Origin of the sequence: Methylobacterium brachiatum, assembly GCF_020523825.1 — a bacterium.
Taxonomy (GTDB): domain Bacteria; phylum Pseudomonadota; class Alphaproteobacteria; order Rhizobiales; family Beijerinckiaceae; genus Methylobacterium; species Methylobacterium brachiatum.
The window spans coordinates 556,983-613,574 of sequence record NZ_JAJALK010000003.1 but is presented as its reverse complement, the minus strand read 5'-3'; the positions used below and the strand labels follow the sequence as shown (position 1 = coordinate 613,574).

52 protein-coding genes and 4 pseudogenes (1 of these 56 cut by a window edge) are annotated in these 56,592 nt (G+C 65.4%); 40 read left to right on the top strand and 16 right to left on the bottom strand.

The window, feature by feature from the left end; translation table 11 throughout:
- Positions 1–26: 26 nt before the first annotated feature.
- Positions 27–1,440 (bottom strand): annotated as a pseudogene (locus LGR69_RS10000) (TAXI family TRAP transporter solute-binding subunit).
- 318 nt (positions 1,441–1,758) lie between these two features.
- The gene (locus LGR69_RS09995) at positions 1,759–1,959 is read right to left on the bottom strand and encodes a hypothetical protein (RefSeq protein WP_059410323.1); all 201 of its coding nucleotides are present in this window, start codon (positions 1,957–1,959) and stop codon (positions 1,759–1,761) included.
- Positions 1,960–2,115: 156 nt separating this feature from the next.
- On the opposite strand from LGR69_RS09995, the pseudogene LGR69_RS09990 reads away from it, so the two are divergent.
- From LGR69_RS09990 to LGR69_RS32175, 12 genes and pseudogenes are all read left to right on the top strand, one after another.
- A pseudogene (locus LGR69_RS09990) lies at positions 2,116–3,158 on the top strand (IS3 family transposase); the annotation flags it as partial.
- A 78-nt stretch (positions 3,159–3,236) separates the two neighbouring features.
- Positions 3,237–4,336 (top strand): IS3-like element ISMex11 family transposase gene (locus LGR69_RS09985; RefSeq protein ID WP_089231740.1). Its coding sequence is split into 2 segments (ribosomal slippage): positions 3,237–3,489 and positions 3,489–4,336, totalling 1,101 coding nucleotides; the frame shifts between segments, so codons are not numbered across the junction.
- 236 nt (positions 4,337–4,572) lie between these two features.
- On the top strand, positions 4,573–5,043 hold the full coding sequence (locus tag LGR69_RS09980; protein WP_139239579.1) for a hypothetical protein: 471 nt from the start codon (positions 4,573–4,575) through the stop codon (positions 5,041–5,043).
- Positions 5,044–6,905: 1,862 nt separating this feature from the next.
- Positions 6,906–7,484 carry an ABC transporter C-terminal domain-containing protein gene (locus LGR69_RS09975; protein WP_139239580.1) on the top strand — a complete coding sequence of 193 codons (579 nt, stop codon included), beginning with the start codon at positions 6,906–6,908 and terminating at the stop codon, positions 7,482–7,484.
- Between the two features lie 700 nt (positions 7,485–8,184).
- A complete protein-coding gene (locus LGR69_RS09970) occupies positions 8,185–9,000 on the top strand; it encodes a hypothetical protein (protein WP_139239581.1) in 816 nt (271 codons plus the stop codon).
- Positions 8,997–11,231, top strand: coding sequence for a DDE-type integrase/transposase/recombinase (locus tag LGR69_RS09965; protein ID WP_081948797.1), 2,235 nt, complete (start codon positions 8,997–8,999; stop codon positions 11,229–11,231). Before LGR69_RS09970 ends, LGR69_RS09965 begins: the two co-directional genes overlap by 4 nt.
- A gap of 1 nt (position 11,232) precedes the next feature.
- Positions 11,233–12,285, top strand: coding sequence for an AAA family ATPase (locus LGR69_RS09960; protein WP_179696867.1), 1,053 nt, complete (start codon positions 11,233–11,235; stop codon positions 12,283–12,285).
- On the top strand, positions 12,278–13,369 hold the full coding sequence (locus LGR69_RS09955) for a hypothetical protein (protein WP_139239620.1): 1,092 nt from the start codon (positions 12,278–12,280) through the stop codon (positions 13,367–13,369). Before LGR69_RS09960 ends, LGR69_RS09955 begins: the two co-directional genes overlap by 8 nt.
- Positions 13,370–14,439: 1,070 nt before the next feature.
- Positions 14,440–14,808, top strand: a complete 369-nt coding sequence (locus tag LGR69_RS09950) for a cupin domain-containing protein (RefSeq protein WP_059408428.1) — start codon at positions 14,440–14,442, stop codon at positions 14,806–14,808.
- Between the two features lie 54 nt (positions 14,809–14,862).
- Entirely contained in the window at positions 14,863–15,399 is a 537-nt protein-coding gene (locus tag LGR69_RS32180; protein ID WP_353806844.1) for a cyclase family protein, read from the top strand.
- Positions 15,336–15,656 (top strand): hypothetical protein, encoded by a 321-nt coding sequence (locus tag LGR69_RS09945; protein WP_059408427.1) that lies wholly within the window; start codon positions 15,336–15,338, stop codon positions 15,654–15,656. Before LGR69_RS32180 ends, LGR69_RS09945 begins: the two co-directional genes overlap by 64 nt.
- Before the next feature lie 28 nt (positions 15,657–15,684).
- Positions 15,685–16,116, top strand: a complete 432-nt coding sequence (locus tag LGR69_RS32175) for a LysR family transcriptional regulator (protein ID WP_179239981.1) — start codon at positions 15,685–15,687, stop codon at positions 16,114–16,116.
- Here the strand turns inward: LGR69_RS32175 and LGR69_RS09940 are convergent.
- Positions 16,107–16,622: a MarR family winged helix-turn-helix transcriptional regulator gene (locus tag LGR69_RS09940; protein WP_081948528.1), complete on the bottom strand. Its 516-nt coding sequence runs from the start codon at positions 16,620–16,622 to the stop codon at positions 16,107–16,109. The two genes, LGR69_RS32175 and LGR69_RS09940, sit on opposite strands and share 10 nt — an antisense overlap.
- A 168-nt stretch (positions 16,623–16,790) precedes the next feature.
- Here LGR69_RS09940 and LGR69_RS09935 point away from each other — a divergent pair, with 168 nt between their 5' ends.
- The 5 genes from LGR69_RS09935 (at position 16,791) to LGR69_RS32025 (ending at position 19,695) form a co-directional block, all read left to right on the top strand.
- Complete coding sequence (locus LGR69_RS09935; protein WP_043378310.1) at positions 16,791–17,099, top strand: hypothetical protein; 309 nt, start codon at positions 16,791–16,793, stop codon at positions 17,097–17,099.
- Positions 17,100–17,178: 79 nt separating this feature from the next.
- The gene (locus LGR69_RS09930; protein WP_043378313.1) at positions 17,179–17,706 is read left to right on the top strand and encodes a YkgB family protein; all 528 of its coding nucleotides are present in this window, start codon (positions 17,179–17,181) and stop codon (positions 17,704–17,706) included.
- Positions 17,707–17,751: 45 nt separating this feature from the next.
- On the top strand, positions 17,752–18,303 hold the full coding sequence (locus LGR69_RS09925; protein ID WP_043378316.1) for a carboxymuconolactone decarboxylase family protein: 552 nt from the start codon (positions 17,752–17,754) through the stop codon (positions 18,301–18,303).
- Positions 18,304–18,646: 343 nt separating this feature from the next.
- Complete coding sequence (locus tag LGR69_RS09920; RefSeq protein WP_158713259.1) at positions 18,647–18,787, top strand: hypothetical protein; 141 nt, start codon at positions 18,647–18,649, stop codon at positions 18,785–18,787.
- On the top strand, positions 18,784–19,695 hold the full coding sequence (locus LGR69_RS32025; protein WP_139239449.1) for a helix-turn-helix domain-containing protein: 912 nt from the start codon (positions 18,784–18,786) through the stop codon (positions 19,693–19,695). Before LGR69_RS09920 ends, LGR69_RS32025 begins: the two co-directional genes overlap by 4 nt.
- Positions 19,696–20,168: 473 nt before the next feature.
- Here LGR69_RS32025 and LGR69_RS09910 read toward each other — a convergent pair whose 3' ends face one another.
- Both LGR69_RS09910 and LGR69_RS09905 read right to left on the bottom strand, forming a co-directional pair.
- The gene (locus LGR69_RS09910) at positions 20,169–20,693 is read right to left on the bottom strand and encodes a cytochrome P460 family protein (protein WP_230365911.1); all 525 of its coding nucleotides are present in this window, start codon (positions 20,691–20,693) and stop codon (positions 20,169–20,171) included.
- Between the two features lie 108 nt (positions 20,694–20,801).
- Entirely contained in the window at positions 20,802–21,677 is an 876-nt protein-coding gene (locus LGR69_RS09905; protein WP_051975888.1) for a cytochrome P460 family protein, read from the bottom strand.
- A gap of 226 nt (positions 21,678–21,903) precedes the next feature.
- Between LGR69_RS09905 and LGR69_RS09900 the strand changes: the two genes are divergently transcribed.
- Complete coding sequence (locus LGR69_RS09900) at positions 21,904–22,236, top strand: hypothetical protein (RefSeq protein WP_043378319.1); 333 nt, start codon at positions 21,904–21,906, stop codon at positions 22,234–22,236.
- A gap of 66 nt (positions 22,237–22,302) precedes the next feature.
- On the opposite strand, the gene LGR69_RS09895 is transcribed toward LGR69_RS09900, so the two are convergent.
- Together LGR69_RS09895 and LGR69_RS09890 are read right to left on the bottom strand one after the other, a co-directional pair.
- Complete coding sequence (locus LGR69_RS09895) at positions 22,303–25,314, bottom strand: sensor domain-containing protein (protein WP_143739264.1); 3,012 nt, start codon at positions 25,312–25,314, stop codon at positions 22,303–22,305.
- A gap of 362 nt (positions 25,315–25,676) precedes the next feature.
- On the bottom strand, positions 25,677–26,810 hold the full coding sequence (locus tag LGR69_RS09890; RefSeq protein ID WP_230365910.1) for an RNA-guided endonuclease InsQ/TnpB family protein: 1,134 nt from the start codon (positions 26,808–26,810) through the stop codon (positions 25,677–25,679).
- On the opposite strand from LGR69_RS09890, the gene tnpA reads away from it, so the two are divergent.
- Complete coding sequence (gene tnpA / locus LGR69_RS09885; protein WP_043378321.1) at positions 26,787–27,194, top strand: IS200/IS605 family transposase; 408 nt, start codon at positions 26,787–26,789, stop codon at positions 27,192–27,194. The genes LGR69_RS09890 and tnpA overlap by 24 nt on opposite strands.
- Positions 27,195–27,282: 88 nt before the next feature.
- On the opposite strand, the gene LGR69_RS09880 is transcribed toward tnpA, so the two are convergent.
- Both LGR69_RS09880 and LGR69_RS09875 read right to left on the bottom strand, forming a co-directional pair.
- Positions 27,283–28,554: a glycosyltransferase gene (locus LGR69_RS09880; RefSeq protein WP_043378323.1), complete on the bottom strand. Its 1,272-nt coding sequence runs from the start codon at positions 28,552–28,554 to the stop codon at positions 27,283–27,285.
- A gap of 485 nt (positions 28,555–29,039) precedes the next feature.
- The gene (locus tag LGR69_RS09875; protein ID WP_043378325.1) at positions 29,040–30,026 is read right to left on the bottom strand and encodes an AraC family transcriptional regulator; all 987 of its coding nucleotides are present in this window, start codon (positions 30,024–30,026) and stop codon (positions 29,040–29,042) included.
- A gap of 162 nt (positions 30,027–30,188) precedes the next feature.
- Between LGR69_RS09875 and LGR69_RS09870 the strand changes: the two genes are divergently transcribed.
- The 12 genes from LGR69_RS09870 (at position 30,189) to LGR69_RS09815 (ending at position 42,011) form a co-directional block, all read left to right on the top strand.
- Complete coding sequence (locus LGR69_RS09870; RefSeq protein ID WP_051975891.1) at positions 30,189–30,878, top strand: cytochrome b/b6 domain-containing protein; 690 nt, start codon at positions 30,189–30,191, stop codon at positions 30,876–30,878.
- Entirely contained in the window at positions 30,875–31,648 is a 774-nt protein-coding gene (locus tag LGR69_RS09865) for a molybdopterin-dependent oxidoreductase (protein ID WP_043378328.1), read from the top strand. The genes LGR69_RS09870 and LGR69_RS09865 overlap by 4 nt, the downstream gene beginning before the upstream one ends.
- Positions 31,645–32,175 (top strand): hypothetical protein, encoded by a 531-nt coding sequence (locus LGR69_RS09860; RefSeq protein ID WP_043378331.1) that lies wholly within the window; start codon positions 31,645–31,647, stop codon positions 32,173–32,175. The genes LGR69_RS09865 and LGR69_RS09860 overlap by 4 nt, the downstream gene beginning before the upstream one ends.
- Positions 32,176–32,194: 19 nt before the next feature.
- Positions 32,195–32,938, top strand: a complete 744-nt coding sequence (locus LGR69_RS09855) for a TIGR04282 family arsenosugar biosynthesis glycosyltransferase (protein ID WP_043378332.1) — start codon at positions 32,195–32,197, stop codon at positions 32,936–32,938.
- Positions 32,935–34,293, top strand: coding sequence for a glycosyltransferase 87 family protein (locus LGR69_RS09850; protein ID WP_230365907.1), 1,359 nt, complete (start codon positions 32,935–32,937; stop codon positions 34,291–34,293). Before LGR69_RS09855 ends, LGR69_RS09850 begins: the two co-directional genes overlap by 4 nt.
- The gene (locus LGR69_RS09845; protein ID WP_043378338.1) at positions 34,290–35,342 is read left to right on the top strand and encodes a radical SAM protein; all 1,053 of its coding nucleotides are present in this window, start codon (positions 34,290–34,292) and stop codon (positions 35,340–35,342) included. The genes LGR69_RS09850 and LGR69_RS09845 overlap by 4 nt, the downstream gene beginning before the upstream one ends.
- 3 nt (positions 35,343–35,345) lie before the next feature.
- Positions 35,346–36,044, top strand: a complete 699-nt coding sequence (locus LGR69_RS09840; protein ID WP_043378343.1) for a glycosyltransferase family 2 protein — start codon at positions 35,346–35,348, stop codon at positions 36,042–36,044.
- The gene (locus LGR69_RS09835; protein WP_230365906.1) at positions 36,041–37,273 is read left to right on the top strand and encodes a pyridoxal phosphate-dependent aminotransferase; all 1,233 of its coding nucleotides are present in this window, start codon (positions 36,041–36,043) and stop codon (positions 37,271–37,273) included. The genes LGR69_RS09840 and LGR69_RS09835 overlap by 4 nt, the downstream gene beginning before the upstream one ends.
- Positions 37,274–37,512: 239 nt before the next feature.
- The gene (locus tag LGR69_RS09830) at positions 37,513–39,168 is read left to right on the top strand and encodes a patatin-like phospholipase family protein (RefSeq protein ID WP_210274612.1); all 1,656 of its coding nucleotides are present in this window, start codon (positions 37,513–37,515) and stop codon (positions 39,166–39,168) included.
- Positions 39,169–39,239: 71 nt separating this feature from the next.
- Positions 39,240–39,455: a ferredoxin gene (locus tag LGR69_RS09825; RefSeq protein ID WP_043378346.1), complete on the top strand. Its 216-nt coding sequence runs from the start codon at positions 39,240–39,242 to the stop codon at positions 39,453–39,455.
- On the top strand, positions 39,452–40,777 hold the full coding sequence (locus tag LGR69_RS09820) for an NAD(P)/FAD-dependent oxidoreductase (RefSeq protein ID WP_043378349.1): 1,326 nt from the start codon (positions 39,452–39,454) through the stop codon (positions 40,775–40,777). Before LGR69_RS09825 ends, LGR69_RS09820 begins: the two co-directional genes overlap by 4 nt.
- Positions 40,770–42,011, top strand: coding sequence for a cytochrome P450 (locus LGR69_RS09815; RefSeq protein ID WP_043378352.1), 1,242 nt, complete (start codon positions 40,770–40,772; stop codon positions 42,009–42,011). The genes LGR69_RS09820 and LGR69_RS09815 overlap by 8 nt, the downstream gene beginning before the upstream one ends.
- A gap of 238 nt (positions 42,012–42,249) precedes the next feature.
- On the opposite strand, the gene LGR69_RS09810 is transcribed toward LGR69_RS09815, so the two are convergent.
- Both LGR69_RS09810 and LGR69_RS09805 read right to left on the bottom strand, forming a co-directional pair.
- Complete coding sequence (locus LGR69_RS09810; RefSeq protein WP_043378355.1) at positions 42,250–44,961, bottom strand: MGH1-like glycoside hydrolase domain-containing protein; 2,712 nt, start codon at positions 44,959–44,961, stop codon at positions 42,250–42,252.
- 11 nt (positions 44,962–44,972) lie between these two features.
- Positions 44,973–46,910 (bottom strand): amylo-alpha-1,6-glucosidase, encoded by a 1,938-nt coding sequence (locus LGR69_RS09805; RefSeq protein WP_051975920.1) that lies wholly within the window; start codon positions 46,908–46,910, stop codon positions 44,973–44,975.
- A gap of 4 nt (positions 46,911–46,914) precedes the next feature.
- On the opposite strand from LGR69_RS09805, the gene LGR69_RS09800 reads away from it, so the two are divergent.
- Positions 46,915–47,106 carry a hypothetical protein gene (locus LGR69_RS09800; protein WP_179696869.1) on the top strand — a complete coding sequence of 64 codons (192 nt, stop codon included), beginning with the start codon at positions 46,915–46,917 and terminating at the stop codon, positions 47,104–47,106.
- 36 nt (positions 47,107–47,142) lie between these two features.
- Positions 47,143–47,406 (top strand): hypothetical protein, encoded by a 264-nt coding sequence (locus LGR69_RS09795; RefSeq protein WP_043378358.1) that lies wholly within the window; start codon positions 47,143–47,145, stop codon positions 47,404–47,406.
- A gap of 7 nt (positions 47,407–47,413) precedes the next feature.
- Here LGR69_RS09795 and LGR69_RS09790 read toward each other — a convergent pair whose 3' ends face one another.
- The 4 genes from LGR69_RS09790 to LGR69_RS09775 form a co-directional block, all read right to left on the bottom strand.
- A complete protein-coding gene (locus tag LGR69_RS09790; RefSeq protein WP_043378361.1) occupies positions 47,414–47,641 on the bottom strand; it encodes a zf-HC2 domain-containing protein in 228 nt (75 codons plus the stop codon).
- A 26-nt stretch (positions 47,642–47,667) separates the two neighbouring features.
- A complete protein-coding gene (locus tag LGR69_RS09785; RefSeq protein ID WP_230365905.1) occupies positions 47,668–48,330 on the bottom strand; it encodes a sigma-70 family RNA polymerase sigma factor in 663 nt (220 codons plus the stop codon).
- A complete protein-coding gene (locus LGR69_RS09780) occupies positions 48,317–48,889 on the bottom strand; it encodes a chlorite dismutase family protein (protein WP_043378364.1) in 573 nt (190 codons plus the stop codon). The genes LGR69_RS09785 and LGR69_RS09780 overlap by 14 nt, the downstream gene beginning before the upstream one ends.
- Positions 48,890–49,824: 935 nt before the next feature.
- A complete protein-coding gene (locus LGR69_RS09775) occupies positions 49,825–50,736 on the bottom strand; it encodes a LysR family transcriptional regulator (protein ID WP_043378370.1) in 912 nt (303 codons plus the stop codon).
- 306 nt (positions 50,737–51,042) lie between these two features.
- Here LGR69_RS09775 and LGR69_RS09770 point away from each other — a divergent pair, with 306 nt between their 5' ends.
- From LGR69_RS09770 to LGR69_RS09740, 7 genes and pseudogenes are all read left to right on the top strand, one after another.
- Positions 51,043–51,909 carry an alpha/beta fold hydrolase gene (locus LGR69_RS09770; protein WP_043378372.1) on the top strand — a complete coding sequence of 289 codons (867 nt, stop codon included), beginning with the start codon at positions 51,043–51,045 and terminating at the stop codon, positions 51,907–51,909.
- 2 nt (positions 51,910–51,911) lie between these two features.
- A complete protein-coding gene (locus LGR69_RS09765; RefSeq protein ID WP_043378923.1) occupies positions 51,912–52,844 on the top strand; it encodes a C-terminal binding protein in 933 nt (310 codons plus the stop codon).
- A gap of 18 nt (positions 52,845–52,862) precedes the next feature.
- The gene (locus LGR69_RS09760) at positions 52,863–53,438 is read left to right on the top strand and encodes a carboxymuconolactone decarboxylase family protein (protein WP_043378376.1); all 576 of its coding nucleotides are present in this window, start codon (positions 52,863–52,865) and stop codon (positions 53,436–53,438) included.
- Between the two features lie 22 nt (positions 53,439–53,460).
- Entirely contained in the window at positions 53,461–54,183 is a 723-nt protein-coding gene (locus LGR69_RS09755) for a glutathione S-transferase family protein (protein WP_051975893.1), read from the top strand.
- Positions 54,180–54,875 (top strand): annotated as a pseudogene (locus tag LGR69_RS09750) (glutathione S-transferase C-terminal domain-containing protein). Before LGR69_RS09755 ends, LGR69_RS09750 begins: the two are co-directional and overlap by 4 nt.
- A gap of 53 nt (positions 54,876–54,928) precedes the next feature.
- The gene (locus tag LGR69_RS09745; RefSeq protein ID WP_043378379.1) at positions 54,929–55,282 is read left to right on the top strand and encodes an ABC transporter substrate-binding protein; all 354 of its coding nucleotides are present in this window, start codon (positions 54,929–54,931) and stop codon (positions 55,280–55,282) included.
- Positions 55,251–56,419, top strand: a protein-coding gene (locus LGR69_RS09740; RefSeq protein WP_089231281.1) for an IS3 family transposase whose coding sequence is annotated in 2 segments (ribosomal slippage) — positions 55,251–55,518 and positions 55,518–56,419 — 1,170 coding nt in all. Because the reading frame shifts where the segments join, the coding sequence is not laid out codon by codon here. Before LGR69_RS09745 ends, LGR69_RS09740 begins: the two co-directional genes overlap by 32 nt.
- 69 nt (positions 56,420–56,488) lie before the next feature.
- Here the strand turns inward: LGR69_RS09740 and LGR69_RS32170 are convergent.
- Positions 56,489–56,592, bottom strand: a pseudogene (locus LGR69_RS32170) (FAD-dependent oxidoreductase) (its annotated part continues 727 nt past the right edge of the window); the annotation flags it as partial.

Below are 56,592 nucleotides of genomic sequence, written 5' to 3'. Positions count from 1 at the left end.
GTCTGCTTCGCGACCATCCCGGTCATTCAGCCATTCTTGCTTGTATCCTGGAAGCAGACGTCGAGGGGTGAGGCTTGGTCATTTAGCGAGGGGTATCCCTCACGAACGATAGCGCGCCGGATCGTCGAGCGGGCCGCGTCGATGGCCAGCGTGGCGGCGCCTAGCGTCCGCGCCTCGGTTGGCCTGTTTAGTGCGTGGCGCGCTATGCTGCCCGCGAGGTCTTCCACCTCACCGGCCATGTTCTCCAGGCGCTCGGGGTCGGTCTCGCGGCGTGCGTCGGACCGGAGCTCCAGCAGCCGCGCGGTGGCCACTTCGATCCTCTCCCGGCGGATGCGCCCGAGGCGCTGCCTCACCCAGGCCGCCGTCGAGCCCAGGCCGCCACCCAGGATGGCCACGAGGTAGATCCAGCTCTCGTAGCGCTCGATGAAGGTCTCCTGCTCGCGTTCGTAGTAGTCGATGGCGCCTGGGTGGATGGGCAAGCGGGCGCTGGTAGCGTCCGCCGTATCCTCATAATCCGGATGGCTGACGTCTTCCGCTGCCGGGACGGTCTCGGCTAGGGCCGCGCGCATCTCGAACAGGTGCTGCGTCACCTCCGCGGCGAGGCTGCGCGACAGGTCGGCCCGCGCCATCAGGCGGTAAGACGAGCCGACTGTCGCCACGTCCTCCGCCGGAAGGCGCGGATGGCCGCCGAACAGGGCGGCCGGCACTGTGACCGGCTGCACGCGCGGCCAGCGCGCCAGCACCGCGGCGGTGTCGGGTACGCCGAACAGTGCGACCTCGCCATCGGCGCTCGCCTCTCGAACCAGCCCGACAACCCGCCGCGCGGCCGAGGACGTAGGCGTCGTCAACAGCACCATCGCGTCGATACGGCCGTCCCCAAGCGCGGCCGCCACATCGGTCTCCTCTACCGGCACGAGGGCGACAGCCTTCTGCGGTAGGGGGCCGCCTGGAGCGCCGGTCAGAAGCTCCATTTCGTAATGGGCGACCAAGGTGCCGACCAGCGCCCTATCGGCGGTCCTGTTCGACAGCACGCCTAGTCGCCTGGCCGCCAAATCCGGGAAATCCTTGATACCGGATTGCGCGGGGGCGACAACGAACGCCGCCAGCCTTCGCAAGACGGCTAGGGTAAGGCCGTTCCCCGGCATCGAGACGTCCGGACGGACTACCGCGAGGTCGGCCTTCGGTCTTGAGCGCCTCTGCACTCTCGCGCACCCCGTCGAAAGCCGACACCGTCAGCCGGATGCCGAGCTTCCTGCGGGCGAGTTCGTCGGCGTAGGCCCGTAACAGGGCCGGCTCGGGGCCGCCTTTCGGGGCGACCGCGATGGTCAGCGCCGTAGGCCGCATCAGGTGGAGCGCGGCGGCGATCCCGAGGACGACAAGGAACGCCAGACCGAGAAGAAGCCATGCTTCCCGGCCAACCGGAAATGCCAACTTACGCACGCACGCTCCTCGCCCGCCGCGGCCCTGCCAGATAGTGTTGCCCAGGTGGGCGACGTGATGCCTGTTTTCGAGTGGGCGAGGAGTAGGCCGCCGAGCAATCGGCCGCTCCTGCTTGGACGCGTGCGAGCATGTGGGGGGCTGCCCGCTCAGCCGGTAATCTCGCCGTCGACGTTCGGCTGGGGCACCGTTTTCGCGTTTCAGGATGTCCAAAAAAGGTACTCAGCGGCGATCCGGTTCAGCGCTATCGAGGACGCTTGGAAGCGCTTTCCCTCTCTCGGACCCCCCGGCTCGCCGGCGCGGGCTTTTTCGCGTGCCTCATCAAGCCTCATCAAGCACGATGCTGGCTGCCAGGGTGGCTATCGATAGGTCCTCGCCCTCAGCGGTGGATGTGCGCACGTGGTAGCCGTCTCCCTCGAGCTCCTGGACTCTTTGAAGCGCCTCGGTGGCTGTCTCGGCCTGATGGACGACGCTCGGCTTCTCGGTGTTGGCGAGGTTGGCGCCAGCGATGATGTAACCCATAGATCCTCCTGCTGGGCGCCCTGCATAGGCTGGCTAGATGGCGCTCGCGAGGCCGAGCCCCGCTCCATCGTAGCGGCGGACTACAGGCACACATGAGGGTATCTGGACTTGCCTCGAGAAAGTGGAGAGCTCTTTTCCTGAAGGAGGAGGGGTCCGATGGCAGACCGGAAGCAGACCTTTACCCCTGAGTTTCGTGCTGAGGCGGTGCGATTGGCCCAGACGAGCGGGCGGTCCCGCCGCGAGGTCGCCGCCGATCTCGGTGTCGGGCTCTCGACGCTGCGCAACTGGATCGACGGTCGACGCGAGCGGGAGATGGACAACCCACCGGCCGATCGGCAGGAGGACATGGCCGCCGAGCTCAAGCGTCTGCGGCGCGAGAACGAGGTGCTGCGCCAGGAGCGGGAGATCCTGAAGCGGGCCACGGCTTTTTTCGCCAAGGAGGGAAGTCGATGAGGTTCCGCCTCATCGACGCGGCGAAGAAGGACTTCCCTGTCGCGCGCCTGTGCAAGGTTCTCGATGTCAGTCCGAGCGGCTACTTTGCCTGGAAGAGTCGTCCGGCCTCGACGCGGCAGCGCGAGGACCTCGTGCTGCTTGCCCACGTCCGATCCGCGTTCACGCTCTCGCACGAGACGTACGGCAGCCCGCGCATGACCCACGAGTTGCGTGAGCAGGGTTTGGCGGCAGGCAGAAGGCGCGTGGCCCGGCTGATGCGGGAGAACGGGCTCAAGGCTCGCCAGCCGCGCCGCTTCCGGCGCACGACGGACAGCGGCCACGCCTTCCCGATCGCGCCCAACCACCTCGACCAGGACTTCATGGCGGCCGGGCCGGATCGGAAGTGGGGAAGCGATATCTCCTACATCTGGACGCGGGAGGGTTGGCTGTACCTGGCGGTGGTCCTCGACTTGTACTCTCGGCGGGTCGTGGGCTGGGCGGCGAGCGACCGTCTCCACAAGGAACTCGCGCTGACCGCGCTGCGACGAGCCCTCGTCGTCCGGCAGCCTGGATCAGATCTGCTCCATCATTCCGACCGCGACAGTCAGTACTGTTCAAACGAGTATCAGGCAGAACTACGAGGACATGGCATCGTGATTTCGATGTCTGGCAAGGGAAATTGCTTCGACAACGCGATGGTCGAGACGTTCTTCAAGACGCTGAAGAGCGAGTTGGTCTGGCGCACCGCGTTCCAGACACGAGCCGATGACGTCCCCCCATCGCTTTGGTCCGGCGTGAGTGCGAGTTTTCCGGTTTTGTGAGACCCTGAGGGGAGGAGCAGAGCCGTGAAGAAGAGCAGGTTCACCGAGGAGCAGATCGCCTTCGCGCTGAAGCAGGCCGAGACCGGGACACCGGTCGCGGAGGTGCTGCGTCGGATGGGCATCTCCGAGCAGACGTTTTACCGCTGGAAGAAGCTCTACGGCGGCTTGGGCACAGGCGAGCTGAGGCGGCTGAAGCAGCTTGAGGACGAGAACCGCAAGCTCAAGCAACTCGTGGCCGATCTGAGCCTCGACAAGCACATCTTGCAGGACGTGCTCGCAAAAAAGCTCTGACGCCTGCTCGGCGACGCGAACTCGTGCACCAGGTTCAGGAGGCGCACGGGGTGAGCGAGCGGCGCGGCTGCGCCGCGCTCGGCGTCGGCCGGTCGGGCGTCCGCTACCGCTCGACCAAGCCCGATCAGGCACCACTGCGGATGCGCATCTGCGATCTGGCCAAGAGCCGGGTGCGCTACGGCTACTTCAGGATCTACATCCTGCTGCGCCGGGAAGGTTGGCGGGTGAATCACAAAAGGGTCCACCGCCTCTACAGGGATGAGGGCCTTAGCCTGCGGCTCAAGCGGCCCCGCCGGCACGTCAGTGCGGCACACCGTGAGCGTCAGCCGGCCGCGCTCCGGCCGAACGAACGCTGGTCGATGGACTTCGTCTCCGACGCGCTGTTCGATGGCCGCCGGCTGCGAGCTCTGACGGTCGTCGATGCGTTCACGCGCGAGGCCCTGGCGATTGAGGTCGACCAAGGCAACAAGGGCGAGCAGGTCGTGGCGGTCGTCGCCCGCTTGGCAATGCTGCGCGGAGCACCGTGCGCGATCCAGGTCGATAATGGGCCTGAGTTCGTCTCGAAAGCACTCGACCGCTGGGCCTACGAGAACGGCGTCACGTTGGACTTCTCGCGCCCTGGCAAGCCGACCGACAACGCGCTGGTCGAGTCGTTCAACGGCCGCCTGCGCGACGAGTGCCTGAACGCGAACTGGTTCTTGTCGTTGGCCGACGCCAGGAGCAAGATCGAGACGTGGCGGCGGCAGTACAACGAGAGCCGTCCTCACACCGCCCTGGGGTGGCTGACACCCCAGGAATTCGCCCTGGCGGCGGCCCTGCAGGCCGCCGAATGAGATCCGGAGGCTCACCTTTCGGCCGGACCAAAATCCGGGGGACCCTCACAAAACCGGAAAACTCGCACTCACGCCGGACCAAAGCGATGGGGGGACGTCAGCTCGCGCGACTGATCCGCCAGTTGGCTGGCTGCGCCCACTCGGGCTTTGCCCCACACGTAGCCTCATACCAGCTGAGCGCGGAGGCGAGCCGTTGCACCAGCTCCCGAGCGAGCCCGCACAAGTGCCGACGCGGAGTGACAAACATCCACGAAGGAATGATGTTATGCTCCAAGCGAGGCACCTTCGCAGGTGGCTGCGATGCACCTGCGATCGAAGGAACCTGCGTGGTCGGGCGTTCCAAGAGTCATCTGACGAATATGACCGGCGCGGAATTCCGTTCGCGCCTCCGTGAGCTAGGGCGAACGGATGCAGCATTCGCGGAGGAGGTCGGCAGTTCAACTCGCAGCGTGAGCCGATGGGTCAGCGAAGGGCCACCGCCCGAAATCGCCTATCTCGTCGACCTCTTGCTGACTCTCGAGTTGCATATCGGCGCACCCATTTCGCCGGAAGGAGGTGCGGGAAAGGACGCTTTTGATATCGTGTTCGACGACATGCTTGCGCGCGCAGCTATAAGTGGCCGAAAATCCGAATTGATTGCGAGTATGCGCCGCTGGTTAGAGCACCAATATGTCAAGATGAGCAGAAGTACTACTGGTGAAAGTTAGCATCTCGCAGTCGTCGATCGCACGCGAACGCCCGCGACGTCTCGAGGTCAACGGGAAGACGGACGCACCGTCCAAGCTGGTAGCCGTCTTCCCCCAGCGGCTGGCCGCCGCACGTCGGTCCTTCAGTTGAGCTGAGAGTTGCTCAACCCGGTTGCAGCCGTTGAGGCGTCATTTCGGGCAAGCGGCGGGAGACTCATTCCTCGGCGGCGGGATCGCGGGCCGAGCGTCCTTGCTCCAGACGTGCTCGCGGAAGAAGTAGCTGTCATGGTCGCGATTGCCGACAGCCTACCTAAGCATGCCCGGAAGCTGATCGAGCAGCGGGAACGCAAGCGGCCACTCATACCCTGCGCCGGCACAATCAAGGCTGTCGCGAGGCCTTGCCATCAGCGATCACGCGCACCGTGGTGGCACACCCACCAAGTGATCGGCCATGAGCCTAACGATCGTCTCGGTTTCAGCTGCAAACTCCGTCATTTCGCAACCACTGGCCCCATTCTCCGGAGCGAGCCCGCTGGTTCCGTCGAGAGAAACCGCGCCGCCTTGCGAGCCGTACTCCTGAGAGGCTGAGGAGCCGCTTCCAAACGCAAGCGCGGGCTCAATAGATGGAGAGCTGGGCGGTCCATCGCCAAGGTCCAGGCTCGACTCCCACAGCGCGCCGCTTGCTTCGGTCTGGATCCGCCAGAAGATGGCCGAGAAGGCGCAGCGAAAAATTCTGCGGGCTCCCACTCCGATTTGCCCGTTGCGCCTCCGATAGCACCGATCCCGAGCAGCGTGGACAAGTCGCTCATTACATCAGACGGCTCAAGCGGTTACAGTAACAACCGGTGACGGGCATCCCCATGATTCACAGATCCGCCAGAAGCGTTCATTTGGTGGTGCGCCATTTTGTCTATACTGTATCCATGCTGGTATTTCGGGGCCGATCGGAGGCAATGCCGCCGGATGTCGGATGTTAATGATGGCAGCTGGCTCGCGATGATTGCCGCCGCGATGAGTTAATGTCTCGCCGATCCGTGCGTTGCCGGTGCGAGCTGAGCAGGCATGGAGGCAATCAAGATGGACCCAATCTCCCCAGCTGAACTAAGGAACGAATTTGGACGGAAAGCGAGTCGTCACAGTTTTGTATCGATAAAAAACATGCGGCCGATCAGATATAATCAGCGCTGGCACCGTGATGCCCTTGTCCAACTATCCCTTGATCCGTCTGTGATAGCATTCGAAGCCGAGTCCGAGCCGCTCCCCCACGAAGTGCTGAACTTGATCGTTACCATTTTGGGCGGGCAGATGCGTGTTTCCCTCGTTCGGGACCACACCAACAGCACTGACTCAAACCAAGCGAAAGACCAGATAAGAATCAGCAGATCGACGATTCTGCGGGAGCCAAGAGCGAGTAATGCAAGAGCAATATGGGCCACTCGAAAGAGCATCGTATCTATCGGAGACAGAGTGAGAATTTTAGGAAAGCTAGATGCTGCGCCGAATGGCCTCAAGTTGGCGGAGTTGCTCGCATGCATCTCGACGTCACGAGTCGACCCAGTCGATGCAATCCTTGCTCTTGTATGCCAGGGCTTGGTCACTCTCGATATCGAGAAGCCAATCGCACCAAGCACAACCGTCCGACGTTCCTTGAATCCAAGATCGGACTGTGGACCCAAGACAGCTTTGAAGTCCTAGCTCGCGTCCTTGAGTACGGATAATCAGCTGATTGTTCCGGAGCGGGGCCGATCCGAATGTGTCCGGAGCTTTTGGAGGGCAGCGGAGATCAATCGTCCATGTCCATCCAAGCCACTTGCCACCGCTGTCCAATGCTCTACAAAATGCCGAGGATTGCTCTTCGTCTCCGCCTGAGGGAGCGAACCCAGATGTCGAAACGACGTCGAGAGATTGAGCAGCTTGAGGCTGAAATCGCTGCCATGGAGCAGCAGGTTCAGCAGATCGCTTCTAAGCGAGCAGTCGCAGTACTGCGTATGAGAACGCTCGAAGCCATGGAATTTTTCGAGACCGCGGCCGTTCCACATCAGGAGCGACAAGGGCATTTACCTCTCATACCCATCAATGGCGACATGCGAGGTGGTCCTTCTGAGCAGCGAAGTCGGCCGATAAAGGGAAAAAATACTACGACTGCACCCACTGACAAGAAGCGGTTGGTTGATAGAGACAAGCTGGCTGAATTGACGCGCCAACTGTGTCCAGCGCGTCAAAAAGCCGTGCTTCTGGTCGTCGAGATGATCGAAGCAGCGTATCCTTCAAGCGTCACATCTGCGGAGATCAATTCTCGATTCGCTGAAGATGGGACCGTCTCGATATCCGTGCTTGCGAAGTGCAAGACGGCTCTCCATCGGTCTCAGCTCGTGTCATTTAGTCGGGTAGATCAGAGGTGGTCCATCAAAGGAGCGCCAACTGACTCCGAGTCGCCAGGTTTGGCAATCGTGCCAGCATGACTGTGCAGCGGAGGAAGCATGAATTCACCGGCTTACAGCTGGGAGGCCGCCGGAAAGGTGGTGCGCAATAGCGCAAAGCGAAGGCGCGGCCTTTTGGGCCGCGCCTTCCAGGTGCGAATCTCAGGCTAGCAACCAGCTTCGCACCTCCAGACACTTTCGATTCGTCTGTTTCGAAGCCCCTGTGGCAAGCAGGGACTTCGACCGACACTCTGCAGGTACCATGCCGCTGTAGCAAGCAGAGGCACGGGCCGAGCGCTGAGACTTTGGCATTTTTGACGTCAAAGGCAAGCCTCTCCCCTGTGGGATCGGTCGGTACTGGGCGGTCGACGGCTTTCAGCACGCGCCCCTGTGTTCCGCGGGCAAACAGCTCAGCAGGTTGGAAGGCCCGTCCATCCGGCTCCCAACCTTGGATATCGAGCGCGGCGAAGTGGGTGCCGGACCGGCCCCCGCCAAGAGGTGTCATCGACTCCCTCATGCATCGAGCTCGCGTCGTGTTGGTCCGTAGCCGTTCCTCAAGCCGTTCCGGGGCGCGGGCAATAACGGCAGCAGGCACAGCACGGCGAGCAGATGGCGCGCGGCTGAGTGTGGATTGGCAGCAGTAGACGAAAAATTTTCCCTGTAGAAATAAGCATATTTATCGGGCCAAGCGACTGAACTGCCGATCGCAGAAGGAGAGGTTTAGTTTATCGGAGGAGATGTCATGTTTCAACCTCGTGTATTTAGGAGCGCTGACAAAAGAATACTGCATAAATCTGGACCCGAAAAAGTCTGGGAAAGCCTTGGTCCGGGCGTAGAGGTATTCAGATATCCAACTGGCGAACCCGTACGGCGGATCATCACTCAAGGTGGCTCAAGGAAAGTTGGCGGGTTCTACTCGTGGAAGATGATGAACCACACCGTCTTCGAGTCTGTGACCGAAGAGCGTTGCAGCATGCTGATGGACGTTCACTCCGCCGTTGACGCATTCTACGCCCAGCCTGAAACCATCCGCGTTACGGGTACCGAAGGCAATTCCTTCGAGTACACTCCGGACTTTCTAAGCATTTTAGGTGGAACAAGGTTCCGACTTGAGAATAAGCGTGCTTGTGATCTGTGGCCACCGAAACCGGCCGACCGCTACGACGAGTCGGGCATCCGGAAATGGGAGAAAGCCGCACTTGTGCGCGCTCGCCTCCGTGCCGTGCGGCAAGCCTACACACGCTGCGGCCTACAATGGAAATTGGTCTTAGACCTTCATATCGCCAACATGGCTGCACCGGAGGTAGTGGACGAACTGGTCTCACATGGCGGACGTCCGATTAGTGAGGGGGATTGGCGCCGCCTCCGGGAACATATTATCGCAGCCGAAAACGCCACGACGCTGGATGCCGCGTCCGCTGTTCTGCGTGAAGCAGAGGACCCGCGGGGGACGGTTCTGGCGCGTGTAAGTGAGGGCCTCCTCGGGATCGATCTCCACGAAATCCCTAGAGACGAGAGCCTTGTCTTCCTCACCGGCAGACGGAGGGACGAGGTATGACGGACGTCATGGAAGCGGACCTGAGCAGCGAAGACTCAATCGAGCCGGTCACCATAGATCATATTGTACCTGACGATCTTGAGGTCGGGGCTTTCATTATCTACGAAGGAAGGCCGTTTAGTTTCCTTCATAAAGATGAAGGGTGTGCGCCACTTATTTTCAAATCCGAAACCGGCCCTCCTCGGCTGATTGAGCTGCTGCCGACCGAATATATTCACAAAATTGCGCTCGGCGAAATAAAAAGGCCTGGTAGAAAAAACATCGCCGGACTAAATGCAGAGCCTGAGTCGTATAGGCATGACGAGAAATTTGAGGCGCTTCCTAAAAAAGCGCGAGAAGTTGCAGGATTGAAGGATTTATATGTCGAAGAGTTTGCGCGCAGGATCCGAGACGCCGAAGAACGAGGTGAGAGGTTCGCGCGAAACGAAACGAATGCATTGATTGTTCGCGAAATCGTAGATGCTGCTCTACCAAAGGACGTTCATCCACCGGCCATGCGATCGGCCCGCAGCATTTTGCGTTGGTTGCAGAGATCGGAGCTTAAGAAGGGCTCTCCGATGGCGAACGTCCACGGCAACTACCAACGTCCATACAACCGTAAAATATCCCAACGTGTGCTGGACCTTATTGCCACGATCATTCGTGAACAAGCCGACACTCTACCTCATGCCTTGCGGCCAGGTATTATCCGCGGTCAAGTAAACACCAAAATTAAAGAAATAAATTTGGAGGAGAGTCTCCAAATACCGCCAGTAAGAACAACAACTGTGACTTCAGAGTTCAATCGTTACGACGGATGGATACGGCTTGCAGCTACAAAGGGTAAACATGCGGCGGACTTGGAATTCGGTGCCGTCGGAAAACTCGTCCGGCCAACACGTATCAATCAGCATTGGGAGCTTGACCATCACTCGATCGACCTCATCCCCATTTTAGGAAGCACAGAACTCGGGCAAATGTTGTCAAAATCGGCGTTAGGCAGATTGGACATAACTTTAGCGATAGACGTTTACTCGGGCTATCCCGTTGGATTCTACCCGTCTTTCGAAGGTACTGGTCTGCTGCCTTCTTTGATGTGCATTGCTCATGGCGTTCAGGAAAAGACCTACGTGGCTCAACGCTTCCCGCATATCAGCGGCTCACTGCTCGCACATGGCAAGCCTACCAAGGTCCGGTTCGATCGCGCACGGGAGTACGTCGGCAGACAGATGGCGAGATCTCTCCGCAGAGTTGGAATTGGCTTCGAGCTGGCGCGACCCAGATTTCCAGACGATAAACCATACATTGAACGATTTTTTGGAACGCTCGAGAATGATTTCGTCTCTTGGCTTAAAGGAAGAACCGGATCAAGCCCTCGTGACAGGGGTGCTGCAAACCCCGCGAAGGAGGCGGCTATTGAACTAGATGATTTCGTTGCGCTTCTGCACGAATATTTTATCACTGTTTACGCTCGCAGACCCCAAAGAGGTCTTGATTGGGAAACCCCGGAGCAACGCTGGCTGCGAGGTCTGCGAAACTATAAGCCTAGGCTTCTGACTCCTGATGAACAAGCTCGCGTAGACGTTCTTGCCTCCATTGAGGTAAAGGTGAACGCTGGCCGGGAGGGGATACAGTGGCGCAACAAGCATTATCAATCCCCGGAGCTTCAGAGCATCCGCCGTACGTCGGGTAATTTCGGAGTTCGCAAAAACTCTATGACTCCGCTGATTGGCAGAATTTCACTACGAGACGTCGGCGTTATATTCGTGTCCGTTCCTAATACTGATACTCCCTCAGAGATTGCTGTTCCCTGTACCGCAGCGGCAGCACACGGCAGGACTGTTTGGCAGGACGAAGTTGTACAGGCGCTTCTTCGCCAGAAGAAAAAGAATCCGCAATCGAAGATCGACTATGAGGATGGATTTTCGGCGCTGTTCCGCCGGTCGATTGGATGCATGGGCATCAAAACCGACAAAGCCTCGAAGCTTGGTTCATCTCGCGGTGCAGTTACCGCTGCACGATTTACCGGCGTGATGGTCGACGGCGTATGTAAACATGCTTTGACGCGTCTGGTTCGTGACGGCACTGCGCTTGATCTGTTCGGCCAATTGGCGGCGCAAGATAAAAGCCAGGCGGTCTGCGAAGAAAATATAAATGCAATAAATACGGATGATGAGGACATCGTCGATATCTACGATGACATGCCTGCCGATGAAATAGATATGAGCGATCTCCTCGGTGAGGAGGATTGAGGTGGCAATATTCCCTCACGAGCTTCCGCACAAGAAGCGGCTGGATTACATAGACAGGATCTTTATACGGCATGATGCGATCAAGATCGCCGCACAGGCTCTCCAGCACCTCACGTTCGCTCCGAATCGGCGCAGGGAAGGATCCGTAGGATATATACGCGGATATTCACGTTGCGGCAAAAGCGAAATTCTAAAACGTCACATCGAAGAACTTACTGGCACACAGGTCGGAAAGGGGCTTCAGCGGCTCATCGAAGGCAACGGCCATTTGATCGTTTACCTCGAGCTTTCTGCCGGGGAAACACCGCTAGGTGTTGCGACCCGATGGTTGCGCCTCTTCGAGGATTTGCGTGTGAGCGCACGGGGCCGCAGGTATGAGCCGCCCCTACGTGAGCGTGACGCGATTCAGCGCGCTATAGATATTTCCAATGACAACAACGTCACGCTTGTCGCGCTCGACGAGTACCAGAATTTGTTCAGAAGTGGATCTTCTGCGGCAGTCGATGCAGCCAGAAGTATGCTCATAACCATGCAGAATGCAGCAACGTTTCCGATCGCAATCACCGGTTCTCCGCTCCTAGAGGAATTGTTCTCGCGACATGAGGCAGTTAAGGAACGTGCGGGTCCAAGAGTACTCTTAAAGCCGCTGCCGTTCCGTGCGCGGAAAGAACAAATTGCGTTCGCTAGTGTAATTAAAAAATTTGAAGACAAGCTACCGTTCTTGCAGAAGCCGGGATTGTCGACGAAGGATTGGTTACAGTCGACATTTTTTGCAACGCGCGGCCGTCTTGGGCGGCTCACCCTGCTCACTCGCGCTGCGACTGATTTGGCATTCGCCGATTGCGCTGAGGGAACGATGCCTTCGACGTTGTCTATCAAGCATTTAAATCAAGCTTTCGATCTACTTCATGGCGACGATCCTACAATGAATGGCGTAAATCCTTGGGTCAAAGATTTCCAACTTCCCAATATTCCGCTGTCGGTCGAGGACGCAATGCGCATCAATTTGGACGATAGGAAGCGACGCAAAGGAAGGACGCTTTACGATGAGTGACGTGCCTCCTTCAGCGGCGCGGCTGCGTCGAACCGTACAAGCACAACCTGGGGAGGACCTAAGAAGTGTAGTCGTGCGCTACGCTCGGATAAAACGTATATCGGTCGAGATGCTTCTGCGTTTTGGCCTGCAGGTAGACGCGAATAGCTTAGCTTCTGTCCCGCTTCGCAGATACCAACTCGAGACGTTTGCGGACCTTGCGGGTCTCGAGCTGCAAAAGCTTGCAAATGATGCATTTGCCGAAGGTAAGAACGGCTTTGAGCTTTTCGGTCAGGACGCTGGCTTGGACGTCATCGAGCCACATCGGCGGCGAGTGGCACCCGGCATGCTCAAATCGGATGGTATTCCCTGGATCAGGGCGCACTGGCAAGTCGCCTGCCTTCCATGCGATCCGGACACTGGGGAATGTTTTGTTCAAATCTGTCCTACATGTCAGAAGTCGCTTTCTTGGGTAGGAATCGAGAGTGTCTATCTGTGTCAAAACTGCGCTATCGATTTGCGTATGGTCGCGCCCCGGTACGCCTCAGAGAGGAAACAGGAGTTGGCCAAGCTAATGGTCGGCGTGCTGCGTCGCGACGCGAACGCCCTCACGCAGTTGCCGGCCATAATTGCGCATTCAACTGCCCGCGAGCAACTCGCCTTCTTCTCGGTTCTCGCCAGTCTATCCTTCATTGTCGCAGGCCGTATCTTGCCACATGGGGCATTTGCAACTTTCCGCGGCCTTGAGCTTGCGCTCGAATATCCCTCTTGTCTCGATGGCATAATCGCAGATATAGTCCGGTCTCATGAAGAATGTAGCATTAAATTGGGCTGGTTTGCGGCGTTCATGGAAGTACGTTGTCGAGTAAAATTGCTCCCTTCCGGAAAGCTTAAGCGATCGATGGAGAGGCGTATCTTTAGAATTATGGGAATTGACGAGAAAAACTACATGGTTGTTCGCAGGGTCAGGCCTGATTTTTCTTCGGAATCTTGGCGATCAATTTCCTTTAAATACCAGAGTTTCCTGAGAGGCGTCCCAGCCAATCGTGAACCGGAATCATTGCCCGTGGGCGTAATCGATATGCCGGGCCCATTTCAGTCTTGATTTTTTCAACAATTTCGAGTTCTGCGACTCTCCTGAGGCAGGACTCGGCTTCGTCTTTTCCTAATATCTCTCGTTCGATGTCGCGCATCGTCTTGTAATCATCCGAGATGAATTCCAGCAGGAGTCTCACTCCTGGGTGGTACAATGCCTTGAAAAACAGATCTTCCCGCGCAAGTTGAGAGATCATGTTGCATTGTGGACGGCCGGATGCGTCGTCGAAAATATTAAGCTTGCTCGTATTTTGATTTGAGGGTTCCGCGCGAGTGCTACGGCGGGGCGGCTGCGCGGGTGATGCCCTTTCCATGTCCCACTCCCTCGAAATCAGTCTCTCAACTGCTGCAACATCAGGTGCGGAGTCGTGATGTGAACAGGCTCGCCGCGCCGAATCCATATGTCCGAAATCTGGCTAGAGCGTGCGTAGCTACAGCTGTTTAACCGTTCTGCGCTCGGTGTCTATCGGTCGGTTCAATAAAGCTGGCTTTCACCCTGTCAATGAGGAGCTATCGTGCGGTCGATCCAGTGTCAGAATATTTGTTCGAACTGCTTTTTGGTGTCAATTCGCCGGCATTCGGTGACAGAATAAGAGTGTCGTCGGCGGTGAGATCGCTTGAGAGCTCAGATTATTTCGGTGCCAATTTATTCCGAGCCCGACACGGGCTTCGCACAGGCCGCCATCGTCGGCCGGTTCGAGGCCGGACCCGCCGCGATCCGGGTCGAGGCTTGAAGGGGGGGCGATGCCACCTCGTGACGCGCTCGCCGCTCCGATGCTGCGCGACAAGGTGCACGGAGCGTCCTCGGCGTTCACGTCCTAGAGCCTGCTGCGCAAGGCGGGCAACGCGGCCTCGACACCGTGCCGAACCGGTGGTCGTCGCGGGCTTGATCGATCGGCCCGAGCGGGTGATAGAGGCCCTATGCGCGGGGGCCGTCGCGTTCACGGTCGGCACGGCAGTGTTGGATGGCGTCTTCCAGGCCCAATCGTCCGCGCTCGCCGACCAGTTCGAGGCCATCCGGGCTGCGCTCGCGGCCGCGTGGGGCTGCAACAAGAGCCCTCCACAGCAAGGAGCGACATCATGGACAAGGTCAACCTCGCGAAGGCGTTCAGCACGTTCTCGGACCACTGGAGCCCCAAGATCGCCGGCGACCTGGGCGACTTTCAGGTCAAGCTCGCCAAGTTTAGGGGTTCCTTTCACTGGCACCAGCACGACCAGGAGGACGAACTCTTCCTCGTCGTCGAGGGTCGGTTGCGAATGAGCTTCCGCGACCGGCCGGCGCTTGATCTCGATCCGGGCGAGTTCATCATCGTCCCTCACGGGACCGAGCACTTGCCGGAGGCGCTCACCGACGAGTGCCATGTCGTGCTGTTGGAGCCGAACACCACGCTGAACACCGGCAACGTCGAGAATGAGCACACCATTCGCGAGCTCGGCCGGGTCGCCTGATGGGGCACGACCCGCATTCGGTCGAGGATCTCTGGGCGCTGCTGCCGCAACTGCGTGCGGCGCGCTGGGGGACCTGGCGCATGCCTTCGACGTGGACATTCTCCACCGCTCGAGCTTCGCCCCGGCGCAGCGGACGGTGATCTACCACCAAGATCCCGGCGTGGGCAGCAAGAAACACGGCTTCCTTGCCGAGGAGTGGCGATTGCAGGGCCAGTGGGGCGCGCATGTCGACCCGCCAGCTCAGTTCGTGCGGGTCCCCCGCTTCCTGCATCGGATAGCGGTGCAGAGCTGGTCTTTCCGCTCGTCGTGTCGATCATCGGCGAGCACACGGTAACCGATCCGGATTACCGTGCGAGGCTTGAGGATGTCCGAGCCTGGGAAGGACACAACGGACCCATGCCGGCGGGCGCCTTCGTCGCGCCGCGGACCGACTGGTCGCGTCGCTGGCCCAGCCAGGAGGGCATGCTGAACCGGCATGTGGCCGGCATGTGCCACTTCCCGGCTGGAGCCGCGACGTTCCTGCCTACGTGCATGAGGAACGAGACATCACCGCTTCCGGGTATGACACCACCGATACCGACCCGGACGTGATCGTCAGCGGAGGCGCCGTGTTCTTGGAAGCCTACGCTCTCGGATTGCCCCGCCGGCAGGTCGAGCTGACGGTCAATCTCGATCAGGTGCACATGTGCGGCTGTCTGCCGGTCGCGAGTTGGCCAAAGATGAAGCAGAGCGCGGGCTTTCCCGCACGGATTTTCGCCCTAATGCCGGCCGCCGGCGATAGCGACCTGCCAAATCGAGCCGGCCGGTCCGCGGAGGACGTGGGGCTGAGCCCCGCTCGGATCGGATGACGCTTTGGCTCGTCGGGCTGGAAGCACCGTGCGATCGGGAGGCCGGCTTGAAGCCACCCCGATTGATCTCGTATCGTTGCATATCGCGCTTCAGGTCAACGAGCTTGGAAGCATTCGGTGCGCCGCCGAGGTACTCGGATCGCCGGCGTCCGTAGTGAGCCGTCGAATTCGTGCGCTCGAGGACACGCTGCCGGTTTCGCTGTTCGATGGGTCGGCTCGTGGCGTAGAGCCGACGATCGCCGGGCATCGGCTGCGGAGTGCTGCACGGTCAATCATCGTCGATTCCGAACACACGGTTCGTTCCGCACTCGCCCTCGACATAGATCGAATGGGATCGCTTCGGGGAGCTGGTCGCAGCCATCGCCGCGGGACAAGCGTGTCAGCTTCTCGACGCGTACAGCCCGACTCATGCAAGTATCGACAACGACCATACGGACGGCCTACTTGGGTTCAGACTTGATCACGGTCCGCCAACTTCGCCAATGCTCGGCGAAGCGAGCCCGCATTTGCCTCGCCGAGACGAGCCAAACACTCCGCCTGCATGTGCTCCCACAGTGGAACGGTTTCGTCGAGACGGGCACGGCCCACCTCTGTTAGGTGAACGCGCCGGGCACGCCGATCGTCCGGATCGGGTTCGATCGTGATCAACCCACGCCGCTCGAGCAGCTTGATGTTGGCCGTGAGCGTGCTTTTATCGAGGGCAAGCTCATCGGCCAATTCACGCATCGTCGGTCCGTCAGCACAGGCGAGCACGGTGAGAAGTGTGAACTGCCAGTTCGAAAGACCGACGGCTCGGAACGCCGCGTCGAACTCGCGCCCGATCACGCGGGCGGCGCGCTGGACGGCGACGCAGATGCATGCCTGCTCGATGGCTGCAGCCGCGACGGGGGTCAGCTTGAAGGACGAGGGCACGTCGTGGTTCCAAACGGAAGCTGGTTCTAGGATATAGATCGAGCGAGCGCTCATGCGAGCCGCCGAGCCGGACCTCCAAGAAGTTTGATATCACATCATGTGCGCCGGCGCACGTGCCGCGGACGAAAATGGTTTTATATAAAACTTGTTCAACGAGCGGCGCCATTCGCCGCCTCGAATCAATCGCGGCAGAGACCCGCTCAGGCTCGACGGAGATCCAAGATGTTCATGCGCACGATGTCAGCGTTCACGGTCGCGTTTGCCTTGACCGCCACCACGCTGCCGGCCGCGGCCCAGCAGAGCCGCACCTTCACCGCCTGGGGCCACGAATTCGTCGCGCCGGAGATCGACCCCCGGGAGATCACGCCCGCCGCCCCGAACGGCGCGGGCCCTGCCCCGTTGCGCAGCAACGGTCGGACCACCGCCTACACCGCCTCTTCCGGACAGCCTGCGACCACGGCATCGACGGCTCGGAACCCGACGCGAGCCATCGACGTCCGGGGCGCCCGCTTTGAAGTTCCGGCGCGGTGATGCGTCGTACCCTCTCCTGGACGGCGAAGGTGCATCTCGTCTCCGCCGGCACAACTTCGCAATAGAAAGCTCGATTCCCATGTCCAATCACTCTCTTGTTTCCGGCCGAAGCGGCGCCTTTGTCGAAGTCGGTCCGGCTTTGACTGCGATCGAGCGGTACGGGGATCACCTGACCCGAGCGGCGCTCTACGGTTCGCTCGCCGTCATCTACGCTTGGTTCGGGGGAATGAAGTTTACAGCCTATGAAGCGGAAGGACTGGTTCCGCTGGTCGGCAACAGCCCGCTGTTGAGCTGGTTCTACAGCATCTTCAGCGTGCGTGGCTTCTCGGCTTTCCTCGGCGTGCTCGAACTCAGCATCGGCGCCCTCGTCGCCGCGCGGCTCGTCAACCCCAAGCTCTCCGCGCTCGGCGGTCTCCTGTCGGCCGGCCTCTTCGTCACGACCCTGAGCTTTATGGCGTCGACGCCCGGTGTCGCCGCGCCGGAGCTCGGCTTCCCCGCCATCTCGGTGTCGATCGGTCAGTTCCTCCTCAAGGATGTCGGCCTGCTCGCCATTTCGCTTTGGATTGCCGCCGACTCGCTCAAGGCGATCCGTCACCGTCGCGACTGATTTGTCGCCGGCCTCGGATACCGACCATTAATGAGGAGACCCACCATGCAACGCATCGCTTCCATCGACCCGGTCACGGCGACCGGTAGCGTCAAAGATCTGCTTGAGGGTGTGAGAACGCAGCTCGGTGTCGTACCGAACCTTCACAAGGTCCTCGCGCAGAGCTCGGCCGGCCTGGAAGGCGTGCTGGCCTTCTCCGGTGCTCTCGCACGGGGTACGCTCGATCCCGCGACGCGCGAGCGCATCGCGCTGGCCATTGCGAACGTCAACGGCTGCGACTACTGCAACGCCGCCCACACGGCGCTCGCCAAGCACCGCAAGCTGGATGAGGCGGAGATCGCGGCCAACCGCACAGGCCGCTCGACCGACGCCCGCGCGGATGTGGCGGTCAACTTCGCCCGCAAGATCGCGGTCACCCGCGCCGATGTCGCTGAGGACGACCTCGCGGCTTTGCGCAGGGTCGGTTACACGGACGCGCAGATCGTCGAGATCGTGCTTCATGTCGCGGTCAACGTGCTGACCAACTACGTCAACGAGGTGTTCAAGACCGAGGTCGACTTCCCGCATATCGGGCCTGCCACGCGCATCGCGGGCTGACGTCGAGCGGAGCCGGAGCCTCGGCACATGGGCTCTGGCTCCGTCGTGGGAGTGCGGATCACCGCCGTGGGGCGCATGAGCTCCGTTTCGACGCACTCTCTTTAACCGGACCGTCATTCATTTCGGCGGAGAGCGCTCCAGCCCGACGCGCTGCGTTCTCCGATCGTATGACGAGGTCCAGCTAGTGCTCTGACGCCGACAAAGCGTACACAAGGCAGCGCCGTTTTCGCATCGATAGCAGCAAGTTAACGGACAGGCACGTGGTGCGTTCGTTGGCGTCTGTGCACTAGCGGCCGTTCCGGGCGATCCACGCCCCCGCCCAAGATCGCCGGAAGACCCCGTTATGATCCAGTTCACCGTCCATACTACCGACCTCTGCTCCGGAGCTTCGAAGGTGGTGCTCGCCGACGTCGAACAGGCGCTCGGCTTCGTGCCGCGTGCGCTGAACTATGGGCGCCCGGATCGGAGGGGGGACTGCTCGTGAACACGCCGGCGATCATCGCCCTTTTGGCACAAGGCCGGGATAGCCAACCAGTCAAGCGGCCGAAGGGACGAGCAGAGTACACCGAATCCGTGGCGTTCCAGACGCGCAACGACGATGAGGCTTGGAAGCCTTGGGCCGAGCCGAACCGCGAGCACCATGACTTGACACTTCGGTTCTGCACATTCGACTGCGACATTTTGCAAGACGATAATTATCAATTTCATACTCAAAAATCACTAAGTAGCATTTACTTGGTGTGTCTAGATGAACACCCGCGGCTTCCGATCGGCGGATTTCGCACCCTGAATATCTACGTACCTGAACCGTCGCTTGGCGATATAGTCGAGTCCGGGGATTCAGTTTCGTCTGCTGCGCCAACAGGATCGATTGACCCCAGAGCCGTTCCTGACTGGCAACTTCGTCGCCTTGAAGTCGAGATGCTGGCTGAAATGCGCATGGCTCGACCTTTATCGCGTCTTCGCATCGATACGTTGGGACTGGAGGTTGCGGTCCATCTTCTTCGGCAGCACTCGTCCATGAACGGCGCAGTCCGTTGGGAATCCCTCGGTCCGCGCCGTAGCCGTTTCGATCCCGCCGTCGGAAGGGCGATCGAGTACATGGAATCGCGTTGGGCCGACGATATCAGGCTGGTGGACGTGGCTCGCGCGGCGCAGCTATCTCCACGCAAGCTCACGACTCTTGTTGCCAAGGCAACGGGTTTGCCTCCCCACCGTTGGCTCATGCGCCGTCGTATCGAACGCGCGTGCGAAATGCTGCTCGATCCGCGCCGCTCGATCACCGAGGTCGCCTTTGCGTGCGGATTCCACTCCTCGCAGCACTTCGCGACCAGGTTTCGCAAGCAGATTGGTTGTACGCCGAGTGCATATCGACGGGAGCGGCTCTCGTGAATTTTTCTGACACTCCACACCGAAGCGACGGCTGCAGCAGGATTCTCAATTTTTTCGGAGAGGACTTTGCATGCACGTCTGGATAAATTCCAGCAACGAGTATTGCATATTGCTTTAGTTAATTTGATACATTAAATAATTACTTTTGTCCCGTGATATATCGATATTGTAATTATGATATACATTAACTAGATATTTTTTGTTTTATCAATCGAAGACAATAAATGCCCCCTGCCAATAAATAAGAAAGATGAAACTTACGAGATCACGCGGCGGCAGGTTGTTCGGACCTCTTAGTGAACAGAGCGCCTGGCCCATTCGCTCAGGCTGATGGAGGTGATGCGCGGGGATCAGTCGACGAGCCCGTTGCAGGCGTCGCAGCAGAGGTCGAGGGCAATGGCGCTAGGATGATGACAACAACCGCGAGCTTCGTCGTGATGTGCCATCCAGCTTGATCGAGCAGCAGCGTGGCCTCAGCGGGCAAGGACTGGGTAACCTTTGACGTACAGCCAGTCGGTGGCTTGCGCCGGGGTGTGGCAGCCCAGACATTCCTGGCGATAGTCGAGCGTCTTGGTCTTGTCCGGGCTCCCTTTGTCGAACCATGCCCAGCCCCACCCGTCACCCCAAAGCGGATTGCCCGGGTAGCTGCCGCGATCGTCTTTCACCATCATGAACCAACCGGCTAGACCGGCGGCCCGACTCACCCGGCCGGTGGTCATGTCCTCGCTCTCGGCGTTGAACACCTCCTTCACCAAGACGGTGCCATTTTTGAACCGGCCGTTGGCTCGATACTCGTCGATCGCGCCCGGAGAGACGTAGACCGTATGCATCTCCTTCGAGCCTGGCACGGTATCGGAGGCGACAGCCCAGGTGCCGAGGAACTGGTAAGCCGCTCGATAGTCGAGAGGTAGACGCATGGTGCCGGCGACGTCGACCAGCCCAACCGACGCCCTCGGGGTTTCTGCAACGTTCGCGGACCGTACCTGTTGGGCGAGCAAGCCTGTCGCCGCGGCGAGCGTCGCTCCGCAGGTTAGAAGAAGAGTAGCCGAGGGAAGACGGCGACGGAACATATGATCCTCCACTGACAACGCCGAGCGCTTGGGCCCCTAGTTCTTGCCGACGCGCTCCAGCAAGCCACGCAGCACCGGGTAGTGCTGAATGAATACGAAATCCCGGCCGGCGTTTGCAGCATGGCAGGCATTGCAGGTCTCGACGGCCTTTACCTCGGTCGCCGAGGCGTATTGTGCCTCGGGCACGTGACCGAAGGAGAAGTAGGCCCATTGACCCGGTTCGTTCGCGAAGCGACGCGAGTCCTTCACAGCCGCCTCGAGACCGGCATACTCTGCCATGAAATAGCCTTTGCCGCTCGATTCCGTGATCGCGCCGTTTGCCGGGTCCGTCGTGCTGTTGATCTGCTGGCGCACGAGCTCCTTGACGATCACAGTACCTTCGCGGAACTCTCCCGTCCGTTTGAAGTGCTCCCAAGCAGTCGGCTCGACATAGACGATGTGAAACTCCGGGAATGGCGCCTCCGGTAGGTTGAGCCGGTTCGGCGTCAGCGGCGTGCCGATGAACGGCCACTCGCGCCAGCCGATCGGGCGCACCAGCCGGCCGTCCGGCAGGTACTCGGCGACGTACGGGGTCCGCCTGCCGTCGACCGTGTACGGCTGGGCCGGCGGACGACCGGATTCGGCCGCGGCCGCAGCCCGCTCCTGCGGCTGGTTCTGCCGGGCTGCGCCGCTTTGCTGCGGGGGTGGCGTCTGCCTAAGCTGCTCCGGGGTGCGCTCCTGCGACTGGGTCTGTCGGGGCTGCGGTTCGCCGCTCGGCTGGGGCGGCGGTACTTGCCCCGACCGCGCCGTACCGGCCGCGGGCGGCGGCGTGGTCTGCGCCTCGGAGCTCTGGATCCCGCCACAGCCGACCATCAGGGCGACAGCCCCGGCCGTCCGAAGCAGCGTCCAGCGATGACGAGACATGAAGAACATTTTCGGATCCTCCGGATTGCGGCATGGCCCGAACGGCGCGTCAGGGCGAAGCTCGACGGTTCGGCACGCGCGCGTGTTCCTGGCCGGTTGCCGGGCCAGCCCGAGATATGAGGCACACGACCAGCCCTCTGCAAGATCACGCCCGGTTCGCAGGCGACGCGTAAGGGTGCCCGCGCCGACGCGCGATTGCGTTCACGAAAAAGAGGCGACGTTCACGATCCGGAGCATGGGTCAGGTCGACGCGATCCATGCCGCAGCGCAAAGCACAACGGACGCGGTCGGCGGTATCGCGGCGACGATCGCGCAGTCGAGTGGCACGGCGCGCGCCGTCGCCGCTGCCGCCGACGACCAGGATCAGGTCGGCCAGGAGATCGCCCGTGCCATCGCGAGTGCGGCCGAGCAGACCATCGCCGGGCGCATCGGGACGATGCGAGCGGCGGCCGCCTCCAACGGGGGTCCGAGCGGGCGCGGTGCGAGCGGACGCCGGGCAGCGAATCAGGGCTCTCACATCCCGCGGAGCGCGATACCAGCCTTTCCTGAACGCGTGCGCACAGCCTGAGCGACGTGCGACGAGGCTGCAGGTTCATATGCGGCCCTCGTCCGAACCGGGTTGCGCGCGCGATCGTCAGGCGGCTCGCGCGGCCTGTTCAGTCGCCGCGATCAGCTGCCGCAGATCGGCGACCGGCAGCGGACGGCTGAACAGGTAGCCCTGCATCTCGTCGCAACCCTCATGCTGCAGGTGATCGCGCTGCGCCGCGGTCTCGACACCTTCGGCCACTGTCGTGATGCCCAGATCGGCACCGAGTCCGGCCACCGCCCGCACGATCGCCGCGCAGTGGCGGTTGACACCGAGCTCGCGCACAAAGGACTGATCGATCTTGATCTTGTCGAAGGGAAACGTCCGGAGATAGCTCAAGGAGGAGTAGCCCGTCCCGAAATCGTCCATGGCGATGCGCACGCCGAGGTTGCGCAGCCGGTGTAGGACCGCCAGGTTGGCGTCGCTGTCGGCGAGCAGCACCGACTCCGTGATCTCCAGCTCCAGTCGGCTGGGATCGAGCCCGGCGTTCGCCAGGGCCGACACGACGGCCGGGACGAGGCTCTGCTGACGGAACTGCACGGGCGAGAGATTGACCGCGACCTTGATCTCGCCCGGCCAGGTTGCCGCCTCCCGGCACGCTTCGCGCAGGACCCATTCGCCGATCGGCGCGATCAGGCCGGTCTCCTCGGCGATCGGGATGAACTCGGCCGGCGAGACGAAGCCACGCTCGGGATGGCGCCAGCGCAGCAGCGCCTCGCAGGCGTTGATGCGGTTCTCCCGCAGGTTCAGGAGCGGCTGGTAGAACAGCTCCAAGGCGCCGGTGTTCAGCGCCTCGCGCAGCTCGCGCTCCAGCGTACGACGCGCCTGGATGCGGGCGTTCATCTCCGGCTCGAAGAACCGGAACGTGCCGCGTCGCTCCGCTTTGGCCTGATACAGCGCGAGGTCGGCGTTGTTGAGCAGAAGGTCCGGCGTGGTCCCGTCGCCCGGCAGCATCGCGATACCGAGGCTCGCTCCGATCACCACCTTCTGACCGATGATGGAGAACGGCTGCGCCAAGCACTCGACCAGGCGCGCGGCGAGCTGGCCCGCAGCTTCAGGCGACGGCGCGCTCGCCTGCAGGATGGCGAACTCGTCACCGCCGAAGCGGGCGACCAAGTCCTCCTCGCGCACGCAGTGCCGGAGGCGATCCGCCACCGCGCGCAGCAGCGCGTCGCCGGCTGCGTGTCCCAGCGTGTCGTTGACTGCCTTGAACCCGTCGAGATCGAGGCAGAGCACGGCCGCCGGCTCGGCATGACGATGCTGTCGCTCGAGCGCGTCGCTCAGACGTTCGCGGAAGCAGGCACGGTTCGGCAGGTCGGTGAGCGGGTCGTGGTGTGCCATGTGAGCGATCCGCGCCTCAACGGCGCGGCGCTCCGTCACGTCCTCGGCGATCCCGAGCAGGTACTGCGGTCGCCCTTCCTCGTCGCTCACGGCGAGCTTCTTGACGTGCAGGAGGCGCGTACCGTTGCCGCGCGTCTCGAATTGACGCTCCTCGACGATCGCGTCCCGACCGCTGGCGCGAAACAGCGCCGCGTCCTGATCCAGCACGGCCCGGGCCGTCGTGTGCTGAAACAGAGCATGCGACGGCCCTCCGATCAGTTCGTCGCGCGGCACGCCGAGCAGGGCCTCGCAGGCACGGTTGACGAGCAGGAGGCGGTGATCAACCGCATCCTGCACGTAGAGCATCGCGGGGATGTTCTCGATCACCGTGTCGAGGAAGCTGCGCGTGCGGCGCAGTTCCGCCTCGGCGAGCTGGCGCTCGGTGACGTCGATGCTCGCAGCGAGCACGGCCGGCCGGCCCCGCAGCATGAGCGGACGCACGTAAGGCAGGATCTGGATCACCGATCCATCCGCCTTGCAATGACGCCAGATCCGCTCGCCATCGTAGGGCTTCGTCCGGTTCGCGAAGACGATCTGCAGTTCGGCACGGTCCGCCTCCGGTCGGATGTCGTGGGCTGTCATCGCCAGGAAGCGGTCGCGGCTGTAGCCGTAGTGCTCGACGGCGGCGGTGTTGACGTCGAGGAAGCGCAAGGATCCGGCGTCCAAGACCCACATCGGAACCGGGTTGGCCTCGAACAACATCCGGAAGGAGGCTTCGCGGGTGCGCAGCTCCGTGATGTCGACGAGGGTGACTACGAGCAGGTCGCCGAGTGGGGCTACGGCGATCTTGAGGTAGGATTCCGCATCGTCCCCGATGAATTCCAGCTCGAAATTGTCGCTTCCGCCGTTCTCGACGACACGGAACAGGCGAGCTGTGATCTCCTGCGCGTGATGACCCATGTAGACTTCGGAAAGATGCTGCCACAACAGGCTGTCCAACGACCGGCGCATCAGCTGCGCGGCGCCGGCGTTCAGGGTGACGATCTGCAGATCACACAGCTGTCCGTCCGCGTCGCGCACGGGCGCGAGGGCGAGAACCCCTTCCCGGGTCGACTGGTAGACTTGTTCGATGAGACTGGATCGGGTCTGGGGTTCGCTGACGTGGACGAGGGCGACCGGGAAGCCCCAGTGCGTGTGCAGGGGCAACGCGAGGATCTCGTGAACCTCGACGATGCCGTTCTCGACGCGGCTTGCAACCTGCCGCTCTGGCTGGCCGGTCCGGAGGGCGCGTCGCACGATTTGATCCAAGAGCCGCGCGCAGTCGCTCCGCTGGTGTCCGGCGGCATGACGGGGCGTCCCTTCGAGCCATGTAGCGACGGCTGATGCCGTTTGCAGGTGGACGAGATCTGGCCCGTCGAGGCGCACCAGCACCGTGCCATCGGCGAAACGACCGAGCGAGCCGAGAGCGATCTCTTCGTAAGGCGGCAACGCCATACCCGGCTTCCGAGCGGCATGCCAACGTTGGCTCAGGATGTGGGCAGCACTGCCCGCGAGTCCAGGCGGTCGTTGCTTGGTCTGAGGCGACATGGCGCGAAGAGCGTTCTGGCGGATGCGGGCGAATGACCGTTGGCCGAATTCGCTAAATATTTCTGAATAACCGATTGGATCGGTGACAAAAACCGCAGCGATAAGCCGGCTAGCGATATCTCTCAAGTCATGCGTGCGTGCGAAAATCCGCACCTGGAGCTCCTGAACACGGGTCTGTTACAGACATTCGACGTTTGAAACCGGAACGCGGAACATGAATCTTGATGATTTACACTCTGGATAGCCGTGCAGTCCTTGCCCGGCCTTCACAGCGTCCGAAAGCTCTTTCCCGCTCGCCCGCCCGGATCGGGACAGCGCGGCCGTCCCGATTTCCGTTCGTCGACGTCAGGCGTGGAAGGTGCATCGATCGTGCACGCCACATTCGGGGCTGCAGATCCAACCGACGGCGCTTTTCGACCGGTGCGAGGAATCGAACGGGCTCTCGATCACCTGCATGACGTTATGTGAAGGCGTCATCGCGCTGTCATGATGCACCTTCGTGATGTCTCCCCGACTTAAAAGCCGGGGCTTCCATGCCCGGACGGGCACGGCGTCTCACATCCGAGACGAGCGATATTCCGCGCGGCATTCTGGTCGCGCTCATGTTCTGATCCGCACTCGCCGCACGTCCACCGCCTGATGCTGAGACCGGCCAGCCCCGTGGGTCCACTGAGGCGCCCACAGAACGAACAGGTCCGTGTCGTGTTGGCTTCGTTCACCTCGGCGTAGGCGACCCCTGCGTGATCGCATTTGTACCGGAGCATGCCGCGTAGCGTAGACCATCCGGCGTCGAGCACGCTCTTCGCCATCCGGGTCTTCGTCATAGCCGAGGCCGACACGTCGCCGACCGTGATCTTGCGGGCGCGATCCACGAGCGCCCGAGAGAATTTGTGAAGCACATCCTTCCGCCGATTGGCGATCTTGGCGTGAATCGATTTGACCTGCCGCTTGCGCCTCTTGCGCTGCGCTTCGGCGAGCTTGGGTTCGAGGCAGCGATAGAACTGCGCCTGCTCAAGTCCTGTGCCGTCCGAGCACTTGGCGACGGACTTGAGCCCGAGATCGACGCCGATGTCATCGCGCCCGCGCCCCTGCGAACGGGGCACCTCGCACACGAGGTTGCAGTACCAACGGCCGCGCGCGTCTTGGCTGAAGTTGCCCGACTTGATCCGCCCCTCGACGGCGCGGTGCAGCCACAGGCGGAAGCGCTGGCCACGCAGGAGCACGGTTGTTCCGTCGAGGGCGATGTCTTGGTTCGTGAACGGCACCCACCCGAGCGCCCGCCTGGGCCCACGGCTCGCACGCCAGCGAAGCTTCGGACGGCGCGCAGCCTTCCGTTTTATGACGTACTGGTTGATCATCTCTTGCACGACCTGCGACGGAAGGCCGAGCAGCTTGCCACTGCCCTTGGTCAGAACGCGAAGCTGCTTCTTGGCCGCCCAGATCGGACCACGCTGTGCCGAGCGCATGCTGATCTCGTTAAAGTAGTTCCAGACCGTATTGACCGCATCGCCGAGCGCGATCAGCCGCTCGTCGCGTCCTTGACGCGGAAGCTGAAGGTCTTCAGAACCGTTTGGTCTGTAAGGGTGGTCACGCCCTTGACATAGGGCATCGAGACGGTTTGGTCTATGGAGCTTCGCACCGGGCGGCACGTCGTCTTCACCCTGCACGCCCACCTAGTGTTCACGACGAAGCGGCGGGGCAAGGTGCTGACCCGTGCGCACCTCGACCGGCTCCAAGCGATCTTCGCCAGCGTGTGTGCGGACTTCGAGGTCGAGTTGCGCGAGTTCAACGGCGAGCGGGACCACGTTCACCTGCTGGTGTTCTATCCGCCGAAGGTTCGGCTCTCGGAACTGGTCAACAGCTTGAAGGGAGTGTCGAGCCGCCTGCTGAAGAAGGAGTTCCCCGAGATCGCCTCGTTCTGGTCTGTCAGGAAGAGCCGAGGCGTGCTGTGGACACCGAGCTACTTCGCCGGGTCGGTGGGCGGCGCCCCGCTCTCGATCCTGAAGCAGTACATCGAGAACCAAGGTCGCTGATCGCGGCTGTCGCCGCGAGCGCGCCTACAACCTCTCCCTGAAAGAAGAGGGATTGGCGCGCGTTCCGCTAAGAGCGAAAGTCGAAACTCTACCCCGACACGTGGGTGAGAGCGTCGATGGCAGCTAGGATCTCGCGCCCTGGGTCCAGATCGGCGAAGGCCCGTGCCATCACACGAGCACGTTCGCGAAACCGCTGCTCCGTGAGCACCCTCTCGACGGCCCAACGCAAGGCGTCCACGGTCGGGCGGTTCGTCGCAAGATTCAAGCCGACGCCCGACCACTCGATCCGGGCTCCGACCTCGGCCTTGTCCTCGGTCAAGCCGGCGGAGACAATCGGAACGCCAGCGGCGAGAGCTTGTGAGACGCTTCCGTAGCCCCCGTTGGTTACCAGGAGATCGATTTTGGGGAGAAGCACGTCGAAAGGCAGAAAGGTGGCGACCCGGCCATTAGCCGGTATTTCACAGTGTATCTCCTCTACGGATCTCCCGCCAGTTGTTGCAACGATGAGAAGATCGTCGCGCCCCTCAAGCGCCTGGAGCGTCGGCTCAAGTAGTTCGCTGAAATCAGCGTTTGCGAGCGTGCCTTGTGTCACTAGGATGATGCTCTTGCCGCTCTCCAGATCCGGCCACCATTCCGGTACCGCGACCGCCATCGGCGTGGTCGGCAGCAGCCCGACAAAACGCAGTCCTGGAGGAAACGTACCGAAATCGTACTCGAACTCGCGGACGCTCGGCTGCAGGAATGCGTCGGGCAGTATCGCGAGCGATTGGGTCAACGAGGCTGGCAAAGGTCGCGCGCCGAGCCGGGCCAGGCGGGCGTCGGTGAGGGCGCGAACCGGTCGGACGAATGAGGCATCGAGACCCACCTTCAATGCGGCGTAGCGAGCACGCTCGATGTCGTCCCGGGCCGGGAGCAGCCCCATGCCGACCGGCGCATCGTCGGGACGGTCGAGGAACAGAAAGCTGATGTTGAGTACGATGATCGGAGGCCGGCACGTCGTCGCATCGAGAAGAAGCGGCAAGATCCCAAGAAACAGGCTGCCTGCCACGATCACATCCGGAGCCTCCGTCCGGATCGTCTCGCGCAGAACCGCGGCTTGCGTCGCCATCGGTTCGATGAAGCGGTGCTCGAATTCGTGCGTCCACCGCACCGGTCCAGGCGGCAGGTGCGGCTCCAGATAGGTCGCCGCACCCCTGTCTTCGTAAGCTGTGAGGCGCAAACCCGAAGATTCGACCTTCTGCCGAAACGAAGGATCGGTCACCACCAAGACGGTGTCGCCGCGCCTGGCCAGCAGTCGTCCCACAGCCAACAGGGGGTTGACGTGGCCCGTAAGGGGGCTGGCTGCAATCAAAACTTTCATGCCGACATCCGGCGCAATCCTCGATCAGGGTTAGTCACATTTATTTCGCGTGTGTCGCTCGGTCCGTTACCAGCGGTTCCGCAAGTATCGGCTGGCGCCTTCGCAATCGGCGTTGCGAAGTTCGGCCAAGGTGATGCGAACTCGCTCCTGCGGGGGAACCAGGAAGCCGCACCGCGTCCGTCGCTGGTCGGACGGCACGTGAAACAAGCCTTGTTCCATCGCATGTCAGGCGATCACCTCGAATGTGGCGCCTCATGCACGTGCGGCCGCCGCGCACGTCGCAACGGTGCCGCTCGCCATAGGACTGCGACCGATCTGAAATTGTCGACACGGGATATGCGGCGCAGCACCTGTTTTGGACGATAACGCACGCCAGTCCGCTTCCATGCCTGCCTTCGATCCGCAAAATCGAGCGGGAAATCGCGAAGATGGTAGGCTCGATGTCGTCGTCGCATGGGCTGCCGGTTCTCCAGGCCAGCGCGCGCTCAATCTTCGCCCGTGACATCCTGTGCGGAGTCGAAGGTCGCGTTGGATCCGGGTTCGATGGCCTTGGCCGCGTCCGCGCATCGACCGCGGTATGCGCTCGGATCGACGCCGTAGGCCGCCTTGAAGGCATGCGAGAAGTAGCTTCGACTGGTGTAGCCCACACTTGCGGCGATGACCTTCACGGGCATGGGCGACGTCGTCAGCAACTGTGCCGCGAGGCGCAGGCGGACCCGGTGCAGGTACTCGATGGGCCCCTCGCCGAAGATGGCGGAGAACCGCTCGGCGAACGCGGACCGGCTCATCCCGCAGAGTGCAGCGAGACTATCGACCGTGTGGGAGGCGCCGGGTGCGTCGAGGACCGCCGCGACGGCGCGCATGAGCCGCGGATCCCGCAGCGCCGCGAAGATTGGCGAACTGGTACCCCGCTCCTTCAGGTGAACCCGCAGCAGAATGGCGAGGCACTGCCTCATCAGCGCGCTCGTCACCTCCTGCGTGCCGAGTCCGGGCTGGACCAACTCCTCGATCATGAAGGCGAAGGCGTGCCGCAGTCGGTCGTTGCCCGACAGGTCCTCGATCAATGCGCCCTGCAGGCGGTCGAAGAGGCCGAGCGCGCCGGCGTAACTGGCCGAGATCGCGCCGCAAGCCACGAGGATGTCGCGACTGCCGTCGCCGGCCGTCAGCGCGACGAGGCCGTCGGGAAGCACCCTGAGCGCATCTCGAGCTGTAACCGTGTGCATGGCCCCGGCGAAACCGAGGGAGTGAGGAACGCCGCGCGGCGGAATCACCATGCTGTTCGGCCCGAAGGCCACGGGCTCCTGGTCGCCGACGACGATAGTCCCGGTGCCTGACAAGACATAATGGACGAGCAGGGCGTCAGCGATGCCCTGCTTCCGCAATCGCCACCCCGATTGAATCTCGCAGAATGCGAAGGCATGAACCCTCACCGTCAAAGTCGATAGTAATTTGACTAATACATGATCTGACATGTGTGCCGACCGAATCAAAGCGCAACGGATTTAAACGATATCGTGCCGGAAGACGAAATGAATTAGGAGTTGTAGCATGATACAACAAACCACACCCGTGAAGCACGCACGCAGCATAAGCCACGCTGGGATGCTCGACGTCCTTCCACGCGATCACGGTTCATGTCCGTGTTGAGAGGCAACCCTGGAACTGCGCCGACGCAGTCCACAGCTGTGCCTCGCCGGCTGCATCCCTGGCCGGTACGGGTCATGCACTGGACGAACGCCGCGGCGATGGTGGTGCTGATCGGGTCCGGCTGGGGCATCTACGACGATTCCGTCATCATCCACGGCATCTATTTCCCCAAGTCGGCCCGGATCGGATCCTGGGCGGCCGAGAGCCTGCTCTGGCACTTCGCCGCCATGTGGGTGCTGGTCGCCAACGGCGCCGCCTATCTCGTCTACGGCGTCGCGACCGGGCGCCTGCGCGAGCGCCTCCTGCCGATCCGTCCGCGCGAAATCGTGCAGACCGTCCGCGACACGTTGCGGCTCAAGCTCGCGCACGAGGACCTCACGACCTACAACGCCGTCCAGAAGATCCTCTACATCGTCGCCATCCTGGCCGGCATCGGCCAGGTCGTCAGCGGCCTGGCCATCTGGAAGCCGGTCCAGTTCTCCGGGCTCGTCGCGCTGCTCGGCGGGTTCCAGGGCGCGCGCCTCGTCCACTTCGCCGGCATGGCGGTGCTGGTCGGCTTCCTCGTCGTTCACGTCGTGCTGTCCCTGCTCGTGCCGCGAACGCTGTGGGCGATGCTGACCGGCGGCCCCGTACGCCGCCCGGCCCTCCCTGCCACGGCGCGGGAGGCGACGCGATGAGGTCGCCGTTCCGCCCCCTCAAGGTGCCGGATCCCGGCATCCTCGACGACCACCGCGCTTTGGTCCGGAGGATCGAGCGTCGCGGCCTCCTGCGGGGCGGCCTGTCGCTCGGCGCGCTCACGATGTTGACCGGCTGCGACGTGACGGACACGAGCGCGGTCGGGCGGGCGCTCCGTGCCATGTCCGACTTCAACGACGGCGTCCAGGCCGCCCTTTTCGATCCCCGAAAGCTCGCGCCCGAGTATCCGGGGTCCCAGGTGCTGAAGCCGCCGCGCTTCAACGCCTACTACGACGTCGAGGACGTCAAGCCGATCGACGGCGACGCGTGGCGGCTGGAACTCGCCGGGTTGATCTCCGACAAGCGGCCCTGGACGCGCCGCCGGATCGCGGAGCTGCCCGAGCGCGAGATCATCATTCGCCACGTCTGCGTCGAGGGCTGGGACTACATCGGGCAGTGGTCGGGCGTACCGCTCCGGGCGTTCCTGGAGCGCGTCGGCGCCGACCTCACCGCCAAGTACGTCGCCTTCAAGACGGCGGACGACTACCCGAGCAGCATCGACATGGCGACCGCGCTGCACCCCCAGACACTGCTCGCGACCAGATACGCCCGCGAAGAATTGCCTGACCCGTATGGATACCCGCTGCGCCTGCGCATGGCGGTCAAGCTCGGCTACAAGAATCCGAAGTGGATCACGGTCATCGAAGTCACCAACACCTACCCCGGCGGATACTGGGAGAGCCGCGGCTTCGGCTGGTTCGCAGGCCTATGAGCGTCCGCGCGATCCGGTGCGCCGTCGGCACCTGCCTGCTCACGCTGGCGCTCTCCGCATCGGCGCAGGCGCAGACGCCGGGCCCCTCCCCGGCCCCCGACCACATGCCGAAGCCCGGCATGACCGCGCCCGAGATGGCGGGTCGCGCGGCGGACCGGTTTCCGCAGCCGGTGCGCGTCGGCGACCTCGCCGGCCGCCTCCTGCTCCGGCCGGAGGAGTCCCAGTCCGTCCTCGGCCGCGTCACGGGGCTCGTGCGCCGCGGCGACGGCGCGGGCGAGATGGCCGTGCGCCTCGACGGTGCGTTGGGGCTGGGCTGGCTAGGCCTGCGAGCGGTCGCCTGGAGCGGATTCGGGTCCCGGCTCGTGGCCGTGCCGGTGGAGGCGGTGGCGCTCCTGGGCGAGCACGTCGCCCTCATGGGCCTGACGCCCGAGCGCCTGCGCGCGCTGCCGACCTTCACGCCCGGTTCCGCCACCGAGATACCGCCGGACGAGACGATCCGCCTCGGGATCGTCCGCCCCTTCCATTGACCACGCGGGAGCCTTCTACATGGCACGAGGACCGACCTCCGGACCGGCCCCCACCTGCGCGATCGGGGTGATGGCGAAAGCGCCGCGAAGCGGGCGCTCCAAGACGCGGCTGTGCCCGCCGCTGACCCTCGACGACGCAGCGGCTCTGAGCGCCGCCTTCCTGCGCGACACGACCGCCAACATCCAAGAGGCGGCCCGCGCCGCGCCGATTGCCGCCTACGCGGCTTTCGCGCCGCCGGGCGCGGAGGCTCTGGTGATCCCCCATCTTGCGCGGGGAACCGACCTCGTCCTGGCGGATGGAAGCGTCACAACCGCGGCGCAGGTCGAGGGCTTCGGCCGTTGCCTGCTGCAGGCCGTCCAGGGCATGCTGGCGCACGGTCACGCGGCGGCCTGCGTGCTGAGCTCCGACATCCCGACCCTGCCGACGCGGCTCCTGATCCAGGCGGCCCGGATCCTGCTCGAACCGGGCGAGCGGGGCGTGTTCGGCGCCTGCGACGACGGCGGCTACTACATCCTCGGCCTCAAGCAGGCCCATGCCCGCCTGTTCGCCGACATCGCCTGGAGCACCGACACCGTCGCCGAAGCGACCCGCGCCCGGGCGCGCGAGATCGGCCTCGATCTCGTCGAGCTGGAGCCCTGGTACGACGTCGACGACGCGGCCTCGCTCGCGCGGCTCGCCGCCGACAGGACCGGCTACGCGGCCCCGGCGACGCGCTCGGTCCTGGCGCGGCTCGCGCGCGCGTCGGAGTTGGTGCCGGCATGATCCGGCTTCTCGCCAGCCCCGCTCATCGGCTCGCGGCCCTCGGCCTCCTGCTTCTGGCCGTCACTGTCGGCGCGCTGGCGATCCAGGTGCCGGGCGCCGACACCGTCGGCGCGGCGCCCCAATCCAACGCCTTCATCGGCGTGGTCGCGGTCGGCCTCGCGGTCTACCTCCTCGCCGTGCGCCTCGTGTTGCGGGAGCGGCTGCCGCGCGCGGCCCTATGGACGATCCTCGGCATCGCCGTGCTGCTGCGGGCCGCTTTGCTGCCGGCGCTGCCGTTCCTGTCGACCGACATCTACCGCTACGTCTGGGACGGGCAGGTCCAGGCCGCCGGAATCAACCCCTACCGCTACATCCCGGCCGACCCCGCCCTCGAGCGGCTGCGCGACCCGGCGGTCTACCCGCTGATCAACCGCAAGGACTACGCTCGTACGATTTACCCGCCCGCGGCGCAGCTGGTCTTCGCCGCCGTCGGGCAGGTATCGCACAGCGTCACCGGGATGAAGCTGGCGATGTTGGGTTTCGAGGCCCTGGGCATGCTGGCCATGCTCGCGGTTCTGCGCGGCGCCGGCTTGCCTTCGGCCCGCATCCTGATCTACGCCTGGAATCCGCTGGCCCTGTGGTCCTTCGCGCGCGACGGGCACGTCGATGCCGTGGCGATCGGCCTCCTCGGCATCGCGTTGCTGGCCCGCACCCGTCGTCGGTACGGGCTCGCGGGCGCGCTCCTGGGCGCGGCGACGCTGGTGAAGGTTCTGCCTGTCGCGGTCGCGCCCGCCTTCGTCCGTGGAGGCCGGCTGTGGCGGCCTATGCTCGCCGGGGTGGCCGTGATCGCCGTCCTGTACCTGCCCTACCTCGCTGCCGGCCCGAACGTGTTCGGTTTCGCCGGCGGCTACGGGGCCGAGGAGGGCTACGACACCGGCGTGGGCTACTGGCTGCTCGCCGGTCTCGGGCATCTCGGGCTCAGCCCCCCGAGCCTGCTGCGGACCTACCTGGTCTGCGCCGGACTGACGCTCGTCGCCCTCGCGCTCCGGATCGCCTTCGGCCCGAACCGGCAGACCGCGCCCGACGCGGTCGCGCTGTGCCGCGATGCCGGGCTCCTCGCAGCCCTCACCACCTGCGCGGCGAGCCCACACTACGCTTGGTACTATCCCTGGCTGGCGCTGCCCGCGGTGGTCGCGCCGGCCCCGGCCCTGATCTGGCTCGGCTCGGCGCCGATCCTGTTCCTGATCGACCCGTTCGACGACCGCTTCCTGTGGCCGTCGCTGGTCTTCGTCCCGGCCCTCTTCCTAGCCGCCCGCTCCCTGCGGCAGGCCTGCACCGCACCCCTCTCCGCTCTCCCGGAAGGAACCGCACCATGACGGCCTCAGCCGCAGTGAAGGACCCGCGCCGCTACTTCGAGGCGGTCGGCCCCGACCGCGCCTCCGAGGCCTTGGCGCCGCCGGTCTGCCTCTATCTGGAGGTCACGAACCGCTGCAACCTGCTGTGCGAGACCTGCCCGCGCACCTTCGAGACCCTGGAGCCCCCGGCCGACATGAGCTGGGCGCTGTTCAGCCGGATCGTCGACCAGGTTCCGGACGTCGCCCGGGTCGTGCTCCACGGGGTCGGCGAGCCGATGCTGGTGAAGGACCTGCCGCGGATGGTCCGCTACCTCAAGGACCGCGGCACCTACGTCCTGTTCAACACCAACGGCACCCTGATGCAGCCGAGGCGCTTTCAGGAGCTGATCGATACCGGGCTCGACGAGCTGCGCGTCTCCCTCGATGCCGCCGACCGGGCCTCGTACCGCCGGGTGCGGGGCAAGGACTTCTTCGACCGCATCGTGCGCGACGTCGGCAAGTTCGTCGCGTTCCAGAAGGCGACCGGCGCCGCGACCCCCCGGGTCTCGCTCTGGCTCACGGGCCTCAAGGAGACCGTGGACCAGCTCCCGACCTTCGTGCGGCTCGCCGCCGAGATGGGCGTGACCGAGGTGCACCTGCAGCGCCTCGTCTTCGACGAGGCCGGGTACGGTATGGCCCGCGCCGACCTGTCGCTGTTCGAGAGCACCCAGGCGGCGGAGGCCGCCGCCATCGCCGAGGCCGAGGCCATCGGCCGTTCGCTAGGGGTGACGCTCGACGCCTCGGGCGCGACCGAGCCCGGAATCAGCCTGAAGCGTCAGGAGGACCGCGCCTGGGCCACCTGTCGGCGACCCTGGTCCCTGATGTACGTCACCGCCCACGGTCGGGCGCTGCCCTGCTGCATCGCGCCGTTCTCGGTGCGCGGCTATTCCAACTACACGCTGGGCGACGCCACGCAGGCCACGCTCCGGGAGATCTGGAACGGCGCGGCCTATCGCGACTTCCGGACGTCGCTCCTCTCCGACGTGCCGCCCGCCCCGTGCCGGAACTGCGGCCTGCGCTGGAGTCTCTGAGCGATGCATCCGGTCAGCATCGTCATCCCGACCCTGAACGAGGCCGAAGCGATCGGCGCGGTGATCCGCGAGATCCCGCCGGCCTACGCGGCGGACGTCGTCGTCGCCGACAGCGGCTCGACCGACGGGACGCAGGACGTCGCCCGGGCCGCGGGCGCCCGGGTGATCGAGGCCGGACGCGGCTACGGCCGGGCCTGCGCGCTCGGGGCGGCCGCGGCCGATCCGGCCTCGCGCGTGATCGTCTATCTCGACGGCGACGGCGCGGATCGCGGCGACCTGATCGACCGGATCGCCGGGCCGGTGCTCGCCGGCCGCCACGACCTCGTCCTCGCCTCGCGCACGCTGGGCAGCCGCGAGCCCGGATCGATGCTCTGGCACCAAGTGCTCGCCGGCCGGCTCGCCGGCCTCGGCATCGGCCTACGCTACGGCGTCCGATACACCGACATGTGCGCCTACCGCGCCATCGACCGCGCCGTGCTGCGGGCCCTCGCCCTGCGCGAGCCGACCTACGGCTGGAACATCGAGATGCAGATGCAGGCCGCGCGAGCCGGCCTGCGCATCCGCGAGGTGCCTATGCCCTACCGGCGCCGGTTGGGCGGATCCTCGAAGGTCGCGGGTTCGCTCGGTGGGACGATGCGGGCCGCCGCTCGGATCGGCGCGACCTACCTGCGCGTCGCCGCCGGCTCGGAGCGGCGCGCGTGAGGCCGGCGATGGCGCTCAAGGACGACGCTGCACCGGGCCTTTGGGCCGGCGCCCGGACGGAGGCGCCCGGCCCCGATACGGACCACGGGATCGCGCCCGCAGGGTCGTTCGCGCTGGCGGCGTACCTGGATCGCTGGTCGGCCTGCGCGCATCACGACCTCGCCGCCTCGGACTCGGAGCCGCTGTCGCTCGCCGCCTTGCTGCGCCTTGCCGGCCCGGAGGATCGTCGGCGCTGGCGGAGGGCCGACCTCGGCTACGCCGACCCGCGCGGCGCCTCCTGGCTGCGCGCCACGATCGCCGGCTGCTACCGCCGGCTCGCTGCCGACGACGTGCTGGTCAGCGCAGGGGCGCAGGAAGCAGTGGCCTGCGTGCTGAGTGCGCTGCTCGGTCCGGCCGATCACGCGGTGGTGGTGGTGCCGATCTACCAACCCTCGGAGCTCGTCGTGTCGCGGCTGTGCGCGGCCGATGGCGTCGCCCTCCGACCGGAACCGGCCTGGACCCTCGATCTCGACGGGCTGGTCGCCGCCATCCGGCCGAACACGCGGCTGGTGCTGATGAATTTTCCCAACAGCCCGACCGGCGCGTCGCTGGATCGAACGACTCTGGAGAGGCTGGTCGACCTCTGTCGCCGACACGGGCTCTGGCTCGTCAACGACGAGGTCTATCGCCAGACGGACCTCGACCCGGGCCGAGCCGTCCCACCCGTCGTCGACGTGTACGAGCGCGGGATCTCCATCAACGGGTTGTCGAAGGGCTTCGGGCTTCCGGGCCTGCGCGTCGGCTGGGCCGCCTGTCGCGACCGCGGGGCGCTCGACCGCGTCCTCGCGGTCAAGAGCCTGCTGTCGAGCTGCCTCGCCGGACCGAGCGAGATCCTGGCGCAGGTCGCGCTGCGGGCCGAGCAGCGCCTGACCGGCCGCGCCCGCGCGATCGGGCGGCGCAACCACCACCGTCTGCGTGCTCTGCTCGATCGCTACCCGAACCTGTTCGATCCGGAAGAACCGACGAATCTCGCCTTCGCCTGCCCCCGCTTCCGTGGGCGAGAGGGTGCGACCGAGTTCTCGAAGGCTCTCGCGTCCGAGGACGGCGTCCTCGTGCTGCCCTCCGCGTTGTGGCACTCGGCGCTGGCGCCGGTCCCCACGGACCGCCTGCGCCTCGGCCTCGGTCGCGTCGGCAGCGGCGCGGCGCTCGGGATCCTCGGGGATCATCTGCAGCGGCGCGCCGGCCGATGAGTGCCGAGATCGGACGCGACCGGAGCATCGAGCACCCCGGTTCCGTTCCTCCGGGCGCGGCCCCAGCCGCTTCCCCGAGGCTCACCGGGCTCGGCGGCCTATCCGCACCACCCACGGAGGCCGAACGCCTCGGCGCCTGCGACGTGGCGCCCGTCCCTGCCGCCCGGGCTTCGGGGCGCACGGAGATTCCGTTTCTTGCCCCCCTCGACGGAGACGCCGACGTCGCGATCCGGGCGCGGATGACCTCCGTCGCCGTCGCCGGAGGGCGGACGCTGTTCGAGGAGGGGGACGAGGCCGACGCCCTCTACACGCTCGTGAGCGGCGCGGTCGGCCTCTCGATCCGCGACCCGCGCGACGGCAGCGTGCGCCGCCTCATCCGACTCGCCCCTCCGGATACCGTGGGCGAACTCGCCCTGCTCACCGGCGAGCCGCGCTCGGTCACGGCAACGGCCCTGCGCGATACGCACCTCCTGCGGCTCTCCCGCGCGTCGTTCGAGGATCTGATCGCCGCCCATCCCGGGACGCTGCTCTATTTCGCCCGGATCCTGGCCGCGCGGCTGCGCACCGCCCATACGGGCGTGACCCTGAGCCATGCGCCGCGGAGCTTCGCCGTCCTGGCGGTGACCGAGGGCCTCAAGGCGACGGCCTTCGGCGAGCGGCTGGCGCAGGCCCTCGATGCCGCGCTGCCGGGGCGGACCGGCTGCCTCTCCGAATGGCCCCCCGAGGCCGACGAGGCGTGGTTCCACCGCTACGAGCAAACGCACGACCGCACGGTCTTCGTCGCCCACCAGATCGACTGCCCCTGGTGCCGGCTCTGCCTGCGCCACGCCGACCACGTCCTGTTGCTGGCCGAGCCAGGCGCGCCGCCACGGCCCGGCGCCGCGGACTATCTCGCTTCGATCCGCTCCGACTGGATCCGCATGGACCTCGCCGTGGCGCAGCCCGCCGAGGCGCGCCTGCCGCGCCCTCTGCATCCCGACGTCGCCGCGCTGCCCTTCTCCCTGCGGCTCCAGGTTCGCGAGAACCACGGTGGCGACTTCGCCCGGCTTGCCCGGATCGCGTCCGGCCATGCCCGCGCCCTCGTCCTCGGCGGCGGCGGCGCCCGCGGCCTCGCCCATCTCGGCGTTCTGCGGGCGCTCGGCGAGGCCGGGCTCGACATCGATCTCGTCGGCGGCACCAGCATGGGCTCGATCCTGGCCGCCAGCGTCGCCCTTGACTGGAGCCTCGACGCGATCGAGACCCACACGGTGGCTTCCTTCGTCGGACGCAACCCCCTCGACGACTACACCCTGCCGTTCCACGCCCTGACGCGCGGGGCCAAGGTGGATGCGGGGTTGGCCGAGCGGTTCGGCGATGCCCGCGTCGAGGATCTCTGGCGCCCGTTCTTCTGCGTGTCCTCGAACCTCACGACCGGCACCGCAATGGTCCACTGGGCGGGCCCCCTCGACCGGGCGATCCGCGCCAGCATCGCCATTCCCGGCCTGCTGCCCCCGGTGGCGAGTGCGGACGGCATCCTCGTGGACGGCGGCATGATGAACAACCTGCCTGCCGACGTGATGGCCGATCTCGACCGCGGGCCGGTTCTCGCCGTGGATGTCGGCAGCGACGCCGCCTTCCAGGTCATGCCGCGGCAGGGCCGGAGCGCGCAGGCGTTCCGGCGCCTCCTCGGCATCTCGGACCAGCTCCCCGGCATCGCGCACCTGCTCCTGCGCTCCGCGATGGTGTCGAGCGACGCCCAGACCATGGCGGCCGTCACCCGGGCTGCGGTCCTGCTCAAGCCCTCCTTGGCCGGGGTCGATCTGCGGGCGTGGTCGAGCTTCGAGACGACGGCCGAACTCGGCTATCGCTGCGCCCGGGAAGCGCTGGAGTCGGGCCGCCTGGGAGCCTGGACATGAGCCGCTCCGATGTTCGGGCAGGCGCAGATCCCGACCGACCGGTCATCCGCACATCTCTTCGGAGCCCCTGAATGCGTGTCGTGGTCGATCTCAACCGCTGCCAGAGCTACGCGCAGTGCTGCTACGCCGCCCCTGAGCATTTCGAGGTGCGCGGTCACGAGATCCTGTTCTACGATCCGGCGCCGCCCGAGGCGAAGAGGTCGCAGGTCGAGCGGGCGCAGCAGGCCTGCCCCGTCCGGGCCATCGCGATCGAGCCCGCCGGACTCGCCGAGGGTGACGAGCCGTGACGGACGGGCAGCGACCGGGCATCGTCGTGGTAGGCGCCTCCCTCGCCGGCCTGCGGGGCGCGGAGGCGTTGCGGGACGGCGGCTATGACGGCCCTCTGACCCTGGTCGGGGACGAGCCGCACCGGCCCTACGACCGGCCGCCTCTGTCCAAGCACGTCCTGGCGGGCGAGCTTCACCCCGACGCGACCGCACTTCCGCAACTCACCCGTCTGCGCGCGCAGTGGCGGCTCGGCCTGCCGGCCGTCGCCCTGGACCGGGACCGCCGGGTGGTGCGCCTCGCCGACGGCGCGACGCTTCCCTACGAGACGCTCCTGATCGCCACCGGCGCCAGGGCGCGGCCATGGCCCGGAGAAGGCGCCGATCTCGCCGGGATCTTCACGATCCGGACCCTGGAGGATGCCCGCTCCCTGCGGAGCGCGCTGGCGCTGCGGCCGAGCCGCGTCCTCATCGTCGGCGCCGGCCTGATCGGCTGCGAGGCCGCCTCCTGCTGCCGCGATCTCGGCCTGGCGGTGACGCTCGTCGATCCCAACCCGACGCCGCTCGCCCGCCTCCTCGGGACGGTGATCGGGGCCACACTCGCCGGGCGGATGCGGGCTTCCGGAGTGGACCTCCGCCCGAACGTCAAGGTGGTGGCCTTCTCCGGCGAGGATGGACAAGTCCGCCGCGCCCACTTGGCGGGTGGCGCGGACATCGCGACGGATCTCGTCATCGTCGCCCTCGGCGCGACGCGCGACACGGGTTGGCTCGCCGCGGCCGCCCTCGTCGCCGACCCGGGAGGCCTGACCTGCGACGCGGCCTGCCGCGCCCTGACCACGACGGGGGAGCCCGATCCCGCCATCTACGCGGCCGGCGATGTCGCGCGCTGGCCGAACCCACTCACCGGCGGCCGCTTGGTGACCGTCGAGCATTGGGGCAACGCGGTGGACCAGGCCCGGCACGCGGCGGCGAACATGCTTGCTCCGCCCACGGGCCAGGTCGAATACCAGCACGTGCCTTCCTTCTGGTCGAGCCAGTTCGGTCTCAACATCAAGCTCGCCGGCCTGACCGAGGGGGCGGAGGCGCTCGCGATCGTCCAGGGATCGCGGGCCTCGCACCGGTTCCTCGCCGTCTATGGCCGGGCCGGGCGAACCGTCGCGGCCCTCTCCTTCGATCAGGCACGCTGGCTTCCCGCCTATGCCGAGGCCGTGGCTGACGGGGCGGCCTTCCCGCCGATCCTCGGCGCCACCGACCAGCCGCGGATCGAGACCCTGGAGCCCGGCTTTCCCAGCCCGCGGCGATCCTCCGGCCGATCGGTTACGGCTCTGGAGACGGCCCATGCCTGACGAGACGCTGTTCGCGCAGGTTCTCGATCCGAGAAACAGGGCGAACCCCTATCCCCTCTACGCGCGCTTGCGCGAGACGCCCGTGTCCCGGCAGGCGGACGGCAGCTACGTCGTCAGCACCCATGCCGCGCTGAAGAGCCTGATTTTCGATCCCCGGCTGAGCTCGGAAGACCTGCCGCCCTCGCGGCGACCCAGAACGGGCAACCCTCTGAAGGACTGGATCCTCAACCCGATCCGGAATCGGGTGGTCAACGGCCATCGCCCGCTGATCTTCCGCGATCCGCCCGACCACGACACCCTGCGCGGTTTCGTGATGAAGGAGTTCACGATCGCCCGGGTGCGGGAATCTCACGCCAAGGTTGCGAAGCTCGTGGATGCCCTGATCGACAAGTGCCACGGCCGCGACACTGTCTGCTTGGTGGAGGACCTGTCCTATCCGCTGCCGGTGGCCGTCATCTGCGAGCTGCTCGGCGTGCCCGAGGCCGATGAGGCGCAATTCCACGTCTGGGCGATCCGCCTCGCGACGGCCCTGGAGCCCGACGTGCGCCACGACGAGGCGGGGCGGCGGGAGATCGCCGCAACCTTCGACGCGATCTCCGACTACATGCGTCGGCTGATCCGCGAGAAGCGCCGCCATCCGGCCGACGACATGCTCAGCGGGCTCGCCGCCCACGGTGGCCGGGGCAGCGCGGCCATGGGCGACATAGACCTGATCTCGACGGCGATCCTGCTCCTCGTCGCGGGTCACGAGACGACGGTGAATCTCATCACCAACAGCATGCTCACACTGCTCAGGCATCCGGAGGAGCTGCGAAAGCTGAAGGCCGACCCCGAGCGGGCACCCCGCGTGATCGAGGAGATGCTGCGCTACGAGCCCCCCGTCCATTTCCGCACCCGCAAGGCGCTCGGCGCCATCGCGGTGGCGGGAACGACGATCCCGCCGGGATCGTCGGTGGTGCTGCTCTTTGCGGCCGGAAACCGCGACCCGGCGCGGTTCGAGCAACCGGACCGGTTCGATCCGGACCGGACGGACAACCAGCATTTCGGGTTCGGCGGTGGCCTCCATTACTGCGTGGGCGCGCCCCTCGCGCGGATCGAGGCCGAGATCGCCCTTGTCACGCTCTGCCGGCGCCTCATCGCACCGAGGCTCCTGGACGACCCGCCGCCTTACCGACCGGGCGCTTCCCTCCGCGGTCCACAGCACCTCGGCATCGCCATAGCGGGGATCGCGTGATCCTACAGGCGCGAACGGTTATGAGACGATGGCGAGAGCCAAGCGCGGTCGTCTTGCGGAGCGGGGTACGTCAGCTCTGGACTTGCGTCGGTCTGGATGCTGCTCGTCGTTACGTCTGGATCGAGGAGCCGGGAGCGGTCCTCCTTCATCTGCGCGCCGAACCAGCCGGCGATGGACGACTTCAGCGACGCGGTGTCTCCCCCGCAGGATAAGACACCGGAGCCGGGGGGCCCGATCGTCAGGACGGGATGGCGCGGGTGATCGGCAGTGCGGTGAGGCGCCCGGGCCTCAGGAGCAGTGCTACGAGGCCTGTCCAGCCCGTCTGATGCATCGCGCCGAGCCCTGCGCCGGTATCGCCGTGGAAGTACTCGTGAAACGGGATGCAGTCGCACACATGCGGATCGTCGGCGAGAGCGCCATAGGAGGCGAGCACCGGCCGGCGTCCATCTGGCCCGCGCAGGAATAGCCTGCAGAGGCGCTCGCTCAACTCGTCGGCGATCTCGGGCAGGCTGAGATAACGGCCGGAGCCGGTCGGGCACTCGAAGCGGGTGTCGTCGCCATAGAACGTCCCGAAGCGGTCGAGCGCCTCGATGAGGAGGATGTTAATCGGCATCCAGACCGGACCGCGCCAATTCGAGTTGCCCCCGAACGTGGCGGTCGTCGATTCCGCTGGTTCGTAGTCGACGGAGTAGCGGGCACCGCTCCAATCGAGAACGAACGGGTGCTCGGCATGCGCCTTCGACAGAGAGCGAATACCGTGGTCGGAGAAGAGCTCGGTCTCGTCGAGCATCCGCGCCAGAAGCGCCTTCATGCGGTGCCGGCGCAGCAGCGAGAGCAGCATCCGGTCGCCGCCCGGGCCGGGCGGCGGTCCCTCACCCTCGCCTTGGCTCCAGTGCGAGACCAAGGCGGCGAGGTCGGGACGGTTACGCAGCATCCACTCGGCCCGGCGCGCGAAGCCGGGGAATCGGTCGCGCAAGGAAATGTCGAGCACCTCGACGGCGCAAAGCGGGATCAACCCGACCAGCGAGCGGACGCGCAACGGCAGCATCTTGCCGTCGGGCAGGTTCAGCACGTCGTAGAAGAATTCATCCGCCTCATCCCAGAGGCCGACCCCGCTGCCGCCGATGTCGGTCATCGCCTCGGCAATGTAGAGGAAGTGCTCGAAGAACTTGGTCGCGATGTCCTCGTAGACCGGGTCCTCGGCGGCCAGTTCAAGGGCGATCCGCATCAGGTTGAGCGTGTACATCGCCATCCAGGCGGTGCCGTCGGCCTGGTCGATGGTGCCGCCGGTGGGCAGCGGCGCCGAGCGGTCGAAGATGCCGATGTTATCCAGTCCGAGGAAGCCGCCCTGGAAGACGTTGCGCCCGTCCGCGTCCTTCCGGTTCACCCACCAGGTGAAGTTCAGCATCAGCTTGTGGAACACCCGCTCCAGGAATGTCCGGTCGGGTCGCCCGGTGAGCGCGGCGTCCATCTGGTAGACGCGCAACGCCGCCCAGGCATGAACCGGCGGGTTCACGTCGCCGAAGGCCCACTCGTAGGCCGGCAGCTGGCCGTTGGGGTGCATGTACCACTCGCGCGTCAGCAGCACGAGTTGGCCCTTGGCGAATTCTGGGTCAATCAGCGCGAAGGTCACGCAGTGGAAGGCGAGGTCCCAGGCCGCGTACCAGGGGTATTCCCAGGTGTCGGGCATCGAGACGATGTCGGCGTTGTTGAGGTGCGCCCACTCGCTGTCGCGTCCGTGTCGCCGCTCCGCTGGGGGCTCCGGCTGCGTCGGATCGCCCATCAGCCAGCGGCGCACGTCGAAGTGGTAGAATTGCTTCGACCAGAGCATGCCGGCCAGGGCCTGGCGCTGGACGAGGCGTGCGTCGGGGTCCGTCATGTCGCGTTGAAGGGCGGCGTAGAAGGCGTCGGCCTCCGCGACCCGACGCGCGAACACCGCCTCGAAACCCGCGTCGTCGAGACCCGGCGCGTCGGCCGGGGACAACCGGTAGCGCAAGACGATCGTCTCGCCGGCCATCAGCGTGTGGCGGCTCAGCGCCGCGCACTTGGTGCCCTCGTGGAGCGGGTTCACCCGCGTGCGGGTTCCCGCCACCACATCGTCGTTGATCGCGTCCTTGGGGTGGTACGATCCGCTCACGCCGAACAGGCGAGCAGTGTTGGTCTCGTTCTCGCAGAACAGGAACTCGGCCGGCTGTAGGGCCCTGAACAGCCGACAGGGACCCGCGGCGCGGGTCGCCTCGACGCTTGGCCCCTCGACGAGCCGGAGGAGCGGCCGCTTCGGATCCTCGCGCCACGACCACGTGTTGCGCGACCACAGATGGGGCAGGACGTGGATTTCGGCCGCTTCCGGCCCGCGATTGACGACCGAGACCCGCATCAGCACGTCGTCGGGGGCGGCCTTGGCGTACTCGACCGTGACGTCGAAGCAGCGGTTCTCCGCCAGTACACCGGTGTCGGCGAGCTCGTACTCGGGCATGTCGCGGCCCTTGCGCCGTCGGTTCTCGGCCACGAGCTCGGCGTAGGGAAACGCCGCGTGCGGGTACCTGTAGAGCATCCGCATGTACGAGTGCGTCGGCGTGCCGTCGAGGAGCCAGTAGAGTTCCTTCATGTCTTCGCCGTGGTTGCCCTCCTCGTTGGTCAAGCCGAACATCCGCTCCTTGAGGATTGGGTCCCGCCCGTTCCAGAGGGCCAGCGCGAGACACCAGAGCTGCTTGTCGTCGCTGAACCCGGCGATGCCGTCCTCGCCCCAGCGGTAGGCCCGCGAGCGCGCGTGATCATGGGGCAGGTAGTCCCAGGCGGTGCCGTCCCGGCTGTAATCCTCGCGGACCGTCCCCCATTGCCGCTCGGCGAGATACGGTCCCCAGCGGTGCCACCCGTCCGCGGCACAGGCCCGAAGACGGCGTCCTTCCTCGGTCTCGAACAGGTGGGATGCGTTCGGGCCCTCAGGCATTGCGGTCTCCCTCAGAACGCTTTGAGGCCGAGCATCCGGCGCAGGCGGATATATTCGCCAAGCGACCAGGCCTGGAACGGGCAGCCGCCGGGTCGATAGGGCGCATCGCCGTCGGCGACTTCGCTGACATGACCGAGGCCGGCCTCGCCGAGGTGCTGCTCCAGCGGCGGCAGAAAGCGAGCCCGCCCCTCCGTCAGGGCCGCCTCGCTGCGGCCGCGGACCGAGAGCCACGCGTCGACGAAGGGACCGAGCAGCCAGGGCCAGACCGTGCCCTGGTGGTACGCACCGTCTCGCGTCCGCGCGTCGCCCCCGTAATGACCGGCATAGGCGGGATCGTCCGGCGACAGGGTGCGCAGGCCGAGCGGCGTCAGAAGCCTGTGCTCGACCGCATCGACGACGGATTTGGCGAGCTCCCCAGTCAGGAGCGGAAACGGGAGACCGCCGACGCAGAAGATCTGGTTCGGACGCACCGCCGCATCGTGCGTGCCGGGGACGTGGTCGACATCGACGACGTCGAATAAGCCACCCACCGGGTTTGGAAATTTCTGCGCGAAGCTCGCTCGCGCCGCGGTCTCGGCCTCGGAGAAGCGCGGCTCCCACAGCGTCGCCGCGATGTGGAGGGCGTTGATCCAGAGGGCCTGGATCTCGACCGGCTTGCCGATACGGGGCGTGACCACCCAATCGCCGACCTTGGCGTCCATCCACGTGAGTTGCCATCCGGGCTGACCGGCCGCGATCAGACCATCCGCATCGGCCCGGATGCCGAAACGGGTACCGGCAGCGTAGCCATCGAGGATCGCGAGGCAGGCTGTACGCAGAGCTGGCTCGGACTGGACGGAGCGCCCAACCAGCCTGCAGGCTGCCAAGAAGTCGTACACGCTGACCACGTACCAGAGCGAGGCGTCGACGGAATTGTATTCCGGTACCTCGCCGGAATCCGGGAAACGGTTGGGCATCATGCCCTCGCTGACGACGCCCGCCCAGGCTCTGAGGATGCTCTCCGCGGTGTCGAGTTCGCCGGTCGCCAGCAGCAGGCCGCGCAGCGCGATGAAGGTGTCACGCCCCCAATCCGTAAACCAGGGGAAGCCTGCCACCAGGGTACTGCCCCGTCCTCGATCAACCCGGTAGCTCAGGGCACTTCGGCGAAGATCCGGACCGGCCCGCGTCGCGCGCGCCGCGGCGATCATCCGGTCAGCCAAGGCTCGGACGCGGACCGGCCCGCTCTCGCCAGCGCGTAGCAGCATCAGCCCGGGCTCGGGCCCCGCGAGATCGAAGCGAAAGCTGCCGGGCGCGGCGAGATCCTCGACGCAGTCGAGTCCCCGCGCCCGCTCCGCCGCGTAGAGGAACTGGCGATACCAGTCCGGTTCATGTCGATAGGTGCCCGTGGTCAGGGCGGAGATCGCCGGTCGATCCGGATAGGGATGCCACGTGACGCAGGTTCCGGTCTCCGCGCCGCCGATTTGTGGCTTGAAGTCGAAAGCGGGATTTGCGGTTTGCAGGCTGTGATAGTCCCGTCCCGAGAGCAGCGGGACGACGACGAGCGTGCAAGGACCAGCGCCTGAGATCCGCCGCCATCGCAGCAGCGTGTCGCAGGCATCGGGATCAACCAAGATCTCCTGGGTGATCTCGGTGCCATCCGGCAGGCCGAATGTCCATGACGGCCAGGGCTCGTGAGTGAAGCTCGTAATTCGCTCAAAACCGCGCGGATGGATCACGTCCGGCAGGTAGCGCTGGGCGCTGAGATCGGTGTGTCCGGCCGCGGTCTCGATCCAGGCCTCGATGCCGTTGACGAGCACCGTCCGCCCGGTCGGCGGATTCGCCGCCGTGAGCAGGAGCGCGTGGTAGCGGCGTGTCCGGACGCCCGAAACGGTGCCCGAGGCGAAACCGCCGAGCCCGTCGGCCTCCAGCCACTCGAACGCCTCGCCCGGCAGGGGTATCGCGTCAGGCATCCCGGTGTCCCGCTCCGTCCGCGCGGCATCCGGCGTGCGCAGCCGCACGCGGATCCGGCCTCCTGCAGGCACTCAGGATCATGGCGCGATCGACGCGCCGCGGAGAACCTCGATGTTCGATCCAGCCCGCGCCCTTCCTCCGATCGTCGGCGCGATCGCGGCCTTCTTCAGCCTGATGGTCGTCGCCTTCGTCTGAACGCTTCCCGCTCCAAACCACGTAGGGACAAAGATCATGACCCGCCCCGCTTTCGCCGCCATCGCTCTCATCACCTTCGCTGCGTTCCCGGTCAGTGCCGCGCCGGTCGACCATTTGCCGGCCGCGGTCGGCTCGGCATCGACGATGCCACAGGCGCTGTTCCGCCAAGTGACGTCGAACGGTACGACGAAGCCGGGGGGCTCGGCCCTCGACGGGCGCAGTGGGACCACCGCGGCGCTCGACCGGAAGAGTCGCGCTCTGCACAACCTGATCGCGACCTCGATCTGTACCGGTTGCTGACCGGCGCTCACCGCGATGCCTCCCGCAGGGCCGCCACGAGTTCGTCCTCGCGGGCGGCGTCGAGGGGCGGAGGCGGGAGCCGGCCGAGAGCGTCGCGCGTGAGCGCGATCTGCCGCACGAAACGCCGGCAATTCCTGCAGGTCGCGAGATGAAGCCGGATGCGCCATCGAACGCGTCCGGACACCTCCGCGTCCACGAACGCGCCTGCCTGCTCCGCCGCCTCTCGACACCGCATCCGATCATCCTCGCCCGTTCCGCTCGTCACGCTCGCGCCGCGTCGCGGGTCAACGCCTCGAACACCCGTCGGATCTTCAGCCTCGCTCGATCGAGCAGCACGCGCTGACGCGCCTCGCCGAGGCCGAGCAACTCCTCCGTCTCGCGCGGGCCGAAACCCTCGATGTCGCGATGCCGGATCACGGCGGCCTCGTCCGGCGGCAGAGCGGCGATGGCCGCCTCGACCGCTTGCCAGACCTGCCGCCCCGCGAGCCCGCGCTCCAAGTCGATCTCGCTCCAGTGCCAGGGCGCCTCACGCCAGTGGCCGTCGGCGAGGAAGGCATCGGCGTCGAAACCGGATCCCTCGTCCTCGTCATGCCGTGGCGTGAGTTCCGCGAAGGTCGCGGTGCGCCTGGCGGAGACCGAGGCCTTGCGCGCGATGTTCAGGACGATCCCGGTCAGCCACGTGCGCAGCGACGAGCGCGCCTCGAATCCCGCGATGTTGCGCATCACCGCGATCCAGGCCTCCTGCACCGCCTCCTCCGCCGCCTCCCGCGTCAGGTGTGCGCCACGGGCGATCGCCACGAGCCGCACGTGATAGCGCCGCACGAGGATCCGGAAAGCGGCCTCCTCGCCGAGCCGAAGCCGCGGAAGCAGCAGGTCGTCGCTCGGTTCCAGATCGGCCGTCATCACCGGATCAGCCTGGCGCATCACGGGTCAACCTGATGTCGACCTCGCGCTCGACGAAGGTCCACTCGCGGGTAGCGCGTAGCGCTGCGACGAGCGCCTCGAAGGCTACCTCGTGCTCCGGCGGGAACTCGAACCACGTCAGGAAATCGAACGGCTCGCCGAGGTCACGACTGTGGTGGAGTCGCCGTGCGATCGCCGGCAGGTAGCCGAGGCCGATGCTCGTGTGGTGCGAGGTTTCCTCGAAGATCGCCCGGCGCTCGTCCTGAGCCAGCTCCCACCAGCGCGCCGACTTCCTGATCGGGATCAGGGCGGCCCGCGTCGCCGAAGGTCGATCGAGAGGTGGCTGCACGGCGCGTAGCCGCTGCGCCTCGTTGCTGGTTGTATAGCGCAGATTGCTCACCACCCCGCGCAAGCGCCAGATCGTGCCGGTCGAAGGACCGGTCCGCTGTCCCATGTTGCCGATCGGAAGGCTGACGGAAAGGCGGGTTGCGCTGGGCAGACGCTCCCCAAGCGGCGACTCCGCGCGCGTCACCCGCCAAGGGCCTGCATCGCCACCCGCGAACTCGATCAGGTCGATCATTCCGCCATCCTCTCGGTAAAGGCCGCTTCGCTTGCAAGGCTCGCCGCGTTACACAGTCGAAGGCAGTCAACATCTTCCCCGCCCTGAAGGACGAGGATTTTCGGAGACCGTGAGATCTCGTGCAGTTGACGCTTCATAGGGCCGCTGATGCAAACCCTCCACGTTGAGCAAAGGTGTGTTCCATCTCCGACGAATATCAAACGCCGCGTTCGTGTCGGCAAGAACGTGGCGAGAAGGATAGGTCGGAGAAGGTTTCATTTGTCGAGGCACCATTTCTATCGGGTGGGCCAGATCCTGTGTTTCGTGCCGATCCGCAGCGGCGATGATCGGGCCCTTGCCTGCGGCGAGGCGGGCAGTGTACGCGGCGCGTCGTCTGGGACTGCGCCCTCGACCGGGACTTGTCACCCGGCCGAGTGGGCTGCTTGAGGGGGTGAAACAGCCGGGAGACCGATAGGAGCACCTGATGCATTCCACACCGCAATCCGGATAGCCAAGAAACTCGTGGGCTCGTCACCCGGTGCAACGCCGGATGGGACGCACCGGGCCGTACGCGCCCATGAAGGGAGCGCATCAGGTCATGGCTTATCGGATCGGCTAAGGTCCGCGCGCTCGCTCCGCCCGTCGACGCAGACTTCGACCACCGCGATCCTGGTCCCGTTCCGTAGGATCGACGGTGGAAGGTTCGCGAAGACGCCGGCGTCGAAAGATCGGTCGACGACCCGCTCATCGGCCTTCCGCGGATACGTCCTCGCGAATCGGCCATCGGCATGGTCCCCGACCGTGCACACGACGAGGACCGCCGCAAACGCGTGGATCCGCGAGTCGGGCACTTGTACGACATCCCGACTCTCGTCGCTCATTCAAACGACCGATGATCGACCAGTTGCGGAAACTTTCCCTTCGAGCCGAGGTAAGGCCAAGCCCTTCGAACGCTCTCAACCGGCGCCAGAGATCCGTGCGTCCTGCAGAAATTCTCTTCTCAGGTAGTCGATGGCTGCCCGCACCTTGAGCGGAACGAACCGGCGCGACGGGTAGACGGCCTGCATCGGCAACGGCATCGGCCGGTGAGCGGGGAGGATGATCTTCACCCGTCCCGTCTCGATCTCGTCGCGGAACGCCCAGATCGGCACGACGCCGATGCCGAGGCCCGCGATGACGCCCTCGCGCACCCCTTCCGAATTGTTGACCCGGAAACGACCCGCGACGTCGACTGAGACGGGTCCATCCGGGCTCGTGAACGACCAGCGGTGGCCGGCGACGAGACGCGTGTAGACGATGCAGTCATGGGCGGCGAGGTCGCCCGGGCACGTGGGTTCGCCGCATTTCGCGAGATAGGCCGGGGCGGCGACCGTGACGCGCCGCGTGATCCCGATCCGTTTCGCGACGAGGCCCGGATCGGTGATCTCGCCGACCCGGATCGCGAGGTCGATCGCCTCCTCGACCAGGTCGGAGAAGGCGTCGTTCATGATGAGATCGACGCGGATGTCCGGGTAGCGCTCCGCGAACAGCGCAAGGCGCGGCACGACGTGCAGACGCCCGAACACGACCGGCACGGTGAGTCGCAGCGTTCCGGACGGCCGGCCCTTGCGCCTGCCGACCGCGGCTTCGGCCTCGGCCAGCGTCTCGAGCGACCGCAGGGCGTGTTCGTAGAAGACGCGACCGTCCTCCGTCACGGCGAGCGCGCGGGTCGTGCGGGTGATGAGCCGCGTGCCGAGATGCTGTTCCAGCGAAGCCACTTGCCGGCTGATCGTCGGCTGGGTGGTACAGAGCTCGGCCGCCACGGCGGTGAAGCTGCCGGCCTCCACGACCCGCACGTAGGTCCGCATGGCCGTGATCAGGTCGTTCATCCATACCGTCCCCGTATCGTCCGGAGCTCCGACACCCCGTAGCCGACCGCGGCGGACCGGTCACCGATGACTGCCGATCGAGGCGGTGGATTCCGGCGGGCGACGACGCCCGCGAGACCGACGCATCCTTCGGCACGCGCCGCTCGCTCGCGCCGCCACGGTCCCCGTCGCCACGGTCCCCGTCGCCACGAGCGCCCAGGATCTTCCAGCACGTACTCATACAGGTCGCGTATAGATCCTATTCCCGCGTCACCTCTTCTCACGACTCCCGGTTGTCCGCACGCTGGTTGCAAAGGGGAGACCCTCATGACTCCGGATGCACGGCACCATACGGCCCAGGTCAACGGCATCCGGATGCACTACCTCGACGCGGGTGCGGGCCCGGCCGTGCTGCTTCTGCACGGCTATCCGGAGACGCATTTCGCGCGGCGCCATCAGTGGCCCGTCCTGGCCGAGCGGTATCGAATCATCGCTCCGGATCTGCGCGGCTATGGCGCGACCGACAAGCCCGATACGGGATACGACAAGCGGTCGATGGCGGGAGACGTCCGGGCCCTGATGGCGCATTGCGGCATCGGGCGTGCCGCCCTCGTCGGTCACGACCGCGGCGCCCGTGTCGCGACACGGTTCGCCAAGGACTACCCGGAGGCCATCGACCGCCTCGTCGTGATCGACAACATACCGACGCGCGTGGTCTTCCAGGCCACGGACGCGCGGCTCGCCAAGCTCTATTGGTTCTTCTACTTCCAGCAGGTGCCGCATCTTCCGGAGGCGCTGGTCGCAGGGCGCGAGGAGATGTTCCTGCGGCACTTCTTCGATAGCTGGTCCTACGCGCCGGGTGCGATCGGCGAGGAGGCGGTGGCGGAGTACGTCCGCGCCTATTCTCGGCCCGGCGCCTTCCGCGGCGCCTTCGCGGACTACCGGGCAGGACCGGTCGACCTCGCGCAGGACGAGGCCGACGCCGACCGGCTGATCGCGTGCCCGACCCTCGCGATCTGGGGCGCCGACTTCGACCTCGTGGGCCGGACCTTCGACGTCCTGGCCGTGTGGCAGGGCATGGCCGGAGACGTGCGCGGCGTCGCCATTCCGCAATGCGGGCACCTGCCTCCAGAGGAGCGGCCCGACCGCGTCAACGCGGAACTCCTTGCCATTCTCGAGCCGTGGCGGGGCTGACCATGACAAGGCGGAAGGTCGTCGTCACCGACCACGTATTCCCGAACCTGGAGCCCGAACGCGCAATCCTCGACGGCTTGGCCGATCTGGTCGTCGCGCCGTCCACGGACCCGCAAGCTCTGCTGGAGGTCTGCCGCGATGCCGACGCTCTGCTGAACTGCTACGCGAGGCTTCCGCCGACCCTCGTCCAGCAACTGGAGCGCTGCGCGATCATCGCGCGCTACGGCATCGGCGTGGACACGATCCCGCTGCCCACGACGCGGGACAAGGGCATCCGGGTGACCAATGTCCCGGACTACTGCATCGAAGAAGTCGCCGATCACACCCTGGCGCTGATGCTGGCGCTCGCCCGCGGGCTGGTCCGCGGGATCGACCAGACCCGCGCGGGCGTGTGGAACGTGGCCGCCGTCGCGCCTCTCCACCGCCTCCGCGGACGCACGCTCGTCCTGCTCGGGTTCGGGCGCATCGCGCGCGCCCTGGGCCTGGACATCCTCGTGTGCGACCCGTTCGTCCCTCAGGACCCGATCGCGGGGCTGGGGGCCCGCCGCGTCGAACGCGACGAGGCCTGGGAGGCGGCCGACATCCTCTCGCTCCACGTGCCGCTGGAGGCCGAGACGCACCACGTCGTCAACGCCGAGAGCTTGGCGCGGCTGAAGCCCGGGGCCCTCCTCGTCAACACCTCCCGCGGCGGCCTCGTCGACCTTCCCGCAGTGTGCGCGGCGCTGGCATCGGGGCGATTAGGCGGCGCCGCGCTTGATGTCCTCGAGACCGAGCCGCCGACGGCGGAGACTTGGATCGGGACCGTTCCCAACCTCATCGTGACGCCGCACCTCGCCTTCTACTCGGAGGAATCGCTGGTCGATCTCCAGAGGCGCACCGCCGAGGAGGTGGCCCCGGCGCTGCGCGGCGAGCCAGCCCTCAATCCCGTCCACTGATCGCAGGAAGGCACCGTCATGGACCTGACCATCCACACCCCCGGGACCGCGCCCGAGCGGTCGAAGCCGATCGCGGCCGACTCGCTCGAGCGCTACGGCTTCCTGCCGAACCTGCACGGGATCATGGCCGAGTCGCCGGTTATGTACGAAATCTATCGGCAGACCGGCGCGACCTTTGCCAGGCGCACCCTGTCCGTGCTCGAACGCCAGATCGTCCTGCGGGCGATCGACTACGAGAACGAGTGCCATCACTGCATGGCGGTGCACTCGCCGATCGCCACGCGCGAGAGGATTCCCGGGGCAATCCTGTCCGCGCTGCGCCACGGCGACCCGCTGGCCGACCCGAAGCTCGAGACGCTGCGCAGCTTCGCCGCCGCCATGACCCGGACTCGCGGCCAAGTCGGGCAGGCCGAGCTCGATCGCTTCGAAGCGGCGGGCTACACGCGGGAGAACCTGATCGAGGCGATCGTCGCCATCGGGTACGAGGTGCTCGGCAACGACATCGATCACGTCGCGGCCACGCCCCTCGACGCGGCGTTCGAGGCCTACGCGTGGAGCAAGCCCGAACCCGTCCAGCAGGCCGACGCGGCCTGAATGGCGCGGTGGAACGGGTCCGATGGCGCTGAAGCTCTACGATCTCGCGGCGGCCGACGAGCGCGTCCGGTTCAGTCCGTTCGTCTGGCGCGTGCGTCTGGCGCTTGCGCACAAGGGCCTCTCGGCTGACACGGTGCCGTGGCGCTTCACCGACAAGGCGACCATCGCCTTCTCGGGCCAGGATCGCGTTCCCGTCCTAGTGGACGAAGGCGCGGTGATCGTCGATTCCTGGTCGATCGCCTGTCATCTCGACGCCAAGTATCCCGACCGGCCGTCCCTGCTGGGTCCGCGCGAGGCCCGAGCCGGGATCGTGTTCGTCAGGAACTGGTGCGACGGGGTCGTGATTCCCGGGATCGGGCGCCAGATCGTGCTGGACGTCTGGACCATCCTGCACGAGCGCGACCAAGAATACTTCAGGCGCACGCGGGAGGCGCGGTTCGGGGCGACGCTCGAGGCGGTCGCGGCGGGCGCCGATCAGGCCCTGCCCGCCTTCCGGGCCTCCCTCGAGCCGCTCCGCGCGACCATCCGGTCGCAACCCTTCCTGGGGGGCGAGCGCCCGAACTTTGCCGACTACATCGTATTCGCCGCGTTCCAGTGGGCTCGATGCTCGTCGCCGCGCGGACTCCTGGCGGCGGACGACCCGGTCGCGGCCTGGCGCGACCGGTCGCTCGCCCTCTTCGACGGCCTGGCTGCGAGGGCGGCTCGCGCCCACCTCTCCAACGAAGGATCGGATTCTCCGCCATGATCGACGTGCATTTCTGGACGACCCCGAACGGCTACAAGATCCTGCTGGCGCTGGAGGAGGCTGGAGCGGCCTACCGGATCGTGCCGGTCAACATCAGCGAGGGCCGGCAGTTCGAACCCGACTTTCTGCGCATCTCCCCGAACGGCCGCATGCCGGCCATCGTCGATCACGCGCCGGCCGACGGCGGCGAGCCCGTTCCGGTCTTCGAGTCCGGCGCGATCCTGATCTACCTCGCCGAGAAGCTCGGCGGCCTGATGCCCGACGACCGGCGCAGCCGCAAGACCACGCTGGAATGGCTGATGTGGCAGATGGGCGGGCTCGGCCCCATGCTCGGCCAGAATCACCATTTCAGCCACTACGCGCCCGAGCGCATTCCCTATGCGATAGAACGCTACGTCAAGGAGACGTCGCGCCTCTACGGGGTCCTCGACGAGCGATTGGCCGATCGCCCCTTCATCGTAGGCGACGCATACGGCATCGCCGACATGGCGGCCTACCCGTGATGCCTGCTGTGGGAACGGCAGGGTCAGCGGATCGAGGAGTACCCGAACGTCCGCCGTTGGCTCGATGCCCTGGCGGTGCGCCCCTCCGTGCAGCGCGCCTACGCGGCCGGTAAGGCCGTCAACTCGACTCCGACCGTCACCGAGGAGTCGAAGGCCATCCTGTTCGGCCAGGGACGCCGCGGCGGCTGAGCGCCGCGACCACGCTTCCGAAGCCCGAGCGTCACGACACGGGGAGGACGACCATGACCGGACGGTTCGGCGCGCGCGGCCGCGCCGCCGCGTTCCGCGCGCTCGCGGCGGCCCTCGTCCCGACCGGTGCTCCGGCCGCGGAGGCCTTCTCCGACGGCGTCGTCAAGATCGGTGTGCTCGGCGACCGATCGAGCGTCTACGCGGACAAGTCGGGCGCGGGCTCGGAGCTGGCCGCCCGCATGACCGCGGAGGAGGCGGCGGCGCTGTTGCCCGGGGTCGCCATCCGGATCGTCGGCGCCGACCACCAGAACAAGCCCGACATTGGACTTGCCTCGCAAAAGTGGAGAGCTCTTTTCCTGAAGGAGGAGGGTTCCGATGTCAGACCGGAAGCAAACCTTTACCCCTGAGTTTCGTGCCGAGGCGGTGCGACTGGCGCAGACGAGCGGGCGGTCCCGCCGGGAAGTCGCCGCCGATCTAGGCGTCGGGCTCTCGACGCTGCGCAACTGGATCGACGGCCGACGTGAGCGGGAGATGGACCACCCGCCGGCGGAACGGCAGGAGGACATGGCCGCCGAGCTCAAGCGCCTGCGCCGCGAGAACGAGGTGCTGCGCCAGGAGCGGGAGATCCTGAAGCGGGCCACGGCTTTTTTCGCCAAAGAGGGAAGTCGATGAGGTTCCGCCTCGTCGACGCGGCGAAGAAGGACTTCCCGGTCGCGCGCCTGTGCAAGGTCCTCGACGTCAGTCCGAGCGGCTACTTTGCCTGGAAGAATCGTCCGGCTTCGGCACGGCAGCGCGAGGACCTCGTGCTGCTTGCCCATGTTCGCTCCGCCTTCACGCTCTCGCACGAGACGTATGGCAGCCCGCGCATGACGCATGAGTTGCGCGAGCAGGGCTTGGCGGCAGGCCGGCGACGCGTGGCCCGGCTGATGCGGGAGAACGGGCTCAAGGCCCGCCAGCCGCGCCGCTTCCGACGCACGACGGACAGCGGCCACGCCTTCCCGATCGCGCCCAACCACCTCGACCAGGACTTCACGGCGGCTGGGCCGGATCGGAAGTGGGGGAGCGACATCTCCTACATCTGGACGCGGGAGGGCTGGCTGTACCTGGCGGTGGTCCTCGACCTGTACTCTCGACGGGTCGTGGGCTGGGCGGTGGGCGACCGTCTTCACAAGGAGCTCGCGCTGACTGCGCTGCGACGTGCCCTCGTCGTCCGGCAGCCCGGACCAGGTTTGCTGCATCATTCCGACCGCGGCAGTCAGTACTGTGCGAATGAGTATCAGGCGGAACTACGAGGACATGGCATCGTGATTTCGATGTCTGGCAAGGGGAATTGCTTTGACAACGCGATGGTCGAGACGTTCTTCAAGACGCTGAAGAGCGAACTGGTCTGGCGCACCGCCTTCCAGACGCGAGCCGAGGCCATCGACGCGCTGGCCCGTTACATCGATGGCTTCTACAATCCCCGACGCCGTCACTCGGCGCTCGGCTTCACCAGCCCCACCCAATTCGAAAGGGGCATCGCCCACCACACCGCTCTCCACTAAACTGAAGCAAGTCCAATCGCGGATGCCCGTGTTCAGACCTTGCCCGCCGGCCGGGCTGTTGAGGTGCGCGGCGTCCCCCGCCAGCAGCACGCGCCCGCTCCGGAAATGAGGCGCCACGCGCTCGTGCTTGCGGTAGGCCGAGGTCCACACCGTCTTCCGCCAGGCCCCCTCGC

Coding starts and splice junctions, on each gene's coding strand:
- LGR69_RS09995 (WP_059410323.1), bottom strand. CDS start 1,959: ATGGGTTACATCATCGCTGGCGCCAACCTCGCCAACACCGAGAAGCCG.
- LGR69_RS09975 (WP_139239580.1), top strand. CDS start 6,906: ATGTCGAAACGACGTCGAGAGATTGAGCAGCTTGAGGCTGAAATCGCT.
- LGR69_RS09970 (WP_139239581.1), top strand. CDS start 8,185: ATGTTTCAACCTCGTGTATTTAGGAGCGCTGACAAAAGAATACTGCAT.
- LGR69_RS09965 (WP_081948797.1), top strand. CDS start 8,997: ATGACGGACGTCATGGAAGCGGACCTGAGCAGCGAAGACTCAATCGAG.
- LGR69_RS09955 (WP_139239620.1), top strand. CDS start 12,278: ATGAGTGACGTGCCTCCTTCAGCGGCGCGGCTGCGTCGAACCGTACAA.
- LGR69_RS09950 (WP_059408428.1), top strand. CDS start 14,440: ATGGACAAGGTCAACCTCGCGAAGGCGTTCAGCACGTTCTCGGACCAC.
- LGR69_RS09940 (WP_081948528.1), bottom strand. CDS start 16,622: ATGAGCGCTCGCTCGATCTATATCCTAGAACCAGCTTCCGTTTGGAAC.
- LGR69_RS09935 (WP_043378310.1), top strand. CDS start 16,791: ATGTTCATGCGCACGATGTCAGCGTTCACGGTCGCGTTTGCCTTGACC.
- LGR69_RS09930 (WP_043378313.1), top strand. CDS start 17,179: ATGTCCAATCACTCTCTTGTTTCCGGCCGAAGCGGCGCCTTTGTCGAA.
- LGR69_RS09925 (WP_043378316.1), top strand. CDS start 17,752: ATGCAACGCATCGCTTCCATCGACCCGGTCACGGCGACCGGTAGCGTC.
- LGR69_RS09920 (WP_158713259.1), top strand. CDS start 18,647: ATGATCCAGTTCACCGTCCATACTACCGACCTCTGCTCCGGAGCTTCG.
- LGR69_RS09905 (WP_051975888.1), bottom strand. CDS start 21,677: ATGTTCTTCATGTCTCGTCATCGCTGGACGCTGCTTCGGACGGCCGGG.
- LGR69_RS09900 (WP_043378319.1), top strand. CDS start 21,904: ATGGGTCAGGTCGACGCGATCCATGCCGCAGCGCAAAGCACAACGGAC.
- tnpA (WP_043378321.1), top strand. CDS start 26,787: ATGGAGCTTCGCACCGGGCGGCACGTCGTCTTCACCCTGCACGCCCAC.
- LGR69_RS09880 (WP_043378323.1), bottom strand. CDS start 28,554: ATGAAAGTTTTGATTGCAGCCAGCCCCCTTACGGGCCACGTCAACCCC.
- LGR69_RS09875 (WP_043378325.1), bottom strand. CDS start 30,026: ATGTCAGATCATGTATTAGTCAAATTACTATCGACTTTGACGGTGAGG.
- LGR69_RS09870 (WP_051975891.1), top strand. CDS start 30,189: ATGTCCGTGTTGAGAGGCAACCCTGGAACTGCGCCGACGCAGTCCACA.
- LGR69_RS09865 (WP_043378328.1), top strand. CDS start 30,875: ATGAGGTCGCCGTTCCGCCCCCTCAAGGTGCCGGATCCCGGCATCCTC.
- LGR69_RS09860 (WP_043378331.1), top strand. CDS start 31,645: ATGAGCGTCCGCGCGATCCGGTGCGCCGTCGGCACCTGCCTGCTCACG.
- LGR69_RS09855 (WP_043378332.1), top strand. CDS start 32,195: ATGGCACGAGGACCGACCTCCGGACCGGCCCCCACCTGCGCGATCGGG.
- LGR69_RS09850 (WP_230365907.1), top strand. CDS start 32,935: ATGATCCGGCTTCTCGCCAGCCCCGCTCATCGGCTCGCGGCCCTCGGC.
- LGR69_RS09845 (WP_043378338.1), top strand. CDS start 34,290: ATGACGGCCTCAGCCGCAGTGAAGGACCCGCGCCGCTACTTCGAGGCG.
- LGR69_RS09840 (WP_043378343.1), top strand. CDS start 35,346: ATGCATCCGGTCAGCATCGTCATCCCGACCCTGAACGAGGCCGAAGCG.
- LGR69_RS09830 (WP_210274612.1), top strand. CDS start 37,513: ATGACCTCCGTCGCCGTCGCCGGAGGGCGGACGCTGTTCGAGGAGGGG.
- LGR69_RS09825 (WP_043378346.1), top strand. CDS start 39,240: ATGCGTGTCGTGGTCGATCTCAACCGCTGCCAGAGCTACGCGCAGTGC.
- LGR69_RS09815 (WP_043378352.1), top strand. CDS start 40,770: ATGCCTGACGAGACGCTGTTCGCGCAGGTTCTCGATCCGAGAAACAGG.
- LGR69_RS09810 (WP_043378355.1), bottom strand. CDS start 44,961: ATGCCTGAGGGCCCGAACGCATCCCACCTGTTCGAGACCGAGGAAGGA.
- LGR69_RS09805 (WP_051975920.1), bottom strand. CDS start 46,910: ATGCCTGACGCGATACCCCTGCCGGGCGAGGCGTTCGAGTGGCTGGAG.
- LGR69_RS09795 (WP_043378358.1), top strand. CDS start 47,143: ATGACCCGCCCCGCTTTCGCCGCCATCGCTCTCATCACCTTCGCTGCG.
- LGR69_RS09790 (WP_043378361.1), bottom strand. CDS start 47,641: ATGCGGTGTCGAGAGGCGGCGGAGCAGGCAGGCGCGTTCGTGGACGCG.
- LGR69_RS09785 (WP_230365905.1), bottom strand. CDS start 48,330: ATGCGCCAGGCTGATCCGGTGATGACGGCCGATCTGGAACCGAGCGAC.
- LGR69_RS09780 (WP_043378364.1), bottom strand. CDS start 48,889: ATGATCGACCTGATCGAGTTCGCGGGTGGCGATGCAGGCCCTTGGCGG.
- LGR69_RS09775 (WP_043378370.1), bottom strand. CDS start 50,736: ATGAACGACCTGATCACGGCCATGCGGACCTACGTGCGGGTCGTGGAG.
- LGR69_RS09770 (WP_043378372.1), top strand. CDS start 51,043: ATGACTCCGGATGCACGGCACCATACGGCCCAGGTCAACGGCATCCGG.
- LGR69_RS09765 (WP_043378923.1), top strand. CDS start 51,912: ATGACAAGGCGGAAGGTCGTCGTCACCGACCACGTATTCCCGAACCTG.
- LGR69_RS09760 (WP_043378376.1), top strand. CDS start 52,863: ATGGACCTGACCATCCACACCCCCGGGACCGCGCCCGAGCGGTCGAAG.
- LGR69_RS09755 (WP_051975893.1), top strand. CDS start 53,461: ATGGCGCTGAAGCTCTACGATCTCGCGGCGGCCGACGAGCGCGTCCGG.
- LGR69_RS09745 (WP_043378379.1), top strand. CDS start 54,929: ATGACCGGACGGTTCGGCGCGCGCGGCCGCGCCGCCGCGTTCCGCGCG.